At 47.6% G+C, this 56,660-nt stretch carries 57 protein-coding genes, 1 riboswitch and 1 other annotated feature (2 of these 59 running past the window's edge); of the genes, 31 read left to right on the plus strand and 26 right to left on the minus strand.

Features of this window, described 5'->3' with window-relative positions:
• From LCM20_RS17815 to LCM20_RS17825, 3 genes are all read right to left on the minus strand, one after another.
• Window positions 1-2,630: the 5' portion of an EAL domain-containing protein gene (locus LCM20_RS17815; protein ID WP_225196843.1), read on the minus strand. 172 nt of this gene lie to the left of the window's left edge; 2,630 of the gene's 2,802 nt are visible here — the first part of the coding sequence; the start codon lies at window positions 2,628-2,630; its stop codon lies off the left edge, out of view.
• Between the two features lie 136 nt (window positions 2,631-2,766).
• Window positions 2,767-3,945, minus strand: a complete 1,179-nt coding sequence (gene chrA, locus LCM20_RS17820) for a chromate efflux transporter (protein WP_225196844.1) — start codon at window positions 3,943-3,945, stop codon at window positions 2,767-2,769.
• Window positions 3,942-4,259 (minus strand): PadR family transcriptional regulator, encoded by a 318-nt coding sequence (locus LCM20_RS17825; protein WP_225196845.1) that lies wholly within the window; start codon window positions 4,257-4,259, stop codon window positions 3,942-3,944. The genes chrA and LCM20_RS17825 overlap by 4 nt, the downstream gene beginning before the upstream one ends.
• A gap of 142 nt (window positions 4,260-4,401) precedes the next feature.
• Between LCM20_RS17825 and LCM20_RS17830 the strand changes: the two genes are divergently transcribed.
• Entirely contained in the window at window positions 4,402-5,379 is a 978-nt protein-coding gene (locus LCM20_RS17830; RefSeq protein WP_225196846.1) for an NAD(P)/FAD-dependent oxidoreductase, read from the plus strand.
• Window positions 5,380-5,646: 267 nt separating this feature from the next.
• Here LCM20_RS17830 and LCM20_RS17835 read toward each other — a convergent pair whose 3' ends face one another.
• From LCM20_RS17835 to glsA, 8 genes are all read right to left on the minus strand, one after another.
• The gene (locus LCM20_RS17835; protein ID WP_225196847.1) at window positions 5,647-6,051 is read right to left on the minus strand and encodes a flavoprotein; all 405 of its coding nucleotides are present in this window, start codon (window positions 6,049-6,051) and stop codon (window positions 5,647-5,649) included.
• Between the two features lie 48 nt (window positions 6,052-6,099).
• Window positions 6,100-9,549, minus strand: coding sequence for a methionine synthase (metH, locus tag LCM20_RS17840; protein WP_225196848.1), 3,450 nt, complete (start codon window positions 9,547-9,549; stop codon window positions 6,100-6,102).
• Complete coding sequence (locus LCM20_RS17845) at window positions 9,530-11,386, minus strand: bifunctional homocysteine S-methyltransferase/methylenetetrahydrofolate reductase (RefSeq protein ID WP_225196849.1); 1,857 nt, start codon at window positions 11,384-11,386, stop codon at window positions 9,530-9,532. The genes metH and LCM20_RS17845 overlap by 20 nt, the downstream gene beginning before the upstream one ends.
• Window positions 11,373-12,566 (minus strand): cystathionine beta-lyase, encoded by a 1,194-nt coding sequence (gene metC, locus LCM20_RS17850; RefSeq protein ID WP_225196850.1) that lies wholly within the window; start codon window positions 12,564-12,566, stop codon window positions 11,373-11,375. The genes LCM20_RS17845 and metC overlap by 14 nt, the downstream gene beginning before the upstream one ends.
• Complete coding sequence (locus LCM20_RS17855; protein ID WP_225196851.1) at window positions 12,563-13,681, minus strand: methionine biosynthesis PLP-dependent protein; 1,119 nt, start codon at window positions 13,679-13,681, stop codon at window positions 12,563-12,565. The genes metC and LCM20_RS17855 overlap by 4 nt, the downstream gene beginning before the upstream one ends.
• A gap of 90 nt (window positions 13,682-13,771) precedes the next feature.
• A riboswitch (SAM riboswitch) is annotated at window positions 13,772-13,879 on the minus strand.
• Window positions 13,880-14,166: 287 nt separating this feature from the next.
• Entirely contained in the window at window positions 14,167-14,499 is a 333-nt protein-coding gene (locus LCM20_RS17860; protein ID WP_225196852.1) for a hypothetical protein, read from the minus strand.
• 84 nt (window positions 14,500-14,583) lie between these two features.
• The gene (locus tag LCM20_RS17865; RefSeq protein WP_225196853.1) at window positions 14,584-15,030 is read right to left on the minus strand and encodes a DUF4385 domain-containing protein; all 447 of its coding nucleotides are present in this window, start codon (window positions 15,028-15,030) and stop codon (window positions 14,584-14,586) included.
• On the minus strand, window positions 15,027-15,977 hold the full coding sequence (gene glsA, locus LCM20_RS17870; protein ID WP_225196854.1) for a glutaminase A: 951 nt from the start codon (window positions 15,975-15,977) through the stop codon (window positions 15,027-15,029). Before glsA ends, LCM20_RS17865 begins: the two co-directional genes overlap by 4 nt.
• 125 nt (window positions 15,978-16,102) lie before the next feature.
• On the opposite strand from glsA, the gene LCM20_RS17875 reads away from it, so the two are divergent.
• Both LCM20_RS17875 and LCM20_RS17880 read left to right on the plus strand, forming a co-directional pair.
• The gene (locus LCM20_RS17875) at window positions 16,103-16,708 is read left to right on the plus strand and encodes an ArsR family transcriptional regulator (RefSeq protein ID WP_225196855.1); all 606 of its coding nucleotides are present in this window, start codon (window positions 16,103-16,105) and stop codon (window positions 16,706-16,708) included.
• A 77-nt stretch (window positions 16,709-16,785) separates the two neighbouring features.
• On the plus strand, window positions 16,786-18,087 hold the full coding sequence (locus LCM20_RS17880; protein ID WP_225196856.1) for an MFS transporter: 1,302 nt from the start codon (window positions 16,786-16,788) through the stop codon (window positions 18,085-18,087).
• Here the strand turns inward: LCM20_RS17880 and LCM20_RS17885 are convergent.
• From LCM20_RS17885 to LCM20_RS17895, 3 genes are all read right to left on the minus strand, one after another.
• Window positions 18,069-19,091 (minus strand): cytochrome d ubiquinol oxidase subunit II, encoded by a 1,023-nt coding sequence (locus tag LCM20_RS17885; RefSeq protein ID WP_225196857.1) that lies wholly within the window; start codon window positions 19,089-19,091, stop codon window positions 18,069-18,071. The genes LCM20_RS17880 and LCM20_RS17885 overlap by 19 nt on opposite strands.
• A gap of 2 nt (window positions 19,092-19,093) precedes the next feature.
• Window positions 19,094-20,425, minus strand: coding sequence for a cytochrome ubiquinol oxidase subunit I (locus LCM20_RS17890; RefSeq protein ID WP_225196858.1), 1,332 nt, complete (start codon window positions 20,423-20,425; stop codon window positions 19,094-19,096).
• Window positions 20,426-20,515: 90 nt separating this feature from the next.
• Window positions 20,516-21,277 (minus strand): class I SAM-dependent methyltransferase, encoded by a 762-nt coding sequence (locus tag LCM20_RS17895; RefSeq protein ID WP_225196859.1) that lies wholly within the window; start codon window positions 21,275-21,277, stop codon window positions 20,516-20,518.
• Window positions 21,278-21,604: 327 nt separating this feature from the next.
• Window positions 21,605-21,828 (plus strand) — a binding site (T-box leader).
• A gap of 66 nt (window positions 21,829-21,894) precedes the next feature.
• On the opposite strand from LCM20_RS17895, the gene ileS reads away from it, so the two are divergent.
• Together ileS and LCM20_RS17905 are read left to right on the plus strand one after the other, a co-directional pair.
• Window positions 21,895-24,984: an isoleucine--tRNA ligase gene (gene ileS, locus LCM20_RS17900; protein WP_225196860.1), complete on the plus strand. Its 3,090-nt coding sequence runs from the start codon at window positions 21,895-21,897 to the stop codon at window positions 24,982-24,984.
• A 278-nt stretch (window positions 24,985-25,262) separates the two neighbouring features.
• The gene (locus tag LCM20_RS17905; RefSeq protein WP_225196861.1) at window positions 25,263-26,582 is read left to right on the plus strand and encodes a DNA sulfur modification protein DndB; all 1,320 of its coding nucleotides are present in this window, start codon (window positions 25,263-25,265) and stop codon (window positions 26,580-26,582) included.
• A 108-nt stretch (window positions 26,583-26,690) separates the two neighbouring features.
• Here LCM20_RS17905 and LCM20_RS17910 read toward each other — a convergent pair whose 3' ends face one another.
• Entirely contained in the window at window positions 26,691-27,695 is a 1,005-nt protein-coding gene (locus LCM20_RS17910; protein WP_225196862.1) for an aldo/keto reductase, read from the minus strand.
• A 269-nt stretch (window positions 27,696-27,964) separates the two neighbouring features.
• Here LCM20_RS17910 and LCM20_RS17915 point away from each other — a divergent pair, with 269 nt between their 5' ends.
• The 13 genes from LCM20_RS17915 to LCM20_RS17975 all read left to right on the plus strand — a co-directional run bounded on the left by LCM20_RS17915 (window position 27,965) and on the right by LCM20_RS17975 (window position 38,554).
• Entirely contained in the window at window positions 27,965-28,177 is a 213-nt protein-coding gene (locus tag LCM20_RS17915; RefSeq protein WP_225196863.1) for a hypothetical protein, read from the plus strand.
• Window positions 28,178-28,253: 76 nt separating this feature from the next.
• Complete coding sequence (locus LCM20_RS17920; protein ID WP_225196864.1) at window positions 28,254-28,892, plus strand: CPBP family intramembrane glutamic endopeptidase; 639 nt, start codon at window positions 28,254-28,256, stop codon at window positions 28,890-28,892.
• Between the two features lie 225 nt (window positions 28,893-29,117).
• Window positions 29,118-29,459: a DMT family transporter gene (locus tag LCM20_RS17925; RefSeq protein WP_225196865.1), complete on the plus strand. Its 342-nt coding sequence runs from the start codon at window positions 29,118-29,120 to the stop codon at window positions 29,457-29,459.
• Complete coding sequence (locus LCM20_RS17930) at window positions 29,459-29,773, plus strand: DMT family transporter (protein ID WP_225196866.1); 315 nt, start codon at window positions 29,459-29,461, stop codon at window positions 29,771-29,773. The genes LCM20_RS17925 and LCM20_RS17930 overlap by 1 nt, the downstream gene beginning before the upstream one ends.
• A 40-nt stretch (window positions 29,774-29,813) precedes the next feature.
• Window positions 29,814-30,407 (plus strand): TetR/AcrR family transcriptional regulator, encoded by a 594-nt coding sequence (locus tag LCM20_RS17935; protein ID WP_225196867.1) that lies wholly within the window; start codon window positions 29,814-29,816, stop codon window positions 30,405-30,407.
• Window positions 30,408-30,628: 221 nt separating this feature from the next.
• Window positions 30,629-32,014, plus strand: coding sequence for a bifunctional metallophosphatase/5'-nucleotidase (locus LCM20_RS17940; protein WP_225196868.1), 1,386 nt, complete (start codon window positions 30,629-30,631; stop codon window positions 32,012-32,014).
• Window positions 32,015-32,037: 23 nt separating this feature from the next.
• Window positions 32,038-32,508, plus strand: coding sequence for a PH domain-containing protein (locus tag LCM20_RS17945; RefSeq protein WP_225196869.1), 471 nt, complete (start codon window positions 32,038-32,040; stop codon window positions 32,506-32,508).
• A gap of 116 nt (window positions 32,509-32,624) precedes the next feature.
• Window positions 32,625-35,999 carry an SCO7613 C-terminal domain-containing membrane protein gene (locus LCM20_RS17950; RefSeq protein ID WP_225196870.1) on the plus strand — a complete coding sequence of 1,125 codons (3,375 nt, stop codon included), beginning with the start codon at window positions 32,625-32,627 and terminating at the stop codon, window positions 35,997-35,999.
• Window positions 36,000-36,099: 100 nt separating this feature from the next.
• Window positions 36,100-36,588, plus strand: a complete 489-nt coding sequence (locus tag LCM20_RS17955; RefSeq protein ID WP_225196871.1) for a hypothetical protein — start codon at window positions 36,100-36,102, stop codon at window positions 36,586-36,588.
• A gap of 116 nt (window positions 36,589-36,704) precedes the next feature.
• Complete coding sequence (locus LCM20_RS17960; protein ID WP_225196872.1) at window positions 36,705-37,514, plus strand: N-acyl homoserine lactonase family protein; 810 nt, start codon at window positions 36,705-36,707, stop codon at window positions 37,512-37,514.
• Window positions 37,511-37,969 carry a MarR family winged helix-turn-helix transcriptional regulator gene (locus tag LCM20_RS17965; RefSeq protein WP_225196873.1) on the plus strand — a complete coding sequence of 153 codons (459 nt, stop codon included), beginning with the start codon at window positions 37,511-37,513 and terminating at the stop codon, window positions 37,967-37,969. The genes LCM20_RS17960 and LCM20_RS17965 overlap by 4 nt, the downstream gene beginning before the upstream one ends.
• Window positions 37,970-38,051: 82 nt before the next feature.
• Window positions 38,052-38,297 carry a hypothetical protein gene (locus LCM20_RS17970; RefSeq protein ID WP_225196874.1) on the plus strand — a complete coding sequence of 82 codons (246 nt, stop codon included), beginning with the start codon at window positions 38,052-38,054 and terminating at the stop codon, window positions 38,295-38,297.
• 14 nt (window positions 38,298-38,311) lie between these two features.
• Window positions 38,312-38,554, plus strand: a complete 243-nt coding sequence (locus LCM20_RS17975) for a hypothetical protein (RefSeq protein ID WP_225196875.1) — start codon at window positions 38,312-38,314, stop codon at window positions 38,552-38,554.
• On the opposite strand, the gene LCM20_RS17980 is transcribed toward LCM20_RS17975, so the two are convergent.
• From LCM20_RS17980 to LCM20_RS18000, 5 genes are read right to left on the minus strand one after another with little or no spacing between them, the layout of a single operon-like run.
• Window positions 38,539-38,829: a hypothetical protein gene (locus LCM20_RS17980; RefSeq protein ID WP_225196876.1), complete on the minus strand. Its 291-nt coding sequence runs from the start codon at window positions 38,827-38,829 to the stop codon at window positions 38,539-38,541. The two genes, LCM20_RS17975 and LCM20_RS17980, sit on opposite strands and share 16 nt — an antisense overlap.
• A gap of 9 nt (window positions 38,830-38,838) precedes the next feature.
• The gene (locus LCM20_RS17985) at window positions 38,839-39,150 is read right to left on the minus strand and encodes a hypothetical protein (protein WP_225196877.1); all 312 of its coding nucleotides are present in this window, start codon (window positions 39,148-39,150) and stop codon (window positions 38,839-38,841) included.
• 5 nt (window positions 39,151-39,155) lie between these two features.
• The gene (locus LCM20_RS17990; RefSeq protein ID WP_225196878.1) at window positions 39,156-39,356 is read right to left on the minus strand and encodes a hypothetical protein; all 201 of its coding nucleotides are present in this window, start codon (window positions 39,354-39,356) and stop codon (window positions 39,156-39,158) included.
• Between the two features lie 33 nt (window positions 39,357-39,389).
• Window positions 39,390-39,812, minus strand: coding sequence for an Hsp20/alpha crystallin family protein (locus tag LCM20_RS17995; protein ID WP_225196879.1), 423 nt, complete (start codon window positions 39,810-39,812; stop codon window positions 39,390-39,392).
• A gap of 60 nt (window positions 39,813-39,872) precedes the next feature.
• Window positions 39,873-41,252 (minus strand): tetratricopeptide repeat protein, encoded by a 1,380-nt coding sequence (locus LCM20_RS18000; RefSeq protein ID WP_225196880.1) that lies wholly within the window; start codon window positions 41,250-41,252, stop codon window positions 39,873-39,875.
• A gap of 213 nt (window positions 41,253-41,465) precedes the next feature.
• On the opposite strand from LCM20_RS18000, the gene LCM20_RS18005 reads away from it, so the two are divergent.
• The 7 genes from LCM20_RS18005 (at window position 41,466) to LCM20_RS18035 (ending at window position 48,260) form a co-directional block, all read left to right on the plus strand.
• Complete coding sequence (locus LCM20_RS18005; RefSeq protein ID WP_225196881.1) at window positions 41,466-41,879, plus strand: hypothetical protein; 414 nt, start codon at window positions 41,466-41,468, stop codon at window positions 41,877-41,879.
• A gap of 130 nt (window positions 41,880-42,009) precedes the next feature.
• Entirely contained in the window at window positions 42,010-42,765 is a 756-nt protein-coding gene (locus LCM20_RS18010) for a sulfite exporter TauE/SafE family protein (RefSeq protein ID WP_225196882.1), read from the plus strand.
• 259 nt (window positions 42,766-43,024) lie between these two features.
• On the plus strand, window positions 43,025-43,828 hold the full coding sequence (locus tag LCM20_RS18015) for a SurA N-terminal domain-containing protein (RefSeq protein WP_225196883.1): 804 nt from the start codon (window positions 43,025-43,027) through the stop codon (window positions 43,826-43,828).
• A gap of 131 nt (window positions 43,829-43,959) precedes the next feature.
• Window positions 43,960-45,009, plus strand: coding sequence for an SDR family oxidoreductase (locus LCM20_RS18020; protein WP_225196884.1), 1,050 nt, complete (start codon window positions 43,960-43,962; stop codon window positions 45,007-45,009).
• 289 nt (window positions 45,010-45,298) lie between these two features.
• Entirely contained in the window at window positions 45,299-46,561 is a 1,263-nt protein-coding gene (locus tag LCM20_RS18025) for an ammonium transporter (protein WP_225196885.1), read from the plus strand.
• Between the two features lie 14 nt (window positions 46,562-46,575).
• Window positions 46,576-47,538, plus strand: a complete 963-nt coding sequence (locus LCM20_RS20225; protein WP_225196886.1) for a DUF294 nucleotidyltransferase-like domain-containing protein — start codon at window positions 46,576-46,578, stop codon at window positions 47,536-47,538.
• Window positions 47,535-48,260 carry an exonuclease domain-containing protein gene (locus LCM20_RS18035; RefSeq protein ID WP_225196887.1) on the plus strand — a complete coding sequence of 242 codons (726 nt, stop codon included), beginning with the start codon at window positions 47,535-47,537 and terminating at the stop codon, window positions 48,258-48,260. The genes LCM20_RS20225 and LCM20_RS18035 overlap by 4 nt, the downstream gene beginning before the upstream one ends.
• A gap of 29 nt (window positions 48,261-48,289) precedes the next feature.
• Here LCM20_RS18035 and LCM20_RS18040 read toward each other — a convergent pair whose 3' ends face one another.
• The 3 genes from LCM20_RS18040 to LCM20_RS18050 form a co-directional block, all read right to left on the minus strand.
• Window positions 48,290-48,445 carry a hypothetical protein gene (locus tag LCM20_RS18040; protein ID WP_225196888.1) on the minus strand — a complete coding sequence of 52 codons (156 nt, stop codon included), beginning with the start codon at window positions 48,443-48,445 and terminating at the stop codon, window positions 48,290-48,292.
• 110 nt (window positions 48,446-48,555) lie between these two features.
• Window positions 48,556-49,014: a membrane lipoprotein lipid attachment site-containing protein gene (locus LCM20_RS18045; RefSeq protein ID WP_225196889.1), complete on the minus strand. Its 459-nt coding sequence runs from the start codon at window positions 49,012-49,014 to the stop codon at window positions 48,556-48,558.
• A gap of 98 nt (window positions 49,015-49,112) precedes the next feature.
• Window positions 49,113-49,706: a YczE/YyaS/YitT family protein gene (locus LCM20_RS18050; protein WP_225196890.1), complete on the minus strand. Its 594-nt coding sequence runs from the start codon at window positions 49,704-49,706 to the stop codon at window positions 49,113-49,115.
• Window positions 49,707-49,771: 65 nt separating this feature from the next.
• On the opposite strand from LCM20_RS18050, the gene LCM20_RS18055 reads away from it, so the two are divergent.
• Both LCM20_RS18055 and LCM20_RS18060 read left to right on the plus strand, forming a co-directional pair.
• Window positions 49,772-50,602 carry a LysR family transcriptional regulator gene (locus LCM20_RS18055; protein ID WP_225196891.1) on the plus strand — a complete coding sequence of 277 codons (831 nt, stop codon included), beginning with the start codon at window positions 49,772-49,774 and terminating at the stop codon, window positions 50,600-50,602.
• 135 nt (window positions 50,603-50,737) lie between these two features.
• Entirely contained in the window at window positions 50,738-51,817 is a 1,080-nt protein-coding gene (locus LCM20_RS18060) for a DUF4424 domain-containing protein (RefSeq protein ID WP_225196892.1), read from the plus strand.
• 129 nt (window positions 51,818-51,946) lie between these two features.
• On the opposite strand, the gene LCM20_RS18065 is transcribed toward LCM20_RS18060, so the two are convergent.
• Both LCM20_RS18065 and guaC read right to left on the minus strand, forming a co-directional pair.
• The gene (locus LCM20_RS18065; protein WP_225196893.1) at window positions 51,947-52,132 is read right to left on the minus strand and encodes an H-type small acid-soluble spore protein; all 186 of its coding nucleotides are present in this window, start codon (window positions 52,130-52,132) and stop codon (window positions 51,947-51,949) included.
• Between the two features lie 55 nt (window positions 52,133-52,187).
• On the minus strand, window positions 52,188-53,168 hold the full coding sequence (guaC, locus tag LCM20_RS18070; protein WP_225196894.1) for a GMP reductase: 981 nt from the start codon (window positions 53,166-53,168) through the stop codon (window positions 52,188-52,190).
• Between the two features lie 303 nt (window positions 53,169-53,471).
• Between guaC and LCM20_RS18075 the strand changes: the two genes are divergently transcribed.
• The 4 genes from LCM20_RS18075 to LCM20_RS18090 are packed head-to-tail and all read left to right on the plus strand — an operon-like array spanning window position 53,472 to window position 56,207.
• Complete coding sequence (locus tag LCM20_RS18075; protein ID WP_225196895.1) at window positions 53,472-53,945, plus strand: sigma-70 family RNA polymerase sigma factor; 474 nt, start codon at window positions 53,472-53,474, stop codon at window positions 53,943-53,945.
• Window positions 53,945-54,343, plus strand: a complete 399-nt coding sequence (locus LCM20_RS18080; protein ID WP_225196896.1) for an anti-sigma factor family protein — start codon at window positions 53,945-53,947, stop codon at window positions 54,341-54,343. Before LCM20_RS18075 ends, LCM20_RS18080 begins: the two co-directional genes overlap by 1 nt.
• Before the next feature lie 11 nt (window positions 54,344-54,354).
• Window positions 54,355-55,416 carry a hypothetical protein gene (locus LCM20_RS18085; RefSeq protein WP_225196897.1) on the plus strand — a complete coding sequence of 354 codons (1,062 nt, stop codon included), beginning with the start codon at window positions 54,355-54,357 and terminating at the stop codon, window positions 55,414-55,416.
• On the plus strand, window positions 55,413-56,207 hold the full coding sequence (locus LCM20_RS18090) for a LiaF transmembrane domain-containing protein (protein ID WP_225196898.1): 795 nt from the start codon (window positions 55,413-55,415) through the stop codon (window positions 56,205-56,207). The genes LCM20_RS18085 and LCM20_RS18090 overlap by 4 nt, the downstream gene beginning before the upstream one ends.
• A 52-nt stretch (window positions 56,208-56,259) precedes the next feature.
• On the opposite strand, the gene nadA is transcribed toward LCM20_RS18090, so the two are convergent.
• Window positions 56,260-56,660, minus strand: the 3' end of a protein-coding gene (gene nadA / locus LCM20_RS18095; protein ID WP_225196899.1) for a quinolinate synthase NadA. It continues 706 nt past the right edge of the window; 401 of the gene's 1,107 nt are visible here — the last part of the coding sequence; the start codon falls outside the window, past its right edge — the gene reads right to left on this strand; the stop codon is at window positions 56,260-56,262.

The raw sequence follows: 56,660 nt of genomic DNA on the forward strand, positions 1-56,660 counted from the left end.
GAAATGATGCTGTCTGTAATTGCAGATTGGCTGGAGTCGGTTGTCAGCTCATCAATAAACGATTTATCAATTTTCAAGACGTCGACCGGAAAGTCCTTCAAATAGCCCAGCGAGGAGTAACCGGTTCCAAAATCATCAATGGAAATAAGCACCCCGAGCTGCTTCAACTGTTTGATCGTCTCGAGCGTTTGCTCGGTGTTGTGAATGATTAGGTTCTCCGTCAGCTCGAGTTCAAGTAGTTCAGCCGGAAGGCCGGTATCACGCAAGATTTGAGCTACGATATCCACTAGGTTCTTCTGGTTCAGCTGTTGAGGGGACAGGTTGGCGGACATCACCATTTCCCGGAATCCCTGATCATACCACTTCTTACGCTGGCGGCAGGCTTCCTTGATGACCCATGTTCCGAGCTTCGCAATAATTCCCGTTTCTTCGGCTAGTGGGATGAAGGTTTTGGGTGGCAGTAAACCGAAGGACGGATGTTCCCATCGGATCAAGGCTTCCATTCCGACAACTTCCATTGTTCTCATATCAACCTTTGGCTGGTAGTGGAGGACAAACTCCTCTTCTTGCTCTAGCGCTTTGAACAGATCATTTTCAAGCTGGATTCTCTCAAGAGAATTGCTTTCCAGTTCATCTGAATAGACTTGGAACTGATTTCCTGTCCGTTCTTTCGCTCGGTACATCGCGGCATCAGCGCGCTTTAATAGCTGTTCAGCGTTTAAGCCGTGGTCCGGATACAGGCTGATTCCGATACTCGTTTTGACGGAAATCTCCTGCTCATGGATATGACACGGGGCGACAAAGGCTTCTAAGATATTCTCAGTAATTCCTTTCACTTCTTCCATGTTGGATACGTTCGGAAGAAGGATGACGAACTCATCGCCACTTTGTCTAGAGACTGTGGCTTCCTTAGGCAGTACGCCCTCAAGTCTTTCGGCAACCTGTCTTAGAACGGAATCTCCGAAGCTGTGACCGAATGTTTCATTGATCTGCTTGAAGCGATCCAAATCCAAAAAGAGGACAGCTAGTAGGCGTTCTTGTGACTCTGCATAAGCAAGGGCCTGATTAAGACGGTCCTGAAACAGGGTTCTGTTTGGAATGTTCGTGACGCTGTCATAGTACGCATGATACTTGATCTGTTCTTCCATTTGTTTTCTTGCCGTAATGTCTTTCAGTGTGACCACATACCCAACGACGTTTTGGTCGATCTGTTGGGGGGTGATCATATATTCAGCCGGGAATGTCTTCCCGTTCTTCTTAATGAAAGTGCGTTCGAGCCTCTTATGGTTGTTGTAATGAATCTCATCATAGAAAGAGGCGCTATCCTCTTGGTCGACACCTAAAATGTGACTGAGAGAGGCTCCTTTCATTTCATCTGTGCTGCTGTAACCGAGGATGCTTTTAGCGGAAAGGTTGGAGAAAGTAATGGTTCCCTCTAAATCCATTCCGAATATGCCTTCACCTGCTGAATCCAAAATCAGTTCTTTTTCCTGACTGATCTGCTTCAGCTCTGAGAAAGCCTGTTCTAATTCTTCTTTCTTTTTCCTTACTTCGGACGTTCGGTCCTGTATGATCAATTCCTGCTTTTCCATGTACGTTAAATTGAATAACACTGGAGCCGTTGCATCGACAATGGATTCTACTAACTGCATGCTCGATCTCGAATAATGCGTCGTCGTCTCTCCTAATTGAACGACGGATACGGTTCCGAGAACATCTCCCATGGTGATGAGGGGGAGGATATAGATGCTTTTGATGTTGAAGTTGCGGCATACTTCCATGTTTGGCCTGGGGTCCTGATTGACGTCCGGTACGTACAAGGATTCTTTTTTACTAATCACCTCTATAAACAGAGGATCTTCTTCAAACTTAACATTCAACCGTTTATGTTGCTCTTTCCACTCCGCTTCATTCCAGTCGCTGTTCGAGCTCAAACTCGTAGGCGTAATCTGCCGTTCGGCGACAGGGTCGAGGAAGTGGGCGGCGATGTTATGGTTGTCGAGTACTTCACCGACGTAGCGGAAGCAGATATCAAGCGCCTCCTGGATCGAGGAGCTGAGTGAGAGTTCTCTTGTCACGTTTAGAAGCAGTTGTTTCTCAGAAATGAGCTTCTCTTTTCGCTTCAGATCATTCGAATTCCGAATGGCGACAGCGGCCATATTGATGTAGGCCTGGATGGATTCAATTTCAGATTCATTCAAGTTCATGGGGATACCGTAATCAAATAGGAAGGCAAGTCCGTACAAGTGGTTCTCGTGAATGACTGGGGCGACGAGTAAAGATGTGATTTTGAACGCTTTGATCGCTCGTTTGTCAGGGCGGTCATCCTTTGAAGTGTCTGGGATGTAAATCGTCTGCCCGGTCTCAATCACTTCTTTTGCAAGACGGTCATAGGCAGGGTCTACGACATGCATATCAAGCGTCATGCCATTAATGGTTTCGGGTTTTCCGACAAATCCCCGATACGTTCCATCATCTTGTGGTAAATAAATACCGACCGAATCACATTGGACAATTTCTTCCGAGATGGCTGTAACGACATGCATAAGAACTTCGCGTAAATCGAGCTTCGTATTAATGAGTTTGGTGATTTGCGCAAGGCGGGAGTATCTGGATTGTTCATCAGCCACGACAAAAACCTCCAATGCTAGTTGTATTGGTGAACACTTCGACATAAAATGGAAGAATCCTTCAAATTACGTGATGTTTTTTAGATATAATAAAAAAATAGCACTTAAGCATGGCTTAAGTGCTATTTTATGTCATTTATAACCAGGATAGTACGGCTCCTCCAGCCAGCCCGATCAATACAATCGCCCATGCCGGAACCTTGAAGAAGTGGAGAAGGGCGAATAGAAACGCCGCAAGGGCAAAGTCTCCGCCGTCTTCAATTGAGCTCGTAATCACAGGGTCATAGAAGGCCGCAAGTAAAATCCCGACAACACTTGCGTTCACACCTGTCAGTACGCCTTGAAAGGCAGGGCGCTTTCTCAGTTCATTCAAGAAAGGCAGTGCCGCCAGCAGGAACAAGAAGGAAGGCAGGAACATTCCCACTGTCGCAACGACTGCGCCAAGTACGCCTTCCATCATCGTCCCGAGGTAACTGGAGAACGTAAACAGGGGACCTGGAACAGCCTGAGCCATTCCGTAACCGGCTAGAAATTCATCTGCGTTCAGCCATCCAGTTGGCACCACTTCTCTCTCAAGCATCGGTAACACAACGTGCCCGCCACCGAATACGAGGGCTCCTACACGGAAGAACGTATCAAAGATCTGCATCAGAGCATGATCAATGTTGCGTGCCAGAATCGGAAGGAGAATAAGCAGGCCTGACAGGACGCTTAGAGAGGCCACGCCGATTTTTTTCGAAAACGTGACAGGGAAAGGCTGCACTTTGGATTCCTGCAAATTTGAAAACATCGTAAGACCGAACAATCCTGCAGCTAAGATGATAAGAAGCTGCATCCAGGCAGACGGATAGAGGAGAAGAATAGTGGCCGCATTCATAGCGATCAAGATCCTCGGCCTGTCCGGCGTCAGTTTTTTACCTAGACCGATAACGGCGTGCAGAACGACTGCGGCTGCCACGACCTTCAAGCTGTGAATAAAGGAGGCGTCGGCCAGGTCGAATGATTGATACATGAATGCGAACAGAACAAGGACGATCACAGATGGCATCGTGAAGCCGAACCATGAAATCAGACCACCGAGGAAGCCGCCGCGCAGCATTCCAATTGCAATACCGACCTGACTGCTGGCAGGGCCGGGAAGGAATTGACAGAGGGCGATGATATCCGCATATGTTTTGTCATCGATCCATTTCCTGCGGTCGATGTATTCGTCTTTGAAGTAAGCCAGGTGGGCGACTGGACCTCCAAAAGATGTCAGTCCAAGCTTCGTTGATGCTTTGAATATTTCAGTTAATGAACCTTTAGGTTTGCTCATGTTGAATTCCTCCAATCTTTCTCTAACACTTCTTCTGCCAACTCACGGACTTGATGCTTCGCTTCTTCTAAAAGCTCGCGTCCTTCGTCTGTGATGACATAATATTTACGAACCTTTCCTTTCACATTTTCCTCATATTTATCAAGAAACCCATTGGTATGAAGCTGTTTCAACGTAGGATACAGCGTGCCCGGGCTGATGTCGTAACCGTGGGAAGCGAGTTCTTCCATTAAGAAGGCGCCGTAGATCGGTTCGATGTCAGCATGGTACAAAATATGAATTTTGATAGACCCTAGAAAAAAGTCTCGAAGCATGTAATCCCTCCTCGTTATCGAAATCCGATATCATTATACGATAATGATGAAAGACAATCTACCTCTTCAGCACATGCTTTACAAACTCTTAATATACAGCTTATACTATTGATAATGATTCTCAATATAAGGAGCGGAAACGATGAGTGACTTGTTTGATGTAACCATTATCGGTGGAGGAACTACCGGCTTATATACAGCTTTCTACAGCGGCATGAGAGATTTGAAGACAAAAGTCATAGAGTACCAGCCACACATGGGCGGGAAGGTGTCCTTTTTTTATCCGGAAAAGAAGATTTACGATGTCGGCGGATTTCTAGGAGTGAAGGGGGAAGAGCTTGTCCAGAACGTTGAAGAACAAGCGGCCTTCGAAGAACCGGCCATTGTGTCAGGGGAGAAGATCATCTCGATAGAAAAGAAAGAAGACGGCAGCTTCGAGCTGACGAACGAACAGGGCGGGAAGCACCGCTCGCGGACGGTGATCATCGCATCCGGATTAGGAACGTTCGAAATGCAGCCGTTCGAGGTGACGAACAGCGAATCCTTCCAAGAGTTCATCCATTACACGGTTCAATGGAAGAATCAATACGAAGGAAAAAAGGTCGCCGTCGTATCCGACAGTCGTGTAGGCATTGACTGGTCGCTTGCTCTTGAAGGAATTGCGTCCTCTGTCGACTTGATCAATAGAGGAGAGAAGTTCAAAGCCGCTTCCGAAAAAGACGTCGGAACGCTTGAATCATCCAATGTCCGTGTCCATTGGCAAAGGACGGTGGAAACACTGGATGGCGAAGAAAAACTGGAGCAGCTGACCCTTGATAACGGGGAAGTGCTGGAAGTCGATGACATCCTCGTCTATGAAGGCTTGCACATCGATAAGAGCCTTTATGAAGAGTGGGGCTTGAAGACGGAGAAAGGCCGGATTCCGGTAGAGCCGGACATGCGCTCCAACATCGACGGCGTGTTCGTCGCAGGAGATGCCGCCATCTACAATGGAAAAACGATGCTGATCGCTTCCGGATTCAATGAAGCCATGGCCGCCGTCAACAGCGCCGCCCAATATTTGAACCCCAAAGCCAGCCCTCAAGTGTACAGCACAGTCATTTATAAGCATCATTCGTGAATTTTCTGTTTTTCAGCGTGCAGTAGAGTTAGGTAATGGCGTTAATCGACGTTTTGCAGAGTTGAAAGGCTAGAAACGTAGATAAAAGCGATATAAACGACGTTTTGTTGAATTGAAAGGCTGAAAACGTAGATAAAAATGCTATAATCGCCATTTCGTTGAATGAGAAGATAAAAAACGACGATAAAACCCAAAGCACCAACTTCTCAAAAGAAGCCAGAAACGAACCCCCACCCAATCCAGCAAACAAACCAAAAAAGCTTCCCCTCAGCGGGAAGCTTTTTCTAATACAGGACTTTTCACACCAGCTTCAATATAGGAACGGACAAGCTTCCACGTTTCATCTTCATAGCGGAACGTATCAAAGAATAGATTCGAAGCGGGCAGAGGCTCGCCTGCAATGACTACAGATACCCAGAACACCGCCATCCATTCATCGGCCTTCGTCTGAGTCACTGAATGGTTCGTGTAAATCCAGTTCATATCCTGACCTTCAAAATGCTCAAAAGCCTGACGCCAGCCTTCAACCGACTCCTCACGGCCATAGTCCATGTGCTCACCGTCTCGAATCTCACGCGCAATAAACTCCTCTGCGATCACTTCCTTCAAGAAACCCAGATCGTGCTTGCGGGCCCGCTCCTTAAAGGTTTCAAAAAACGTATAAAAACTCATCCTGAACACCTCCACCTCACACCTTCGACAAAATGGAAGAAATACCCTTTAATGAACGTTGAAATATCGAGCTTCCGGGTGGGCGAACACCATAGCTGTCACCGACGCCTCCGGTTCCATCATGCATTCCTCCGTCAGCTCCACACCAATGTCCTCAGGCTGAATCAACGTAAACAGCTTGCGCTGATCCTCAAGCTCGGGGCAGGCCGGGTAGCCAAACGAAAAGCGCTGCCCCTGGTATTTTGCAGAGAAACGTTCCTGCATCGTGAAGTCGGTGGGATCCGGGAAGCCCCACTTATCACGCATCAATTGGTGCACCTGCTCAGCCAACCCTTCCGCCGTTTCCAGCGCAAGTGCCTGCAGGGCATGACTCGCGAGGTAATCCCCGTTCTCCTTCAACTCGACAGCACGCTGACGAATCCCCTTACCAGCCGTCACCGCAAAGAACCCGACATAATCCATCTCCCCACTCGAGACCGGGCGCAGGTAGTCAGCCAGACAAAGAAACTGCTCCTTCTGCTGACGCGGGAACGTAAACCGCTCAATCACCGTCGACCCATCAGCCGGGTCATAAATCAACACATCATCCCCGTCAGACTGCGCCGGGAAGAAACGATACATCGCAGAAGGCCGAATCCACCCCTCCGACCTCGCCTTCTCCAGCAACCCATCCACAACCTCGTTCAAATGAACCGCCTTCTCATTTCCTTCCTCCAGCATCTTCGCCACACGCCCCTTCAACCCGAGGTGATGACCAATCAACATCTGACGATTAATATAAGGCTCAATATGCGCCACCGGATGATTCCGAATCAAGTGACGATCCAGATCTTTCGGTGTAAAAACTTCAGCCGCTCCCACTGTCGGTTTCGGCTTAACGGCGACAGCCGTCTGAGCTGATTCCGTCTCTGCACGTTTTTTTACACGTTCCTGCGCTTTCTGCTGTTTGGTGGCATAATCGGTCAAGAATTCTTCCCGCTCCTCACCACTAAGCTGGTTGGAAATCGCAAGACCATCCATCGCGTCCTTCGCATACAGGACGGGCCCTTCGTATTCAGGTGAAATCTTCGTATTCGTGAATTTACGTGACAACGCCGCTCCACCGACGAGAATCGGAATCGAAATGTTCTGCTGCTTCAAATCCTGCGCCGTCAGCACCATCTGCTGGGCAGACTTCACGAGAAGACCCGACAAACCGATCATGTCCGGCTGCTCTTTTTCAATCCTTTGAATCAGCTCGTTCGGCGTCACTTTGATGCCGAGATCGACGACTTCGAAGCCGTTGTTGCTCAGGATGATCTCGACTAAGTTCTTGCCGATATCGTGGACATCCCCCTTAACGGTTGCGAGCAGCACTTTCCCTTTTTTGTTCGATGAATCGTCCGCTTCCATATGAGGCTCCAGATAGGCGACAGAGGCTTTCATCACTTCGGCGCTCTGCAATACCTCTGCGACGATGAGCTGGTTGTCGTTGAACAACCGCCCGACTTCCGCCATGCCGTCCATCAACGGACCATTGATGATCGAGAGGGGAGCGTCATATGTGCTCAAAGCCTTCTCGAGATCTGGAATCAGGCCTTCTTTCGTCCCTTCCACAACATAGTGGGCGAGGCGCTCCTCAAGCGTCATCGTAGAAGTCGGAGCGTGCACTTCTTTTTTCTTCCCGCGGTAAAAGTCGGTGAACGTTGCGAGCGACTCATCGGTCGTTTCGAAGAGAAGCTTTTCCGCTAAGGCGACCTCATCTGCTGAGATGGAGGCGAAGCGCTCGAGCTTCTCGGTGTTGACGATTGCATAGTCGAGTCCCGCTTTCGTGCAGTGGTACAAGTACACCGCATTCAGCACTTCGCGTCCGACGGGAGGGAGACCGAAGGAGACGTTGCTGACGCCGAGTACCGTCTGGCAGGCGGGCAATTCTGCTTTGATCTGACGGATGCCTTCTACGGTCGCTTCGGCGGATCCGATGTACTGTTCATCTCCGGTGCCGACAGGGAAGACGAGCGGGTCGAAGATAATATCTGAAGGGTTCAAGCCGTACTCTTCGACAAGGATGTCATGAGAGCGCTTGGCAATCTCGAGCTTCCGTTCCACGGTCACGCCCATGCCGACTTCATCAATGGTTCCGACGACGACCGCCGCCCCGTAACGTTTTACGAGAGGGAGGATTTCCTTGAATCGCTCTTCGCCGTCCTCTAAATTGATCGAGTTGATGATGACTTTCCCTTGAGATATTTTCAGGGCCGTCTCGATAACCTCTACGTCGGTCGAGTCGATCATAAGCGGGACCTTCACTTTGTTGACGACCTGCTTCATGAAGGCTTCTATATCCGCGCGTTCATCGCTGTCCGGGTCGGCCAGGCAGATGTCGATGACCTGCGCACTCTTTTTGACTTGGGCACGAGCGACCTCGGAAGCTTCTTCGAATTTATTTTCTGCGATCAATCGTTTGAATTTGCGCGAGCCGATGACGTTCGTCCGCTCTCCGACAAGGATCGGCCGGCGGTCTGGATCGTCATAAAGGAGCGGCTCGATGCCGGACACAGCGTGGGCGTGGGAAGCGGGGGCTTTTCTAGGAGCATAACCCTTCACCGCTTCCTTGATGGCACGGATGTGATCCGGTGTCGTCCCGCAGCAGCCGCCGACGACGTTCAGCCACCCTTTCTCCGCGAATCCGCTGATTTTTGTCGCTAACGATTCCGGTGTTTCGTGGTAGTTGCCTTCTTCATCGGGCAGTCCTGCGTTCGGGTAACAGCTCACGTGAGTGGTCGCGAGGTCTGATAAGGAACGAAGGTGGTCGCGCATGAACTCTGGTCCTGTCGCGCAGTTCAACCCGACGACCAGTGGATTCATATGCTCAAGGGATAAGTAAAAGGCTTCGATCGACTGACCGGCAAGGGTGGTGCCCATCGGTTCGATCGTCCCGGATACGATGAGTGGAAGGGAGAACCCGAGCGTTTCCTCGGCACGTTTGATTCCGACAAAAGCGGCTTTCACGTTCAGCATATCCTGGGACGTTTCAAGCAGTAACAGGTCGACGCCACCCTTCATCAGACCGCGTGCCTGTTCCTCGTAGGCATCGGCTAAGGCGTCGAATGTCGTTCCGCCTGTGACGGAAAGGGTTTTGGTCGTCGGTCCCATTGCTCCGGCAACGAAGCGAGGAGTGCTGTCTGTTGAAAAACGAGCCGCCTGCCGCTTGGCGATTTTGGCTGCTTCGATGTTGATTTCTTCAGCTAAGTGTCCGAGTTCATAATCATCCAATACGAGGCTGGTGGCGCCGAATGTGTTCGTTTCAATAATGTCTGAACCTGCTTCCAAGTATGCGGCATGAATGGTATCGAGCACGTGTGGAGCGGTCACGTTCAAGTACTCGTTGCACCCGTCGTACGCTTCACCACCGAAGTCCTCCGCCGTTAAGTCTGCCTGCTGCAGCATCGTTCCCATCGCTCCATCTAAGATGAGGATGCGTTGTTGTAAGTGTGCTTCAAGTGACGTGGATCCCATTGGTGACCTTCCTTTCCTGTCCGGTTTTCTCGTGAATATAGTTCGTGAGCTCAAGTGTCATTTCGTATCTCAGGAACGGGGTGATCAAATAGATGCCATTGAACAAATCCATGGCTGCATCGATCAGTGACTTGGCTATGGCCAGTCCTTCTGTCTGAGATTGTTCACGGTCGCCATCAACGGCGGCCATCCGTTCCAGTATTGAATGTTCAAGCTTCATGCCTGGCACTTCGTTATGAAGGAACTCAGCATTTTTGAGCCCGGTAAGCGGCATGATGCCGATGTAGATGGGAGTCTCGATATGTTTGGTTGCTTCATAGACTTCAAGCATCTGAGATTCGTTGAATACAGGCTGGCTGATAAAATAATCTGCGCCGTAGGAGATTTTCTTTTCCATCCGTCCGACAGCCCGGTTCAAGTTCCGTACATTCGGGTTGAAGGCGGCGGCCACCGAGAAGTTCGTGCTTGCGCCGAGAGGCTTCCCGGAGAACGAAAGTCCTTTGTTGAGCTGCTTAATGTAATGAATCAGGTCGAATGAAGATAAGTCGTACACTGACGTCGCACCCGGGAAGTCTCCGATTTTCGTCGGATCGCCTGTGACAGCGAGGACTTCCTGGATGCCGAGCGTATGCAGTCCCATCAAATGAGATTGTAAGCCGACGAGATTCCGGTCGCGGCAGGCGATGTGCACGAGTGGGTTGATCTCATGCTTCTGCTTTAATAGAGAAGCCATCGCGGCATTGCTGATTCTAGGGGAGGCAAGGGAATTATCGGCAAGCGTAATGGAATCGACACCTGCTTCATGAAGCGCTTGGGCTCCTTCGAAAAAGCGATCCGTATTCAACTTCTTCGGTGGATCGAGCTCGACGATGACAGAACGCTGTTTCTTCGCGACCTCGTGCAGGCGTGGCGGCTCGTTCACGTCCCGTTCAGAGACGATGGTCGGCTCGGGTTGTCTCAGAACCTGCTTCTCTGTAATCGGTGGCAGACCTTTCACCTGCTGGGCCATCGCTTTGATATGTTCAGGCGTCGTGCCGCAGCATCCACCAATCAAGCGTGCCCCTTGTTCATAAAGGGACTGAGCACTCTTTTGAAAGTATTCAGGAGCCGTCGAGTAGACGAGGCGTCCTTCCTGAAACCCTGGAAGACTCGCATTCGGATAGGCGGAGAGCACAGCTCTTTCAGGGAGGGGAACTTCCTCCAATGATTGAATCATATGATAGGGTCCGAGACGGCAGTTGACCCCGACCACATCAGCTCCTGCCGCTTCCACCTGCTCGAGCGCATCTGCAAGTGCCGTCCCATCCTGCAGTACGCCCGGTTCATGCGTAGAGATGTGAGCGATAATCGGCAGGTCCGTCTCGTTTCTCGCAATCTCAACGACGGCTGAAAGCTCTTCTAAGTCGTAATAGGTCTCGAGCAACAGACCGTCCACTTTTTCGAATAAAAAACAGTAGAGCTGTTCACGGAAGCAGCGTTTGATTTCTTCTAATGAAATGGTCTGTTTCTGAATGCCGCGCAGTCCTCCGATCGTGCCGACGACGTACTGTTCATCGGTTGCAGACTGTTTGGCGAGCTTGACGGCCGCGGTGTTGATCGCTTTTACTTGATCCTCGAGCCCATAGCGGGAGAGCTTGCTGTAATTCGCTCCGTATGTGTTTGTCTGGATCACGTCGGCCCCTGCTTCGACGTACGCCTGGTGGACACGGATTACTTCTTCTGAGTGTGAGAGGTTCAACTCTTCGAAACAACGATCAATGCCGTATGAATAGAGGAGGGTACCCATCGCGCCGTCACCGATTAAAATTCTGTCCTGCAATGCTTCACGTAGATTCACTTCGAATCCTCCCGTCTAAAAATAAATGGTGGGTTTGAATGCCTTGAAGGGCTTGTTTGAAGTCTTCAATCAGATCATCCGGATGTTCGAGCCCGACAGAGAGTCTCAATAACCCATCTGTAATGCCCCGCTTCTCACGTTCTTCCTGTGGCATAGAAGCATGAGACATCCTTTTCGGGTAAGACAAAATCGATTCGACCGCCCCTAAACTGACCGCAAATACCGGGATCTCCGCTCTTTGAGTAAAGGTGCGTACAGCGTCTTCGTCCTTCAGTTGAAAGGAAAGGACAGCGCCCGGTCCGTCTGCCTGATAACGGTGTGTCGGGTGGCCGGGATGTGTAGAGAAGCCGGGGAAATAGACTTTTTCAACTGCAGGATGCTTGGATAGGAACAAGGCTACTTTGCCTGCCGTCCTTTGTGATTGTTCAAGACGGCAGAATAATGTCTTCAACCCTCGCAACACGAGCCAGCAATCGTGCGGTCCTAAAATCGACCCGAAGGAATTTTGTAAGAAGCCGAGTTGCTCTCCTAATGCCACATTGTTCGTTACCGCAAGGCCTGCCACGACATCACTGTGACCGGCAATGAACTTCGTTGCGCTGTGAAGGACAAGATCAGCGCCGAGGTCGAGCGGCCGTTGAAGGGCGGGGGTCATGAACGTATTATCCACGAACGTCAGACAGCCGTTCGCTTTGGCGAGCTTCACAACCGCTTGGATGTCCGTAATGTTCAGGACCGGGTTCGACGGCGTTTCGATGTACAACAGTCTCGTATTCGGTTGAATCGCTGTCGCGACCGCATGGAGGTCGGTCATATCAACAAAGGTATGATCGATTCCGAATCGTTGCAGCACATTGTGGATCATCCGGTAAGTGCCTCCGTACACGTCTTCTGTAATGACGACGTGGTCGCCTTGAGACAGCAGCATGAAGGAGGTGGAGATCGCCGCCATGCCTGAGGCGAAAGCGAAGCCCCTTGTGCCGTTCTCAAGCTCGGCGATCGTTGTTTCCAGTGCTTCGCGCGTCGGATTGCCGGAGCGGCTGTAATCGTATTTGGCCGGTTGGTCGAATGACTGATGATACGTCGAGGCGTGCTGTACAGGGACGCTGACACCGCCGGTTGCGGGATCGAACTTGTAATCGTTATGCAGGAGTCGGGTTTGGAACGTGTGATCGGTCATTTTATCGATTCCTCCTTCAAAAATTGGTCAAGCGTTTGATTAAGATCTTGGATCAAGTCGTCGATGTGTTCAATTCCGACAGAAAAGCGCAGCAGGCGATTGCATACGCCATAGCTTGTGCGGACGTCTTCTGGAATGTCCGCATGGGTCTGGGTGGCCGGATACGTAATAAAGCTTTCGACGCCCCCGAGGCTCTCGGCGAAGCTGATCACATCCAAGTTTCGAAGAACGTCATCGACCCATTCTTCTTTCTGTAGCCGAAACGAAAGCATCCCGCCTCTACCAGGATAGAGGACGTCTGTGACAGCCGGGTGGGATTCTAAGTAATCGACAATGCGCTTTGCATTCTCCTCATGCTGCTTCATCCGTAACGGGAGAGTTTTCATGCCCCTCATCAATAACCACGAGTCAAAAGGAGAGAGGACAGCGCCGGATGTATTTTGATGGAAGGCAACCTGATCACTCACAGCTTCTCCCTTTGTGACGATTAAGCCGGCCAGCACGTCATTATGTCCGCCGAGGTACTTGGTCGCACTGTGAATGACGATGTCCGCTCCTTCGGCAATCGGCTGCTGGAGAAAAGGCGTGTAGAGCGTGTTGTCGACGACAACGAGTAAGTCATGTGCCTTTGCGGTGGGAACGATCCCATCAAGGCTGACCACCTTCATCAACGGATTGGTCGGGGATTCGATGTAAACAGCTTTCGTATGTTCATTGATAAGAGGCTTAAGGGTCTTTTCGTCCTCACCATTCCAGTAGTGAAAGACGAGACCATACTTCCTGGAGAATTCTTCGAACAGGCGGTACGTCCCACCATATAAATCCTCCGACACGATCAGTTCGTCGCCCCGTTCAAACAAAGAGAGGACGGTGTGGATCGCGGCCATTCCGGAACTGAAGGCAAATCCCCGGTCTCCCTTCTCGATTGAAGCGATCGATTCTTCTAAAATTGCGCGGGTAGGGTTGCCCGTTCGGGTATAATCAAACCCTGTCGATGTGCCAAGTCCTTCATGACGGTAGGGGGTGGAGAAGTAAACCGGAGGGTTCACCGCTCCGTTCGGGTCATGATTGTGATTGCCGGTCTGTACAAACTGCGTATCCGTATGAGGTGCCATCAAACGAACTCCTTTCTTTCAGTTGATAATTTTGGAAAATAAAAAACGCCTTCTATAAGAAGAAGGCGTTTGAGTCCGATTCAGCGCTCCTTCTTATCTTTCAAGTTTCTAGAACTTGCTGGAGTTAGCACCTTTCTGGTTCGACCAGTGGTTGCTGAAGCTTCGACGGGCCAGTCCCTCAGCTTCTCTTGATAAGAATGTGATGCATTCAATTTTTGGTAAATCTTTTTCCTAACTCTACACTATGTGGTGAGCTTTGACAATATTAAAAACGAAATTTTCTAAAAAATCTCACGCCAAAGAAGAAGGTGGCGTTCACCTTCTTCTTTGGCGTTTAAAAGGTCTTAAAACGTAGAGAGAAGCGGTCTCTCTTCCGTTTTCTCAAGTAAGAGGGGAAGAAGCAGACGAGAGAGCGATGCTCACAACGTTTTTATATTCGGGTGTACGGTGTAAATGTTCTGATGGGCTTCTTCAGAGCAGTTTTCTTAATGGCAGATTCCTAGGTTGAAGGCGATGATTTTCAGCTGGGCCGCGATCGTGGCGATCCAAAACAGCTGACTCGCAGAGAATACGGTATACCACGTCTTTTTTCTCAAAAGGCGCTGCCTGTTCTTGAAGATGTAGAAGGCGACGGGAGCTGTGAGAACGGTAAAGAGCAGCGGAAGACCGAGGAATCCCTTATATTCACTCATCCATAGGAAGCCGTCAAACAAAGGGATGATGATCGTAGGTGTTGTGATGATGGAGATGAAATAGAATCCGATCGCCCAGGACAAAAGCATCGTTCCGAGAAGGATGATGAGAGGATAAGTTTTCACACGACATGACTCCCTCATACGTTAATTCCGATAAAATTCATCGGTTTAATAGTATCTTACGTGCGAGGGAGTGAAATGTCAACGTTATCCGTACTGTTTCTGGTGCTCTTTTTTCTTTTTCAAATACTCCTCGTCTTCCCGGGCTTTGATCCATTTCTCTTCAAAGATCTCGGCGGACTTCGCTTTTTCCTCGTCGATGTCGCGGTCGTTGATGTTCCCGTCGTCATCGTATTTCTTGCCGCCTTTGTAGTTGGCATAGCGACGCGATCTTGTGTATCCCATCTGAAGGAATTTGCGCGCCATATCCATGCCGACGAAGTCGTTCTTTTCTTTGTAATCGAGAAAAAGCTGATAAATTTTTTCGGACGATCCCTTGGCGATGTCGGGTGTTTTGAATCGCCAGTGGGGGAGGATTTCACTCTTGTACGGCTCCACCATCAAGACGCCCTGTTCGCCTCGTCCGACACGGTAGAGTTCGGGATTCTCCCGGAAATCCGTATTCTTAAAGTCCATATCATAATCGAAACTCATGATAACCCTCCGTTTTCGCCGAACATGTTCAAGTCCAAGTCCTGCGACAGTTTCTTGATCAGTGCGCCTCCTGCTGTGCTGTTCCCTTTGGCATCGATTGCCGGACCGATGACGCCGATTCCCATGCGACCTGGGATGGCCCCGATGATGCTGCCGGACACGCCGCTCTTACACGGAAAGCCTGCTTCGACGGCATAATGTCCGGAAGAGTTGTACATTCCAGATGTCATCATAATGGCTTTGACCGTCCTTAAATGATGCGGAGGAATCAACCTGTCATCTGAACGGGGGGACCGTCCACCTCTCGCCAAAAACAGCCCGACGCGGGCGAAGTCGTCGCAGCACATCATTACAGAATTCATTCGGTAATAAAGGTCGAGCGCCTCCTCCACATCCGTAACAAGCGTCCCCGTGCTCTGCATAAAGTAAGCGAGAGCTCGGTTGCGTGCCCCGTTCGCTTTTTCCGCTTCATAGACATCTTCACTCATGGCGAGGTCATCGTTATCGGTAATCTCCTTGAGAAACGTAAGGTATCGTTCGAAGCGGTTCGCCGGGTTCTGTCCTTTGATCATCGCGCTGACCGCAATAGCCCCTGCGTTGATCATCGGGTTGAACGGCTTGCTCGTATCATAGGACTCGAGCTGGCTGATCGAATTGAAAAAGTCGCCCATCGGTTCCATGCCGACCGCATTGAAGACACGCTCTTTCCCGAAATCCTGCAATGCAAGCATCAAGCCGATGACCTTCGACGTGCTTTGCATCGGGATGAACTGGCGGTGATCACCAGCCGAATAGCACTTCAAATCCGTCGTGATGATGGAAACCCCGAGCAGGTCCTTCATCGTTTCGTCGAAGTTCGGTAAGGTCATATTGACGTTGCCGGAAGCCGCGAAAGGACGGCTGTCTTCAATCGCCTCTTCTAAATACTGTATCGATAACTCCTTCATAGGTTCGCCTCCTTGATGCTTTAGTTGTACCCTTTGGGCGAGAAGGAATAACTTTTATTGACATCTTATCGCCTTTATCAGATAATACAGTTAAATTAATTTTACCGAGTAAATGGAGTGAACAGATGTTTGATATCAAGCTTTTGACAACATATGAACAACTGAAGGCTTTGAGTGATCCGTTCCGTTCGCAGCTTCTGCTTCGGCTGATGGAGAAGCCACAAACAGGTCAGCAGCTATCGGAAGTCTTCGATCTATCCCGTGCCAGAATTCATTATCACCTGAAGGAATTAGAAAAAAATGAACTGGTCGAGATCGTGAAAAAAGAAGAGAAAAACGGCATCGTCCAGAAGTTTTATCAGGCCGTTGCCCGTGGATTTGTACCGGATCAGTCTTTGCTGCCTTATTCGGAAATGTCCGAAACCGTTCGTCAAACGATGATGAGCATGCTCGAACGTTCAAAGAGACGCGTGTTGTCTGCGCCGGAAGAGGCTTTAAAGGAAGACACAGGCTCAAAGGATCCATCGAATTGGAAGTACGTGTCCAGCTCGTTTGAAATCAAAGCTCGGGAAGAGGATTTCAAAGCTTGGCAGGCCAAGTTTTATGATTTGATGCGGGAGTTATCAGAGATTCAAAAGAAAGAGCCGACAGATGATGCAAAACTGTATTACATTCACCTTCTTGGCTTTCATGTGGACGATGGATTGTATGAAAAAAAGGAAGAGTCGTAAGCATCGGACTCTTTTTTTGGACACCTTGTAAAAATAATTTTACCGAGTAATTTTTTTATGAAAAGGGGATAAGGTCTATGGAAAATGCTAAACAGTTGGAATCCGTCGAAACGCCTTTGTTCAAGTCGAAATCCTTCGTTCTTCTCTGGGTGGCAACGGTCGTCTCGAGCTTGAGTATGTCGATGTTTATGTTCATCCAGTCCTGGTATGTGGTGGAGGGGCTCGGGCTTGAGGCGGCTCTCGGGATTGTCTTGATTTGTTTAACCACTTCCCGCATGATCTCCATGGTTGCAGGAGGCGTGCTCGCCGATCGGAACAGACAGACGAAGATGATGTTCCTGTCTGATTTCTCAAGAGGTGTGCTGGCCATCGTTCTTGCGCTGCTCTTCTTCATGACGGAAGTTCCGGTCTGGGTGCTTGCCATCAATGCCGCTTTCTTCGGGATTTTCGGTGGGTTGTTCGAACCGGCACGTGACTCTCTCTTGCCGAAGGTTGTGCACAAGGATCAGTTGACGCGAGCGAACTCCACCATCCAAGGTGCGATCCAAGTCGCTTTGTTTTCTGGTCCGCTTCTCGCAGGTGTCCTCCTCAGCTTTGTCGGGTACAGCATCCTTTTCCTGATCATCAGTTTTTGCTTATTTGTAGCAGGAGTCGGTGTCCTTTTTGTGAAAAAAAGAGAAGAAGAGGAGCGGGAAGCTGCACAGACCGCTTTCAAAGATCAATTGAAGGAGGGATTCCAATACACGTGGAATTCACCGCTGATCAAAGCCTTGTTCATCATCACAATCATCGTCAACTTCTTCATTTCCGGTCCGTTAATGATGGGGCTGCCGATTTTTGTGGAAGGGATCCTGAATGGCTCATCGATTGATTTCAGCTTTGTTCAAGGCGGACTCACCCTCGGCATGATTGTTGGTTCCATCATCATCGGAATCATCAATTTGAAGAAAAAAAGAGGAGCCTATGCGCTGTACCTCATCGGTCTTCAAGGCATCGGCATGATTGTTTTCAGTCAGTCACAGTCCGTTTGGATGGCTGTTCTAATCATCTTATTCGTTGGAATGATCAACCCTGCTGTGAACATTCCGCTTATTTCGATGATTCAGTCCTACTCAGATGAAGATAAGGTGGGGAGGGTCATGAGCTTGATCCGAACGGGATCGCTCGGATTGATTCCGCTCTCGTACGCGGTTACGTCGTTTATTCTGAGCTTTGGGGTGTCGATCGATGTCATTATGATTGTAGCGGCTGTTCCTTTGATGGTAAGTGTTGCTGTGTTGTATGTAGCTTTCCCGGTTTTAAGAACAGCGGATTTAAAAAAAGAACCGCCAGAGTTTAATCCTCTGACGGTTCTATCTCACTATTCCTGCTTCAAATAACGTCTGTCTTTCAAGAACAGCTTCCAGAATAAAATGAATCCTGGAATCAAGATCCCGAATCCGACTGCGTAGACGATGAGCATCATGTAGAAGTTGGCGTTCGTGAATCCTTCTTCCACCGTCAAGTCAGGATACACGAGGTATGGAAGGTGTGCGGATCCATAGGCATAGATGGCGAGTCCGTATTGAATGATAATCGCGACGACAGCTAAGCGTGCGAATCCGCGCTGGCCGTTGCTCCGTTTGATAAACAAAGCTCCGTATCCAATCAGGAAGAAGACGACCGACAGCCCGAACCAGAGCCAGTTCGCTTCAATGTTTTCTACGATCCATTGAGCTTCCTCGGGGAAAGTCCCGATCGTCAAAACGGCGATCAGGATGGAAACGGGACCGAGCCAGGTGGCGTGTTTCCGGAAGGTGTGGTAAGCCTTCCAGTTTTCCGCTTCTTTGGCATAGTCCATCAGAAACACGGCTGAAATGAACAGCTCTGTCGATAATCCGAATGCGACGTGCATATAAAGTGTCGGGTGGGTTAAGAGTTCCTGGTATTCGAGTCTTGGGTACTCATTTTCAAAGTTCACGAACCCTCCGAGCGTAATCGGCAGAATACTGACGAGTAAGGCCGGGAGGAGCAGCCCGGTGATACCGGAAGTCACGAGCAGCACGTTCCGGAACCGGTTCGCATGGTGTTCGAAAACCATAAACGTTGTGCGGACGGTCAATAGGAAAATACCGAGCGCTACAGGTACCAAGAGAATACTTGCGAGCAGGGTGGTGGCAAACGGGAAAAAGGTGATGACCGAAACGACGAGAATGACCATGAACACGTTCGTGATCTCCCAGGCAGGGGAGAGGAAGCGGTTCGCAATGATCGAAGCATTCGTCTGATTGTTTTTTCCATAAACCATGCCCCAGAATCCGGCGCCGAAGTCGAGAGAACCGAGCATGGCATAGACAAACAGCAGGCTCCAAAGAATGGTGATGGCTAAAGAGGATGCTTCCATCGTCAGCTCTCTCCTTTCGCTAGATCATTACTGACAGGATTTCGTTTAAAGTAATACTTCAAAATAAATGCCGTCGCAAAGATCAACGTGACATACAGCGTAATAAACAGGATGAATAGGATGCCGACGCTGTTGGACCTCGTCGCAGCCTCACCCGTGCGGAGTACGTCTGTAATCGTCCACGGCTGCCTTCCGATACAGCTGAAGCACCAACCCGCTTCGATGCCGATCATCGCAAGCGGTCCTCCAACGACAAGCAGCGAAAGCAGCCATTGCGGGTACTCTTTTTTCAAAACGAGCTTCCAAAAGAGTGCGAACATCGCAACGACGATCAGAACGGATCCGATGCCGACCATAATATTGAAGAGGATATGGACATACAATGGTGGCCACAGTTCTTCCGGCCATTCATTCAATCCTTTCACTTCCGTGTCGAATCGATCGGCTGCAAGGAAGCTGAGTGCATATGGGATCTCAATGGCGTATTTCACACGTTGGTCCTCGATTGATGCATATCCTCCGATGGACAATGGCGCATAGCGCGTCGTTTCAAACAGCCCTTCGGCGGCAGCCAGCTTCCTCGGGTTGTATTCGTGAAGCTTTTGAGCCGTCTCGTGTCCATTGATGGCTGTAGCCATTGACGTAATGAATCCGAAGTACAGAGCGATTGTCAAAGCTTTCTTATGATAATTGCGCTCTTTCTCCGAAATGTTTTTTCTCATCAATCGAAGCGCCGCAATCGAAGCGATAATAAAGGCGACAGTCATAAAAGCAGAGAACACGACGTGGAAAGCAGAAGTCACAAAGCTCGGGTTGAAAAAGGCTGCCCACGTATCCACGTCCGTAATGCCGCCATCCGGCGTCACCCTGAATCCTGCCGGTGTATTCATCCAGGCATGGACGTCTGTGATTAATACAGCGGATGCAATCGCACCCAACGCAACGGCTACGATACTGACAATTCGAAGCTTAGGTGGGAGCCGATCGGCCGCATACAGATAAATCGACATAAACACAGCTTCAATTAGAAAAGCGAAGATCTCCATTTGGAACGGAAGGGCGATGACCTGTCCGACGATTTCCATGAAATTCGGAAACAGGAGCGAGATCATGACTCCGACAATCGTTCCTGATGCAATCGAGACGGCGAGGATAATCGCAAACCCTTTCGTCCAGCGACGAGCCATCAACGCGTAGTCGGAATCCTTTTTGATCAAATAAAGAACTTCAGCGATGATGATCATGACCGGAAGCCCGACGCCGATTGTGGCATAAATGATGTGGAACCCGAGCGAGGAACCGAATAGTGCCCGGGCCATAACGACAACGTCCATATATGTACACCTCCAATTAACGATATTTTTTCCATTGGTGGCGTACTTATACAGACGATGTGTTATTTGGTTAACACATGCTGCGAGTGTTTAGTTTTTTTGACTCAACACGACCCATTCATCGATGGAGAAGGAGGTGAGCGAATCGTCATATTGAAAATAAGTATGTTGTTCGGGTGATGCTTGCTTGAAGTATTCATCAATCGCTTTTTGCTGATCCGTATCATCCTGCGTCCGCTCAAGCCAGTCTCGATAGGGGAGTTTCTTCTTGCGTGTTTCGCTCCTTACAATAGGAAGTTGGTCGTCCCGCAGCAGCTTCTCCCACTCAGATATCTTAAGAGCACGGACATGGCTCGAGTCGCGCATTTTTTCGAATGTATTATAGAAGGTATCCAATTCATCCTTCTCAGGGGCAACGTTGTCGATGAGTAGAAATTTCCCCTTCGGCCTCAATACGCGGCTCACTTCTTGGATGAAGGCCGACGGGTTCGGAAAGTGATGAGCGGCAATCCGGCATGTCACGACGTCAAACGTCTCGTCGATGAAGGGAAGCTCTTCCGCATCCGCTACGACATAGTGAATGTTCGACTGATCTTGAAGGTGGCGGGCCGTGTTCTGCAGCATGTCTTTCGTTAAATCCGTCGCAAACACCATGCCGGCAGAACGGCTGAGTTCCTTCGCCACGTGGCCTCCACCCGTCGCAATATCAAGCGCCTTCCATGAAGGTTGGGGCTGGAGCCACGCTGTCACTTGTTCGAGATCCGACTTGCTGCGATGCGTCGAACTCGTCACGTACGCTTCTTTATTTTTCGAAAACGTCTGTCGCACCTTGTTCTTCTGTTCATCTGTCATCGAACGTCCTCCTTTTTCTTCCATTATAACGTGAGCCGGTTGTCGAATGCCCGCAGAAAGAAGGAACGCGCCCGACTGCTAGAGAATCACGCTCAAATCGAGAAAGTCGCGCCCAGCCGTGTGGAAATCGCGCTCAAACTGAGAAAGTCGCGCCCGCCGTGTGGAAATCGCGCTCAATCCGGAAAAGCCGCGCCCAGCCCCGTGAATCCCGAACCCCAAATGAGAGAAATCTTCAATCAAAGGTATAAACCGACAGATTTCCGGATAGGATGGTAACAAGTTTTTGACAACTGGAACATTTCATTATAAGATATGAAGAAACTACGTATCGATTCGTTGACGAGAAGAGTAGGCGATCCGTTCTGTCCTCAGAGAGTCACCATTTTGCTGGAAGGTGACGGCAGTTGTTTGGCTGAAGATCATCTCCGAGAAGTTCCCCTGAAAGAGTGACGAGTAGGGAGAGCCGGCAGCGGCCGTTATCCGTTTTTGCAAAGAGCCGTGCATCTGCACGGAATCTGGGTGGTACCGCGGAAGTAGAATCCGTCCCTGACATATGTTCAGGGGCGGATTTTTTGTTTTTGGTATAGAAAAAAATAAAAGGGTAAGAGGTGGAAGTAATGCGCAGTGTGAACACGAAAGAAGCGGCTTTAGACCGCGAGAATCGCGTGAAGGATTACTGGAACGCAGAGAATGTCTTCCGTCGCTCGATGAACGAGCGCGAGGGCGCCGAAACATTTGTATTTTATGAAGGACCTCCGACAGCGAATGGTCTACCGCACGCGGGTCACGTTCTGGGCCGCGTCATCAAGGACTTTGTCGGTCGTTATAAAACGATGCAGGGCTATCAAGTGCTTCGTAAGGGTGGCTGGGATACACACGGCCTTCCGGTTGAGCTTGAAGTCGAGAAGCAGCTTGGCATTTCCGGTAAGCAGGAAATCGAAGAGTATGGTGTCGAGAAGTTTATCGAGAAGTGTAAAGAAAGTGTCTTCAATTATGAAAAAGAGTGGCGTGAATTCACGGAATCGATCGGGTACTGGCTCGACATGGATGATCCGTATGTGACGCTTCAAAACCGTTATATCGAGAGTGTCTGGTACATCTTAAGTGACCTGCACAAGCGTGATCTTCTTTCGAAAGGTCACCGCGTTACGCCTTACTGCCCGAGCTGTCAGACGACACTGAGCTCACACGAAGTGGCTCAAGGCTATGAGGACGTCAAAGACCTTTCCGCAACAGCGAAGTTCAAAGTGAAAGGCACAGAAAATGAATTCTTCCTAGGCTGGACGACAACACCGTGGACACTTCCGGCAAACGTAACACTAGCTGTCCACTCTGATCTTGATTACATCAAGGCGAAGAAAGACGGAGAAGTGTACATCGTAGCGGAGGCTCTTGCTGAGAAGAACCTTGGCGAAGAGTACGAAGTCGTTTCCCGTCATAAAGGAAGCGAGTTCAAGAATGTCGAGTACGAAGCACCATTCCCATACGTGAAGCCTGAGCGCGGTCACTTCGTTGTTGAAGCGGACTTCGTTAACGCTGAGAGCGGTACAGGTGTCGTACACATCGCACCTGCTTACGGTGAAGATGACTACAACCTTGTGAAAGAACACAACCTTTCCTTCTTCAACGTTGTAGATGGCAAAGGTCAATATACAGAGGATATCCCTCCATTCGCAGGTCGCTTCGTCAAAGACTGTGACGTCGATATCGTGAAGTACCTGGCCAATGAAGGTCTCCTTTTCCATAAAGAGAAATACGAGCACAGCTACCCGCACTGCTGGCGTTGTGACTCTCCACTCTTGTATTACGCAATCGAGAGCTGGTTCATCAAGACTACATCCCTTAAGGATCAATTCCTTGAAAATAACCAACAGGTGGAGTGGCACCCAGGCCACATCAAGGACGGCCGTTTCGGTAACTTCCTTGAGAACATGGTCGACTGGAACATCGGACGTAACCGCTTCTGGGGTACGCCGCTGCCAATCTGGATCTGTGATTCCTGTGATCACCAATACGCACCGCACAGCCAGGCTGATCTTCAAGAAAAAGCGATCGGTGATATCGGCGATGTGGAACTGCACAAGCCGTATGTCGACCGCGTACAGCTGAAGTGTGAGAAGTGTGAAGGAACGATGGAGCGCGTGCCTGAGGTCATCGACGTATGGTTCGATAGTGGATCCATGCCGTTCGCTCAGCAGCACTATCCATTCGAAAATAAAGATCAGTTTGAAAAACAATTCCCTGCAGATGTCATCTGTGAAGGAATCGACCAGACGCGCGGATGGTTCTACAGCCTGCTTGCTGTTTCGACACTATTTACAGGTAAAGTGCCATACAAACGCGTGCTGTCTACAGGGCACATCCTGGACGAAGAAGGACGTAAGATGTCCAAGAGTAAAGGAAATGCGCTGAATCCGACGGACCTTGTCAGCAAATTCGGTGCCGATGCCTTCCGTTGGGCTCTTCTTGCCGACAGTGCGCCTTGGAACAACAAGCGTTTCTCTGAGCGCGTCGTGATCGAAGCGAAGTCGAAAGTCATCGACACGCTTGTGAACACGCACGGTTTCTATACGCTTTACGCGAACATCGACGGATACGAATTCGATCCGAACGATGCAGGGGAGAAGACGCTGCTTGACCGCTGGGTTCTTTCCCGCCTGAACAGTGTTACAGCTGTTGTAGAAGAAGCACTGAACGACTACGACTTCACGAAAGCAGCGAAGGCTCTTGAGAAGTATGTCGATGAGTTGAGTAACTGGTACATCCGTCGTTCTCGTGATCGTTTCTGGGAAGAGGGCATGACGGAGTCTAAGAAAGCCGCTTACCACACGCTTCACGAAGTGCTGACAGGCTTAAGCCAGCTGATGGCGCCTTATACACCGTTCCTTGCAGACGACATCTATCACAACTTGACGGGTCAAAGCGTGCACTTGGCGTTCTTCCCGAAAGTCGATGATCAACTGGTCGATAAGCAGTTGGAACAAGATATGGACGCTGTCCTGCAAGTCGTTGAGCTTGCGCGTGGCGTACGTAACACAGAAGAAATCAAGACGAAGCAGCCACTTGCTGAGCTGACTGTCATCCCAGTGAACCCAGAGCAAGGCAAAGCGATGGAAAAATACAGCTCGATCATCCGTGACGAGATCAACGTCAAAGAAGTTGTCGTAAAACAGTCTTCTGATGACCTTGTCCGCTACGAAGTGAAGCTGAACTTCCGCGCAGCCGGTCCGGTTCTTGGTAAGAACGTCGGTGTAGCGAAAGGCTATCTTGAAAAGCTTTCTGACGAAGAAGCGGCTCAAGTCGTCCAAAACGAAAAAGCTGTCGTACCAACAGCAGACGGGGACGTCGAAGTCCCACTCGATCTCCTGAACATCGAGCGCGTAGCTGATGCCGGACTATCCATGGGATCCAACCAGGACTTCCACGTCGTATTGGATACGAACATCACAGAAGAACTTCGCCTTGAAGGTCTTGCCCGTGAAGTGATCCGCGCCATCCAGGACGATCGTAAACAACAAGACCTGCCAATCGACCTCCGCGTCGACATCACGCTGACGGGTGATGACGATGTGAAACAGGCGATCGAGCAGAATGAATCTCTAATCCGTGAAAATGTTCTCGTGAACAACCTGACTGTAGGGGAAGCGGAAGAAATGAAAGAGTTTACGGTTGGAGATAGTGTTGTGAAGGTAGCATTGCAGAAATAAATAAAAGTAATAAATAGGCCTGAGCAGATTAATCTGCTCAGGCCTATTTTTTTTAATAGCTACTTGATTGTTCAATAATATCTGCATTGAAAGCAGTCCTGTCCAATGTGCCCACCAACTTACCATACTTCTCTAGTTAAAAAATTTCATTCTCCGGTCTATTATATGTTTGATGATTTGCTATTAATTATAGACCATTAAATTTTTATTGGTTTTCAGAACTTGATTGTTTACAAAAAAATGTTGTAAATGTAATATGATTATAAAGGAGGGGTTTTATGTCAAAAAATAGGCAACTTGATATATTTATTCCGGAAGATTTGCATCAAGAAAGTCCTACAACCACTCAAGTAACTGCTGAGGGTTACGTCTTAAATGCTCAAGTGTTTGTTCAAGGTGGAAGGATAGTTTATCGTACAACTTTAAGCTTTTCCGATGTGAAAAAATTTCTGACACATACCAAAGAAAAACCGAGTTCTCATGAAGAGTTGATAGATGATGTTAATGATCTTCGTAATAGATACCTTAAGCCGAAGAAATCTAATGAACTAAAGAATTATATTATGAGCCAACCAAATGATTTTATTTTACCAGGACTAACTGTCATGGTAGATAATGCCTTGCCTTTTGAGTCTTTTATTCCTTCCCCAGATACAATAAAAGAGATATTCCATGAAAATGATTATCCTGACCTAAAGAAGAATCCCGGAATGATAAAAGAAGCTGTAGAAAGGTCCAATACCCCTCTGTTTGGACAAATTACAATTCCTTTTAATGAAGTTGGAGAAGTATTAGTAGAGTTAGATACAGGAGACGGGAACCACCGCACAAAAGCCATACACGATATTGTAGAGTTAACAGGTGGGGATAGTTCTTCATATTATATTGGGTGTGATTTTTACGTCGAGCCTAATGTAGACAAGCGTAAAGAAATGTTTGTAGATCTCAATAATGGTACTCCTATCGAGCGTTCGATTTATAACATCTTGAAGGGAAAGGATCCTTTATCAATAGCTACGAAGGCGATCGCTGGTATAGATAGTGATCTTCATTATGTACAGCATTTGAGAAATGGGTACCAAGGTTATATAGGTTTTTCACCTGTTGATAACGTAGGTGCACGATCTAAAGTGACTTTATCGTTTAACATATTGAAAAACGTTATTTCCTACATCGCATTAGATCAAGGGAATGCTGAGAAGAACTTTAAAGAAGAGTTTGACCCAAGAGGCCCTAATTTTGAACGTTTACTTCGTTTTACTTCTAGGTATCTAAGATCTATATTTAACAATTTACAACCGTTTTCAGATATAAAGGGAAATCTCGAAAAGGTCCCTGCTTTAAGGGGGGAATATGTTTCTATGAGTGGGGCAGGCTTATATGTTATTGCAAGAGTAGGGCACATAGGATTCACAAAAAACCTTGACCCCGAAAAACTAGCAGAGAAATTATCAACAATAGATTGGTTGAGAGATGATAGTGGTAGTGTGTTTGAGGGAGGCATTTTAAGTTCTTCAGGGAAAATCTCAAACACAAGGACAGCACTAGATACCTCGACTATTAGTGTGTTGAGAGAGTTAGGTATATACAAGTATTAATTTGTTTCTCATTTGCGAAAAGCCTGAACGGTATGTTCAGGCTTTTTGATATATTTATAACTTTTTAGTAAATGATTTAAACATATGATGTAAGAGGGGCTGTTAACACTATTTCAAATCTGACCTCATCGGCGGACCATATTCCTCCAGCGTCCCATTCTCCAAATCATCTACATACTTGAACAAAATCTTATCAATCCGCTGCCTTTCATCAGTCGTCAGCAGAAACTCATCCGCTCCATGAACCCCTTCCAGCTGAGAAGGTTTGCGGGCGCCCCATAGGACGACATCTGCGCCGACGGGGTGGTCCATGATCCATCGTACGGCCAGTTGGATGATGTTGCGGTCTCTCTTATCTGCGAACTCTTTCAATTCTTCCACCGCATCGATTAAGTTCGGGTATTTATCTCCCTGGAACAGCTCGATGTTGCTGCGTAAGTCATCGTCCGGGAAGGTAGCGTCTTTATCGTATTTGCCTGTCAGCATGCCGTGTGCGAGCGAACCCCATGACAACGTGGAGATGTTGTGCGTCTGGCAGTACTCGAACCAGCTCAGCAAGTAACGTTGCAGCATGTTCAAGTGCATTTGTGACGTATGGATCGGCGCGTGCTGCTGCCATTCGTGCATTTGATCCGGGCTGAAGTTGCTGACTCCGATGGCACGGATTTTTCCTTCATCATAGAACTCTTTCATTTTCTTAGCGGTCTCTTCTATCGATACATCGGTATCCGGCCAATGAATCTGATAGACGTCGATATAGTCTGTCTGCAGTCGCTCAAGGCTTGCCTGCAGTTCCTTTTCTAAATGCTCAGGACGGCTGTCACGATAGCCTCCGTTATCATCCCAGCCGATACCGGCCTTCGTAGCCAGTACAAGGTCTTCACGTTTTACATCCATATCGGCAATCGCCTGTCCGACCAACTTCTCAGACAGTCCTTGTCCATAGGCAGGAGCCGTATCAATGGTTGTGATTCCTTTTCTTATCGCTTCTTGAACGGTTTCGATCGACTGTTGCTCATCCGTTCCACCCCAGCCGCTTCCACCAATAGCCCAAGTACCAAGTGCAATTCTTGTCGCTTCTACATCGCTGTTTCCTAGTTTGATTTTTTCCATCGTGTTGATTCCTCCTTACCTTTGGTAGAATTCCTGATTTTACGTGGTTGAAAACATGCGAATATGTCGGAAAAGAGAAAGAAGTGAAGTTGAATGGGGGAAATGCTTGGTCTTTAGTAGTTAGGTGTAAATTTCGTGGACTCCAGTTTGCAACCCTTGATATGGTTTTCATTTCCATATAACTGCAGTTTTGATATGATATATCTGCTTATCTTTTATTGCATGTTTGTTAAAAAAATGAAATAGCGCTTGCTGAGAGGGGAATGTAGATGTTTTCAAAGAGGAAAACCACAGCGGGGAAATGGTTATTCAATTTAGGTTTATGGATTTTTGCAGCTGGATTTGCATTTAGTGACATTGTGGATATTGATGGTTTGCCAAAGTTATTAGAGGCTGCATCTATCCCTCTCATCGTTATAGGACTATTGATGATCATCATCTCGAATTTCTTTAATAAAAAAGATTCAAAGGATATAAGGTGAGGAGATTTCGAATGTCTTGAAGATAGTAGAAACCTAGTTTGATCTTTGCCATACTCTGAACCTGGAGGTGATGTTCATGAAGTTGGGTAAGGCGAAATTCGGAGTCGTCACGTTGCTGGTCGCTCTCTCAATCTACACGGTGTTGAAACTTCTATTTGACGATGTCTTCAGCATTGAAACAAAATTTTACCCTTATCGGGAATACCAGAACATCGCGATCTTCTTCCTGTTTATGTTGAGCATGCTGTTGTTCAGGAGTTTTCGTGAGCATATCCGTACATACACGAACCTTCACGTCTTAAAAGCCCCCGGCATGTATGCTTGGGTCGCGCTGGGGTTCGTTCTTTTATATGTCGCACAATACGTCTCGTTCACCTTTGGGATATTCGTCGATCCTGTTGAAGTGTTTCACTATCAGAACAACCTGTATGCGCTGAGCACATCTTCCTTCGTAATCATTGCCGCAACGGGCATTTTCGTACCTGTGACGGAGGAGGTCGTGTTCAGGTCGCTCTTGTACCACTGGCTTCACAGCAAGCTCGGCTTCTATGCCGCCTTGATTCTGCAGAGCCTGATTTTTAGTTTGCTGCACCCCAACTATCCGCTTCTCGGGATGTTGATGGGCGTGTTGATGGCGCTTCTCTACACACGTTATCAATCTTTTCTCCCTCCGCTCATACTCCATGCCGCCTGGAACACGTGGATCATGATATAAGCGTATGTTGTTGTGGAACATTCTTGAAACTATAGAAGGAGGCGGCTTCTATGGTTTCAGGGCGATTGAGCCCCTTGGAACGAAGGGGAGACGGCTCGCTGCTTCCTCGTTTGATTTTATCTATCGTGTTGATTTCATTATGATTGACGCCCTCAGATAGAATTGTTACGATTTCCTTACGACCGTTCGTCAGTAAAAAAGAAAGTCATAAAAGGAGTCATGCATATGAATCGTTCCTGGTTGTTAGTCGTAATCGGGTCTTTATTTGAGGTAGGCTGGGTGATAGGTTTGAAGCATGCTGATAATATCGTGACATGGGCAGGAACAGGCATAGCGATTTTCATTTCGTTTGCCATGCTTTTCAAGGCCACTAAGAAGCTAGCCGTCGGAACGGTGTATGCTGTCTTTACAGGGCTAGGAACAACGGGTACTGTATTGATGGAAATGATCGTTTTCGGGAAGCCTGTTAAATTATTAAATCTCTTGCTTATTTTTATCCTGCTCGTTGGGGTAATGGGTCTTAAATTAGTTACGGGAGAACATGAAGCAGAAAGGAGTGGATCCTGATGGCGTGGGTCTTTCTTCTATTAGCTGGAGGTTCTGAAGTCATAGGCGTAACCGGGCTGAATTTGATAAACAGGCATAAGAATTTGGTATCCGTATCCGTGTTCCTGCTTGGGATGATCAGCAGCTTTACGTTCCTGAGTTTTGCTATGCAGTCTCTTCCTATGGGAACCGCTTATGCCATATGGACGGGAATCGGAACGGTAGGGTCCGGCCTTATGGGGATCTTATTTTTTGGTGAAACGAAGCATTGGCTTCGATTGGTATTTATGGCCATGGTCATCAGTGCGGCAATCGGGCTGAAACTGATCAATTAGAATAGTTGAAAAGTATTTTGAAGCTAGGAAGGTGACGTACATGAGCATCACTTCGGTTCAAATTAAACAGATTTCGTTGAAAAATTTCGCTCAAAATGGATATGAGGGCGCTTCGATGGCGGAAATAGCTGACGAAGTGGGGATTAAAAAGCAGTCCATCTATACTCACTTCAAAGGAAAAGACGAACTTTTCCTTACCCTGTGCCAGGATGCATATGAGCACGAAATAGCATTTTTGATGAATTACGTTAAACAGGAGAAGGAACTTCATTTAGAAGACTTTCTGTACAATCTATTAGTGAAAAGTAAGGATCGCTACGAAACAGACGACTCCACGAAGTTCTGGATCCGTACAGCGTTCTACCCGCCGGTTCATCTGACAGACCAGATCATGCAGCTAACCTATGAGTACTTGGACCGGTCAGAGGAGTTATTGCTTCCGGTTATCGCATCCGCCCAAGACAAGCAAGAAGTTACCGATGAGGTCGAAAAAAAAGAGGCGGCTTCAGCTTATCTGGCTCTACTGGATAGTCTATACGTGGACATGTTATACGGAGGTCCCCGTCGTGTAGAGAGAAGGCTCGAAGCGTCGTGGAACATTTATTGGCGCGGAATTTCCCACCAATCTAAGTAAAAGTCATGGAGAAAGTCATGAATAATGATCGCCCATAAAATACCCTTACCTATCCAACGCTGACGGATAGGTAAGGGTATTTTTATGCGCTTCTCTATCCACTTATCAATCAGTTCTTCCTCTATGCCTCTTGGAACGCATTTATGGTATAAGAGTATTGTTTTTGTGGAACATTTTTGAAATAATATAGTTAGAAAAATCAAACATTTTTGGAGGAACCTATGAAGCTTGTGATCTTACATACCAATGACATCCACAGCCGTTATGAGAACTTTGCCAAGGCGGCGACCATTTTGAAGCAGCGAAAAGACGACCAGACCCTCATCCTCGAAGGTGGAGACTTCGCCGATTTCCGGGCGATCGAGCTCCAAGGAACGAAGGGAGAGGCCGCACTCCAACTGCTTGAACACACGGGCTACGATGCGCTCACCATCGGAAACAACGAGACGTTCAACGGCATGGATACACTGGAGCACATGACCAGGACCACCCGCGTCCCTTTTATCAGCAACAATCTATCCAAGCTCGACCGAACCGCGATAGAAGGCGTGTGTCCTAGTATCATAGTTGAAAAAAGCAGAGTCCGCATCTTGATTACAGGGTCTTCCCCTGATCTGGGAGGCTTCAATGAAGGACTCGGTCTCCACGTCGAAGATTACAAGAAGGCGCTTCGCAGCACGCTCGACGAAAGAGAAGGCCAGTACGACCTCTGCCTCGTCCTCAGTCACGTCGGAACCGAAGCCGATGCCGAGATCGCAGAAGCCTTCGATGAAGTCGGCGTCATCATCTCAGCGCACGATCATCAGCTTTATGCAGAAGCGAAAGTTATCCACGGCAGCATCAACCACAGCGCCGGCAGCTTCGCCGAACACGTCGGAGTCGTCGAAGTAGAGAAGACGAGCGACGGCTGGCAGCTGGTTCACTCCGAAGTCCTCCCGACTGAACATGCGCAGCCAGATCCGGACACCCTCCACCTTTTGAAACAAAGTAAAGAGGTGGCCATCAGTAATCTGCGCCAACCTCTCTTCTCACTTGAGCATCCACTATGGCATGACGTGGTCGAAGAGAATCCACTGACGAATTTGATAGCGGATGGGTTGTTCGATTGGCTGGATTGCGACTTTGCCATCATCAACAGCGGAATCGCAAACGCCGGACTGTTCGATTTCGTATCAAGGAAGAAACTGATCGAAGTTTGTCCGTCGCCCTTGAACCCGACAACCTTTGAAGTGAAAGGGGAAGACATCAAGCAGGCCCTCGAAGAATCACTGGATGCCCAAGTCTGCTTGGCAGACGGGAAGGGACCGGGGTTCCGAGGGAAGTTTGTGGGAAGCCTTCACGTAGCCGGCGCTGAAGTCGTGCACGACGGGAAAGCGATCCAACATGTGGCGATTCAAGGGGCACCGCTTGAAGACGATCGTTGGTACACCGTCGGTAGCTCGGATTACCTGCACCGCGGGTCAGGCTATCCTTCGCTTGCGAACAACCGCAACGAATCTTACCGTCCGGAAGAGATCAAGGACGTCATCGAGAAGTATGCGCAGAAGAAAGAGTTTGTGGAACGGGCACACGATAAGCGTGTCATGCTTGAAGGAGTCAAACCATAAAATAAGAGGGGAATGAAGGTTCTATGATGACCTTTAAAGGAGAGAAAGACCGGTTTTTTGCTGTTTATGTAGCGAAGTCCTTCTTTTTGATTACGTGTTTTTGGCTTCTGCCATTTTTCGTTCATGAATATACGCACAATCTAATCTTTGCAGGCATTTGGTCGTTCATCTATTTTTATTTACTGTTCACCAGTATTTTAATTATCTTCAATGTGAAATACGAATTCGAAAAGGATCATCTGTATGCCCAAGGCGGCACGTTCAAGCGGAGAATTCCTTACGAGTCGATTTACAGAATCCGCACAACCGCCGATGTGTACTTCGGGGATGACATCCTGCTGACATCAGGGAACGCCATTGAGATTTTCTTTTACAAGAACGGCAGAGAGAAAAGCTTGAAAGTATCTCCGGATGACAGAGAGACGTTCATCAGCATTTTGGGTGGATCCTGCCCGCAGGCTGACATGGATGTGTACGACATTTCCTATAATTAAGAAAGACGCCCATTTCGGTGGGCGTTTATTTTTTATCGCTTGGTGGTAAATAAAGGTTGAAAATTAATCACTATATGTGTAATATTACACTTAATAAGAGGTGAGGAGGGAATAAGGTGTCTTTGTCAGATGAGAAGAAAGTGGAAGTGTTTGATGAGCAGCTGCTGACGCTTTGGAGAAAAGGATATGTGACGTCGGAAGAATATAGTCATTTGAGCGAAGTGAATAAGCGGTACGTGAAGGAGCACTTGATGGTTCAGGAAGCAGTCGAGCCAAAACCGAAGCCGGAACCGGTTGAAGAGAAGGTTGTGAAACCATCCAAACCGAAGAAGGAGAAAAAGGTGAAGACGGCGGCGCAGGTTCGCGAACGGAACATTACGTGGACGTTGATCTTAGGGGTTGCGCTGCTGTTGATTACCGGGCTGGTCGTAGCGACGAGTCAATGGGAGCAGATGGGGGCAGGTCTGAAGGTTGTGTCGATCTCGTTCGTTTCTCTGTTCTTCCTGGCGTTGAGCTATGGAACGGGGCGTTTCCTTCGCATTCATCAAACCGCTTTTGCTTTTCTGACACTTGGAAGTCTCCTTATTCCGGTCGTCATCATTGCAATCGGATATTTTGAATTGCTCGGCTCTTACTTATCTTTATTTGGAGAAGGCAGGCATCTGCTTGGATTGATGGGGACACTTCTTCCGCTGCCGTTATACATCCGTCACGCGGTGAAGCACCAATCCCGTTTTTACGTATGGGTGTCGCTTGTTTTCGTATCGCTGTCCGTCGGCTTTGCTCTAGGGGCGCTGCCGCTTTCGGTGGATGCCTTCTACCTTGGCTTGATGCTGTACAATGCGGCTCTGCTGCTGTTCTATGTCAAATATCAGAGCAAATGGACGTTGTATATGAAAGAGATCCCTTTGTATGCGCAGTTGAACTTGGTTCTGTCGACGCTTCTCATGCTTTTATTTTTCGAAAGTGAAGTGTTCTACAGCTTCAACCTGCTGCTGACGGCAAGCGTTTATATGGCGATGGTCTTTGTTTATAAAACGAAAGAATATCAATTCGTCTTCTCTGTCATGCTCGTTTACGCCATCTATCAGCTGGTGGAGAACTCGCCGGTTGAATCGCTGGACGCCACCGTCTATGCTTTAGCCGGACTGCTGTATCTCGGGTTAGCCTATGGGTTCCGCCATCACGCTTTTGTGGAGAAAGTGTTCCGTTATACAAGTGCTGTGGTCTCGTTCTGTGCCTTTCTCTATATCAGCGTGGAGAGCATTTTGCTTCGTGGTGATATCGATTCTTGGACGTTGTTCTTCGGCTACGTTCTGATCATGGTGAACTATATCGTCCTGTCGAATATCATCCGTCACAAAGTCTTTCCGTATATGGCCACGCTGTTCTTCTATGTAGCGTTGTGGCAACTGTGGTCATTAGTTGAAATCGGTTCGCTCGTGATGTTCATCTTCTCAGGCTCTGTCGCAGCACTCTGTTATGCCGGCATGTGGACGCGGGTGAAGTGGCTTCAGCCTGTGAAGGTAAGCACATTTTATCTCTCCCTGCTCGTGCAGCTTGGGGCCTTGACGTATGCACTGAATGATTATCAGTACACAACAAGTGCTGTGATGTTAGCTGTCATCAGTGCACTTGCATATTTTGTTCGAAAATCCTCCAAGCAAATGGAAGTGGTGAGGTCATCTGAATGGGGACACCCAGTCGCCTTATCGCTTTCTGCATTGTTGTTTTATAACCCGCTTGTCGATTGGATCGGGTGGATGGAGTTTCCGCTTCATGCTTCGCTCTCAGGACTGCTTCTCCTCGCGATTCATTTCGGTTGGAAAAAAGCGGGAGAGGCTGCCTTTTCCAAAACGAGTTTCTATATCGGGCAGCTGACCTACGTGTTCGCCATGAGCACGCTTCTGATCAATGACACGGATCCGTCCTTTGTGCGCCCGAGCCTTTTTCTGATCGGAATTCTACTTGGTTACTGGCTGGTGCGTGAATCGAAGCAGCGGACGCTGTGGCTGCTTGTTTCAATCGTCACGCTCGCTTTCTATTTCTCGCTTCTTGATCTTGCAGGACCCGTCTCGTTCACGTGGCTTACGACCTATGCGGCGTTTGCTCCAGTCCTGCTATTGTTGATAGGAGAAGGGGGCAGGCGGTATGCAGGGGAAGAGCTGAAGCCATATTTCTATTGGGTGGCACACAGTATTCAGCCACTTATCGTCGGGCTTATGTTGTTGAATCAAACTGCCGCCGAACGAGCTCACCCTGTCCTGTGGATTGTACCGCTTGCCGTTTACGCGTTCAGTGCCTGGCAGGCTGTCCGTGAGTGGGAGAAAAAGCTCATGTTGTATGCTGGATTCTCGACAGGGCTTCTCTCTGTCGTGACGGCTTCCGACTACTACGGCTGGTTCGGGTACAATCTTTTCGAGTACAGCTTCTTGGCGACAAGTATCGGAATCACTGCCTTGTGGCTGCTCGTGTCGAAAGTATGGAGGAAGCGTGTTGAATGGTACATCATTCCTTTTTCCATTCTCGGATTATTGATCATGATCAGTGGATATGAGCGGATGAGTCTCTATGAACTTGGGGTAATGATCGCTTATGTCTCGCTGACATTGTTCTTTATTCACCAGCGTAAATGGTCGATGGTTGCATTCCTGCCGTTGCTGATGACGCTTCCGATCTGGGGGCGCATGGATTGGAGTCGGTTGGCATTCATCGCCATGCTGTCTTTCGTGTTTTTTGTTCTTCTTGGGCTAGGGCGTCTTTTCCATCAAAGGATGGTCACTCGCAATTACGAGGTGGACGCTTATTCCTGGACGGCGCTTGTGTACATTGGATATCTCTATACGTTCACCGTTCCTGATAGCAGCGTATGGATTCGTGTTCTACCTGTCGTGTTTGTGGCGGTGTGGCTCGCGGTGTGTGCGAAGAAATGGCAGCAACCCTACATCGACCGGGCATTCTATACAGGAAGTGCCATATCCGTCTACGCGGCCTACTTGATGATCATCAGGGCGCACGAGGCATACATTGCTGACGTCATACAGGCGGAAGTCCAATCGCTGCCTGTTCTAGGTTTACTTTTCCTTCTTGGCAAACGAACGTGGAGCGAGTTCAAGGGTGTGCAGAATCAAGTACGATGGGCTGTGCTTTTATTACTTGCCGCGTACTTAGTCATTGATGCGATCGAAAGCCATACCATATGGGATGCCTGGATCATCGGCGCCTTGTCATTGATCTCTATGGTCGCAGGACTGCAGATGCGGATCAAATCTTACTTCTTCGTCGGAATGGGCGTTCTTATTTTCAACGTCCTCTACCAAACGAGACCGTACTGGGGCAACATGCCTTGGTGGGTGTACCTGCTGATTGCCGGCTTAGTGCTGATTGGGGTCGCGAGCTACAATGAATGGCAGAAACAAAGGTCTGATACCGATAAACCGGTAGAGCGAAAGTTGAAAAGGTTGTGGGTTTCTCTGAAAAGGTGGAATTGATTAAGGTAGGCTGAGGCTGGGGAGGTGACTTCCCGGTCTTACTTCTATATATATACACGAACTTCAAAGAAAATTGTCATAATACGGAGGAGGGATAGGAGTGAAAAAGGCATTATGGGCGAGTGTGCTGGTCATCGCGTTAGTTGTCGCGGGAGGAGTGACCTACTTGAAGTTCAACCCTCCATTAGAAACAGGGACCGTCGGAACTTCAAAGGACGGTCAAGGTGTATTGATTGTCATAGGAAATCGAGGGTTTATGGACTTTCTGGTCCGGGATGTCCGTATCAACGATAATGAACAACCAGACGATGAAAAAATTCAACTCAGCAATCCGTTGAAAGGATATTTGATTGCGAACGAGTTCGATAGAGAAGCGGGAAGGTACAATTTCAATGATATTGATGAAGTCACTCTGCAGCCCGGCACATCTCCACAGGCTAATTTAGATAAAATGAATGAAGAAACAGTTACGGAAGAGGATGTAGGTTATGGACTGAGTGTGATAAATGGAGAAAAGATTGAAAGAGTGACGATTCATTACCGTTATTTGGGCATTCCATTTGAAGAAGAGGTCTTGATCGATATGTAATGATGCCCGGCGTCAATCTTGAACTTATTAAAAGATTTTCATTAATCTTCCATTTAGATGACGTGTCATGTATATTGGTATATATGACACGTCATCTTTTATGAGGAGTGATTCTGTTGAAGGTAAAAGTTCACGTTTGGCATACAGGTTCTGTTTTAATTGATCGTTCGTTGGCGTATAAAGAAAACACTCTACATCCGATGCCTTACTCTGGTTGGCTTCGTGGAAAGTCTAAGCAAATAGAAGTTCCCGTCAGTACATATCTAATTGAACATCCACGAGCCAATATTTTAATCGATACAGGGTGGCATGAACAAATAAGGGATGCGCAGCGGAGGCACCTTGGTACCCTTTCTTATTCAATGTTCCGCGGAGCTCTTCCGTCAGGGGCTTCTGTTCGTGAAAGACTTGTAGATAGGGGATTGAAAGCAGAAGACTTAGATTATGTAATATTAACTCATATGCATGCTGATCATGTAAGTGGAGTAGAGCATGTGAAAGAAGCAAAGAACATTCTCACGAGTGAAATGGAGTGGGAAGTAGCGCAAAAGAGTATAGGGTATCAAAAGAAAATGTGGGATTCTGTCTTGATTAACCGTTTTGCTTTGGAGTCGATTCCGTACGGTCCCTATCAAAAAGGGTTAGACTTGCTAGGAGATGGCTCGATTTATCTCGTGCATACACCCGGCCACAGCGAAGGGCTGCTCTCTATCCTTGTATCTACAATGGCAGGGTGGGTGCTTCTAGCTAGTGATGTAGGATATGGTCAAAAATCTCTCTCTGATGGTGTTCTGCCTGGTTTAACTACAGACAAGCTTGCTGCAGGGCGCTCATTGGAATGGGTCCGCTCTTTCTCGAATAGAGGAGACTGTCATTCGGTTTGTTTTAATCACGATATAGAAATGAGAGAAGGGATTATACAGTGAAATATGAAGAAGCAGAGAAGTTTCGTTACTTGATCCTTGCTGCACAGCGTCAAGGGAATCGATTGTTGAATGAAAAGTTGAGAGGGGTTGCATTGACTTCGTCGCAAGCGGAAGTCATTCAAGTGCTGAAGACATATCAGCCAATCACTCTAAAAGAGCTTGGATCGCTTTTGGTTTGTGAAACGGGAAGTCCATCAAGGTTGATGAATCGACTTATTGAAGAAGGAGTTATCGAACGTGTTCCCAATCAAGAAGACAAACGATCATCTTTTCTTCAATTAACAAATGAAGGGGAGAAACTCAGTGAATCCATTCAGTCTTTGGAAGATGAATTATATGAAGGCTTTATGAGTGTGTTGTCTGAGGAAGAAATGAAACAAGTCAATCATGCAGTTGGGAAATTGATGGTGTCTATATCGGATCCGATTGCTCTTGAAAAGCGGAACCTATTGTAAGATGACGCGCGGTCTTGAGACACACATATCCTGGACAACGAATAGGATGACAGCAACAACGTCTTCAACGGAGGGGATGCATATGCCTGTATCTTTAGTATTTAATCAAATTGCCGTCAACGCCTTGAACGATAACGCAACCATTTCGACAGGGCAGAATAATCAGCCTGACTGGACTTGGCAAGGGAAAAACAACAATGGGTCTGGCGTAACCACGGGTTTTTTTGCTGCAACGGGTAATGTAAATACGGTCTTTGATAACGACGTATCGGATCTTCCAATCAGTAACCCTACTGTCAATAACCCTCAGCCGAACATTCAATATTAAGAGGGGATGCCGGCATGAATGTACAGTTCGATTCCATCAATGTGAACTCAATCCATATGAATTCCGGCGTGTTTGTCGGTTCGAACTCGCAGGACGGCTGGTCTGCTTCCATGAAGGAGAACTCGGCTCTCGGTACGGTTGTCGGGACAGGAAACGTCATTCATCACAATGTGAATGTCATTCATGATGAGGATATGATTGATACACCGATCATGACAGAACAGAAAACAGGCGGAAAAGGTCAAGCCAGCACTTGAGGGTCCTTTTCCACCTGTTTTTTTATTAAATCGACGACCCACTCAGGGATGTCGCCTTCTTTCGGATTGACGAGCATATCGAGGATTGCGGAGTCGCTCAGCACTGAACGGAGGTCCTCCAATGAATTGCCATCACCGTGCACATTTCCGAACCCCTGGTTCAACTTCTGGAAGCTCTCGAATCCGTTCGGAGCATTGTTTCCGATGTTCACGCAGGAGGCATTTTCTACCGTTCCGATCCGGATGTCTTTTATAAAGAAATTTGGAGACAGCATGAAAGGTCATCACTCCTCTTTGAAGGTAAAGGTCATGCCGTTTTTTGTATTTTTGACTTGAGGCTTCTTAGCAGGCTGTACGCTGACGCCGAAGTTATTCCCTAGGTTCAGAGCGCCGCTCAATTCTTCTATATCCAGTTCATCCAATTTGAAGTTCAACTCATCAAGCTTCGGATGATTGACTTCTACGTGATCGAAGTGCAGGTGGTATTCCACAGGCTTCTTCTGTGCCTCGAGGATCTGCTTCTGAAGGTTGATGATTTCCTGATACAGCTGTTCTACTTGCTGAGTCTGCTTCTTTTTCTTATTGAAGAAAAGCATTTCGCCTATACTCCCTGATCGTCGGGCTTCTTGATAATGAGGTGTCGGTTGTGATGAATGTCATTCCGGTCACCTACGACTCTGCCAAGGCCTTCGAATTTCCGGCTCTCGGATTTGTAGCGTAAAGGAACGTTCTGGCCGGAGTAGATGCCAGAGGCGTTGGTGATTTGGTCTACCGTGATGTTGTGGAATTTAATGTTCGCCATCTTGATCACCTCCTCTAGTCAGGTGAGAAAATCTTAAGGGGCTGGATCGACTTGGACCTCCTTAGCTGAATCGGGTTTCTGGATGGAAACCCAAAGGATGCCATTCCGGAAGCTCGCGTTCATATCTTCCTCGTTAAAAAGGAACGGAATCGAGATAGAGCGTTTGAAAGCGCCGTTCAGCCGCTCGTTGTAGACAAGCTTTTCTTTCCATTCAGGCGGAAGAGTGTTGATTTCCCCTTCGATGATCAGTTGCTGGCCGTCTCTTGTCACCTTCAGCGGGTCTTTCTTCGTAAAGCCTGGCAGATCGATCAGGAGGACGACTTCGTGCTCTAAATTGACCAAATCGTAGCTCGCATTACGTTTCGGGAGAACCTGCTGAATCTCATTCCAAAAGCTTTCTCCGAGCACGCCGTCGACGTTTTTGTGAAAAGTGTCCCAGTTGATTTGATTGCTCATGACAACACCTCTGTACAGGAGTTTATGAGGTGAAATGGACATTCATGCGTAGAATGGGGTTCATTGTTGGTGCTTCATCATCGTCATGAACAATTGTTTGTAGGCGGTGTGCTCTTCTTCATTTCCTACTTCATCATATAGTTTTGCCAACCATTGGACGGGCTCAGGGTCTGTTTCGTACAGTTCCATATCAAAGCTCATACACTCAATAGCGCGGTCGGGTTGATGGAAGTGGTAATATAGCTTCCCTAAGCGCCGCTGCTCATCCGGATTCTCAAGCAGGCTTTGCATCTCCTGTACTTTTTGGATGACGGGATGGGTTTGTGGGAATTGACCGAATGCTTGGACCCATTCGGTTACATCGTTCATCTCCCGTTCGCTTAGAAGAGAACCGATGGCTCGTTCGAGGATCTCAACCGCTTCAAGAGGTTGTCCCGATTCGAATAAAAAGATAATCAGTTCCTGCCACGTTTTTGGCGAGAGGGAGGGGAGCGTTTCCTGTTTGACGAGTTGGATCAGTGCCTGCGATTGTTCAGGTGTCGGTGATAGTTGCTGTTCAGAAATGAAAGCCGTAGTGGTTGGAAGGTCCTTCTCTTCGATTAACACATTTAGATAATCAGATAAGAATACAGGGGTACGAAGTCCTCTATCGTATAAGTCTTCGTAAAAGGCACGAGTGCGGAACGTGTCGTCCATCTCTTTGGCGGTATGGTAGAGTTCGGGAGATTGAGTCTCCGCTGTATGCTGGATGATGAGAGCGGCTTGCTCTACATGCCGGGTGGGCTGCTCATAAAACGTGCGTAAGGTATGGAAAGATTCAGGTTGGAGTCGGTTCTTGAAAAGTCTGCTTTCGAAATAGAGAGGATCCTGAGCGATCAAGTCATCATCCAGTCGATGGTAGCGTTTCTCGAATTCGACAAACGTCAGGTCACCGGAAAATGCCTCAACTAAAGGGTGGTTGGGAGCGAAGTGTTCCAATTTGCGATAAATGCGGTAGCAGGAAAGCATTTTACCGCTGCGTCGTTGTTCATAGAAGAGCGTTTGGATAAACTGGGCGAGCTTTGCCTTTTTGATGAAGGGTGCAAAATACGTTGCAATCAAGGCGGTTTCCTCGCGTCCTTTTCTTTCTTTCAACCGTGTGAAAAGGGCGTTGAAGTCTTTTTTCTTGTACGTTGAATGGGTTAGAACAGACTGGGTGAGTGGATGGGTGCTTGAGAAGGTGATCCCGTTTTTAAAGGCGTCATGAATGAAAGAACGGGTGGGAAGCTGGCTGGCGGACACATAATTCAAGTACTCGCATTTGTGAAAAAACAAGTAGAAGTATCGGTTCTTCGCATCAGTGGATTCGACGATCTGGCACTGTTCGAACGTCGTCATGCGTCGGACGTTCACATCGTGCGCGTTCTGTTTACTTCTTAACGTAAGGGTGGGAAGGGTCATCATAAAACCTCCTGAATCGCGTTTCTTCCATTTTATCATGGTTTGGAGGTTCAGTGGTCCGTTGTTTTGTGTGAACGTGAGATGACAGTGTTACATAAGCATTTCAGATGTTACAAAAGGGTAGGTTTTTGGTCCTGAAACGTGAAATAAAGTGATCGAAATAGATCGTCCCTCCGAAAGCTTAGTGAAAACATTTTAAGGAGGAGATCTAACATGAAGAAAACAATTGTAGCTACAGGAATGGCCGTGTCACTCGCATTTGCTGGTTTAGGAAGTGTTTCTGCAGAAGAAGATACAAGCGTCGACCTCGGAGTCGATACGTCCATTGAAGCAGCCATTGAAGACGAAGGCATTATGACGAGTACAGAATTCCAATCCCTTGCAGAAGCGAATGGGTGGGAAGTGGAAGACTTACAGTTGTTTGCTGAAGCTCACAACATGACAGAAGTCGAATTGCAGGACTGGGCTGAAGAGAATGGTTGGGATGAAGAAGCACGTGCTTCGTTAGATCTTGACCTGCAGGCTGGTTTGAATCTGGACAACTTATTAGAAGAAGATGATGATGAAGACGAAGATGAGGACGACAATGATGGGCTGCTTGGCGGATTGTTAGGCGGCATCCTATAAATACACAGGTGAGACCGGGCGATAAGCCCGGTCTTTTCTATTGGTCAAACGTTTGTTTAATTATTTGTGACACCCGTTCAACCCTTCTGGCGTGGTATAGTGGAACGTAGATGATGGGAAGGATGGTTGTATGTCAGTTCTTTTCTTTTTAGCTATATTTGCCGCCGGCGTCGGGGCCGGATTTGTAAACGTAATGGCAGGCGGGGGCTCTTTGTTGACACTGCCTTTATTAATTTTGTTCGGACTTCCCTCTGCTGTTGCGAATGGAACGAATCGAATTGCGCTGTTGGCACAAAATATTGTGGCAATCGCTTCGTTCAGAAAGGGTGGATATTTCGATTGGAAGTTCAGTACGATGCTCGCCGTGCCAGCGTTGATCGGATCTGTGGCAGGCGCTCAAATCGCTGTGACGATGTCAGACCAGCTGTTCAATCGAATCTTGTCGATCGTGATGGTCGTCGTACTGGTCATTATCGTGTGGAAGCCGCACAAAAGACTGGCGACATCGACTTCTCACGATACGTGGCCGAAGCGGATCGGCTTGATGGTCATTTTCTTCTTTGTCGGTGTGTACGGTGGATTCATTCAAGCGGGTGTAGGATTCATCATTATTGCCGCCTTGACGCTCGTTTCGGGTCTTTCACTGGTCAAAATCAATAGCATCAAAGTGTTCGTTGTCGCGATCTACACGCTTTCTGCCCTCATTGTTTTTATTGTTAACGACCAAGTGCACTGGGGATACGGCATTGCGCTTGCTGCTGGTATGAGTCTTGGAGCCTTTCTTGGCAGCCGGTTTGCGGTGAAGCACGGGGATAAGTGGGTGCAGCGTATTTTAATCGTCGCCGTAGTGGCGATGGCAATCCGCTTATTTTTCCAAACGGTGTAACGAAATCAGGTACGGCTCGTCTCATTATATAGAGGAGAATGGTTGATGGTTGAAATTTCACGAGTAATATATGATACTTTGTAAAGGAATGCTTGGATTGTACGCGCCATCATGCGTTCCACACAATTTACACATTTGCCAATGGATCGAATGGAACACGCCTTAAGCCCTGGCATCACAGGGGTGTTTACGTTAAATGATTGTAACAGTGTGCGCTTGCTTGCTGGAAGGTGTAGACAGCAGAACATCACATGTTACAATGACAACCACGATGAATCATAAAGGAGACATGACATTGAATAAAAAAATCTTAAGTTTACTACTTGTCGCTTTCGTCGCGTTGCTTGCAGCTTGTAGCGATGGTGGCGAAGAAGCTGGAAATAATAACGAATCAACAGATAATCAAGAAGAAAGCCAAGAGCAAGAGCAGCAACAGCCGGAAATGCCGGAACCAGACGTTGAAAATGTTCCAGACGTTGTCGCTGAAGTGAATGGCACAGAAATCACAAAAGAAGAATTCACAACAACTTATGAGTCTCAATTCCAAAGAGCAGCGATGCAGTCTCAAATGATGGGACAAGAGCTGGATCAGGAACAGCTGAAAACGCAGGTTGCTGAATCACTAGTTGACCAAGAGCTGATCTTGGAAGAAGCGAAAAACCGCGACTTCACTGTATCAGAAGAAGATGTGAACAAGGAAATCGAATCTCTAGTTGAACAGCAGCAGCAAATGGAGTCAAAAGAAGATTTCTTTGCAACGTTTGAACAGCAAGGGATGAGCAAAGAAGACGTAACGGGTCTTATCGAGAACCAAATCCTTCTTAATAAGATCATCGAGGATGAAGCGGGAGGAAGTCTTCAGCCGACTGAAGAAGAAATCCAAGAGTCTTATGATCAATTCGTAGCTCAACAGGAACAGGCAAATGCTGAAGCGGAGGTTCCTTCTCTAGAAGAAGTGAAGCCGAGCATCGAGCAGCAGCTTGTCCGTCAAAAAGAAAACGAAGTGTACCAAACACTGGCACAAAGCCTTCGTGAAGGTGCAGACGTAACCATCAACCTATAAGAAACGAATGAATGGCCAGGTCTTATCGCTAAGACCTGGCTTTTTTAAAGAGAGAGGCTCGTGTTTATGATACACTCGCTGAAGAGGAATATCGTAAGCAACTAGAATCATCACAAATAGGAGAAGAGAACATGAATATACTTTTAACCGGTTCAACAGGTTTCGTGGGGAAGCAGTTAACGTTGAAGCTTCTTCAGAAGGGGCACCATGTCTATGCTTTGGTCAGAAATCAAAGGAAGGCAGACGGTTTGAAAGAAGTCGTGCCTTTTGGATTCAGGGAACAACTGCATATCATTGATGGCAATATCGCAAATGAAAAGGCAGGTCTTAGCCAAGGAGAGTTGGAGGCTTTGAAGGGGCAGATCGATGCTGTTTATCACATTGCCGCTTACCTTTCCTTCGATGATGAAGAGAAAGATCGTCTTTATGATGTGAATGTGGAAGGCACGCGTCATATATTGGATTTGGCAAAAGAACTTGAAGTGGCGAAGTTTTTCCACGTGAGTACAGCTTATACGCTCGGGGATCAACAGGAGGCTTCCGAAGAGCTTCATTCCTTAGACCGGCCGTTTCTGAATTATTATGAAAAAACGAAGTGCGAAGCCGAGCACCTGGTCTTTCGATATAAAGAAGACTTTGATGTGAGCATCTTCCGCCCGTCGATCATAATCGGAGATTCCGAAACAGGGGAAGCAGAATCGACGTTTGCGCTTTATGGAATCATCCGCAGCTTCAACTTAATGAAGAGAAGGATGGAGCGTCAGCAGTCTGCCGTGAAGCAGAAGGTCAAGTTTGTCTGCCTTGAAGATACGGCCCAGAACATTATTCCGGTCGACCACGTGGTAAAAGGCCTGGTCGCAGGTCTTGAGCACGCAGAAACAGAAACGATTTATCACCTGACAAACGATCATCCACCAACGAACGCTGAAGTCTTCCGTTTGCTGAAAGAGGAGCTGGATTTCCACGATGTAGACTTAGTCTCCCCTGCTGATGTCCATGAACTGAGCGAACAGGAAATGAAGTTCAATGAACCTCTGAGCGTGTTTCAGGAATACTTGAAGAAGACGATTCATTTTGATGATACGAATGCGAAAGAATTATTTGAACGTAGCGGAGTAGCTCCGGTTCATGTAACCGAAGATGTACTTCGGACGGTCATTTCAAATAAGAGTCAAGGATAAGAAAAGCACCGATTGCTAACCAAGCAATCGGTGCTTTTTAGTTTATTTACTGAAAGGATCTTTTTGGTCTACGACGAGGCTTCCATCTTGTTGGACTTCAGCATAGAAGACGTGATCAATAGGCGGATCAGCAACTCTTGGACGGGCATCATTTTTTTCTCCTCTTCATACTATAAAAAAACAAATGTAAGAATTTCTGACATAGGTGTTGTGTTAATTTTCAGAATTTGATACTATTTAAATTAACATTCTATGTTAAGAAAAATAACATAAAGGGGACAGGACTTAGATGGATGCTACGTTTTTAATGAATAACTTGTGGATCGTTGTCTGTACGATTCTAGTGTTACTTATGCAGGGTGGATTTATTCTGCTTGAAGCGGGTTCAACACGAATGAAGAATGCGGGTCACATTGCAGGCAAGACTGTATTCACGGTTGGAATTGTTTCTCTCGTCTTTTGGGCTGTAGGGTATGGATTGATTTATGGAGAAGGAAATGCCATCATCGGTTTTTCTAATTTCTTTTTTGGAGATGCAACGACCATGGGGGAAGGGCTGGCAGGCTCTGTTGACTTCATGTTCCAGCTTGCTTTCGCTGCAATCGCTATGACCATCGCATTCGGTGGGTTCGCCGAGCGTGCGAAGTTGGTCGCATATGTCATATTCGCTATTTTATTTTCTGTACTTATTTACCCGGTCATTGCACACTGGATCTGGGGAGGCGGCTGGTTAGCTGGACATGGTAAGCAGGACTTTGCCGGATCGACGGTTGTTCACTTGACGGGTGCAGCAGCAGCGCTTGCGGCGACAATGATTTTGAAGCCGCGTATCGGGAAATACAACAAAGACGGTTCATCTAATGAAATTGCCGGTCACAACCAAGTATTCACAGCTCTTGGTGTATTGATTCTGTGGGTTGGCTGGTTCGGATTTAATGCCGGAAGTACATTCGGTGTAGCGGATGCGTTCTTCGGTTATGTTGCGCTGAATACACAGCTTGCGGCAGGTGCCGGTGCGATTGGTGCCATGTTGATGGTATGGGCTGTAACAGGAAAAGCAGACGTTCCGACAACGTTGAATGGTGCTTTGGCTGGTCTTGTCGCCATTACCGCTTCATGTGCCTTCGTTGAACCTTGGGCAGCCGTCATCATCGGATTAATTGGTGGAGCCTTCGTATTCTTCAGTATGCGATTCTTTGATAAGCGTAGAATTGATGATCCGATCTTCGCTTTATCTGTACACGGTACGGTAGGGATTTGGGGAACGCTCTCGAATGGACTGTTTGCTACACCTGAACTGGCAACGGTCGGACGGCCTGGATTGTTCTATGGTGGTGGATTCGAACAGCTTGGTGTTCAAATTCTAGGTGTCGTGAGCTGTGGTCTGTACGCCTTCATCGTCTCCTACATCATCTTGAAAGTGATGGACAAAACGATGGGTGGCTTGCGTGTTACGGAAGAAGAAGAAATCATGGGTCTTGATATCAGTGAACACGGTGGCTACGGTTACCCTGAGAACTTAACGCCTCCTAAATCAAAGTCAGGAGCATAAGGGATTGATAATGCGTGTTTAACACTTATGAAGACATTCGAGCGTGGCGTGAGGAGACGATCTCTTCTGTAGAAGACGATCCTCAGCAGCTCAATGCATTTCACGATCAGGTCATGTATCAAACAGTGAAAATAGCTAAGGGGAAGGTTGAAAGTGAGCAGGGCGAGGTACCTGCTCCTTTTGCGTTTTTTCTGATGGGAAGTGCAGGGCGGTATGAACAGTCGCTGTGGAGTGATCAAGACCACGGTCTTCTGTTTGAGGGGGATCATCAACCTTATTTTCTAAAGCTCGGGGAAGAAATCAGTGACGGGCTGGCTGTCGTCGGTTATCCCTATTGTGAAGGGAAAGTTATGGCTTCGAACCCTTTGTGGTGTCAGTCGCTGGACTCTTTTAATGAACAGATGGAAGGCTGGCTCTCCGAAGCGGACTGGTCATCGCTTCGGAATTTCTCGATTTTCTTCGATTCACGAGTTCTCATGGGGGAGAAACAGTACTTGCTGGGCGTGAAAAAGAAGATCTTTTCCTATCTTTCTGAGCACCCTGATCTGTATCCGAGGTTTGTAGATAACGTCCAGCTCATCAAAAAGGGCGTTGGCGTGTTCGGTCAGCTTCTGCCTGAACAGCAAGGGGAGCGGGAAGGGAGTATGAACATTAAACAAACCGCGTATTTCCCTTACGTTAATGCACTCAGGATGCTCGCGTTGTTAAGAGGAGAGAGCGGTTCATCCACATTGACGCGGTTTGAAGCCATGAAGGATCGTTATCCGTCTGTTGCTGAATTTGAAAAGGATTTTCATCAACTGCTGGCTTTTCGGCTCAGGCATCAACGGGCATCCAATTCGTATGAAGGGGTTCATTTGCTTCCTGTCAAAGAGCTGTCGAAGGAAGATAAGCACCAGTTGAAAAAGATGATCAAACACGGCAACAAGCTGTTTTCCACCATGAAGACGATTCTGAAGAAAGAGGGAGTCCTATGAATCCGTTCATCCAGTTTGTAAAAGATTTATCCGACCGACTGGGGAGTGGCTTTTCTTCATTGAATCAAAATGATCCAGGGAAAGTAGCTTATGTACGTAATCTGGAGAGGGAAATGAAGAGCCGGGATGTCATGGATATCCCGCTCGATGAACTTCCTGTCGTCGTCTTCGATCTGGAAACGACCGGTTTCTATCCATACAACGGAGACACGATCCTGTCGGTGGGAGCTGTGAAAGTGCAAGGGGGAGAGGTGTTGACGGATGAAACCTTCTATTCACTCGTCCACCATGAAGAAGGATTGTCAGATGAAATTGCGGAATTAACGGGTCTTACCGATGAGCAGTTAGAGGAAGCGCCGCCTCTAAGGGACGTACTGAAGCAGTTTTATGCCTTTGTAAAAGAAGATGTCCTCGTTGCGCACCATGCTCATCATGAAAAACAGTTCATGAGTCATTCCACCTGGACGGCTCTTAGAAAAAGCTTTCAGCATCGTATCGTAGATTCTGCGCTGCTTCCGAAGCTCGCTCAACACGATATTGAACTCAACTCTCTTGATCAATGTTGTGATTATTACGGGATTGCGGTTGAGCAGCGTCACCATGCTTTGTATGATGCAATGGCTACTGCTGAGTTGTGGGTGGAAGGCATTCGTGAGCTGAGGGAAAAGGGCTTGGTGGATTTGAAGGATATGTACACGCAGCTTGCTTTGATGGAAGGGTAATATGGAATTATTAAAGAAACGCTCGGACTTTAGTGGTCTCGAGCGTTTCTGTTTCTTAATTGCACGGCGATGTATAGAAGGAGTCCGAATGTGGCTCCGGCAAGTAGAATGAGTCCAACTTCGCCAAGCATTAGAAAAGCAATTGAAATGATGATGCCGAGTAGTATGTATAAGAATATCTTCACCGGTTATCCTCCTGCAGTTGTTTTTTCTAAGACCTCCTTCATGATAGATGAAAATTAGATCGCTGTGAATACGAAAGACCAAACCTCATTTGGTTTGGTCTTTGATGTGTTTATTGTTTTCCGATGTACCCGATCAGCGTAGAGTACGTTTCTCCGCTTTTCGATTCACAGTTGCTGACATAAATGATCTGTCCGCGTTCTTCGATGTATTCACAAGTGAAGGATCCTGCCGGCGTGTTCGGATAACCGCTGTATTCGTTCTCGAATTGAACCGTTTCTCCGTTTGTTTCGAAGCGGTTCTGAAAGTGGCTTCCGTCCGGGTTGAAGATCGAAACGTTTGTTGTGTAGCTTTCTCCGTTCTTGGCTTTCTCCACTAAAGTCGAGATTTGATCACTGTTCTCCACTTCAAGAGCTCCCTGCCTGATCTGTTCAAACTCCTCTACTTGGTGTTCAACGATGACATCGCCGTTTTCTTGGGCGTCTTCCACAGTGTAAGTGGGTTCGGATTCGGCGTTGGAGCAAGCGCTGAGTGCTAGTGTCAAAAAGATCAGTGACGCGATTTTCTTCAATAGACCACTCCTTTACATCCAATTATAACCAATTAATGGTTGTTTTTCTATAACCTGCCTAATACATGCAGAGGGAGCTCTCTCTGCATGTATTGAAATTAAATTGCGATTTTTTTAAATCTGTCATTCCAAAATTCAACGAAAGGTCCCATAAGCAGCATAGCTAGCAACGTACCTAATCCGACAGGACCACCCGCCCAACAGGCGAGCAGTGTGACAATCACGGCGACAGATATTTGTGACGTGCTGATCCGCCATTGAAACCGTGCGCTGACCGCTAAGAAGAGTTCATCGACAGGGGACCTCGTTAATTTGGTTTGGATATACAAGGCAACACCAAGCGTCGCAATGATCAGTCCAACAATGAAGGCGGTCCCTTTTACCGCGATCGGTGCGCTTTCCAAGTGAACATGTCTCAGAGCATAATCGAGCCACAGGGTGAAAAACGCGCTTTCGATCAGGATCGGAATGATCGCTGTATATTCGATCGAACTCTTATTAAGGAAGGCATTGATGAATACGATGATGCACTGTGCCAACCCGAACCACAAGCCGGATGGCAACCCTGTCTGGTTGTGGAGGCCGACGAATAACGCGGACCAAAATCCGGCTCCAAGGGCTGACTTGACGACGATCGATGTGCCTAAATATGTGATGGCGATGCCTGAAATATAAATGAATATACGTTTCAAAATCTTTCACCCCTTTTATTGTGAATAACTTATAGTTATAGTGGATGGAAAGGAGGGACCACTACATGTTGTTCCATAAACTTCGGTATTTCATAGAGATTGCTAAGTTGAAAAGCTATACGAAAGCGGCGGAGAGCTTCTTCATTTCCCAGCCTGCTCTCAGTAAACAAATGAAGCTGTTAGAAGAAGAACTCGGCTTCCGCTTGTTTTCTAGATCATCAAAAGGATTTAAGCTCACTGAAAAAGGGCAGTCTTTGTATTACGAGCTTGAACCTTTGTTCAATCAGATCGAAACGACCGTCCACCAATATAAAAAGCACGATCAAGTCTTATTTGGTTCAACCCCTCTGCTGAGCTCGTATTTCATCCATGAGCATTATGAAAAGCTGCAGCGGATTCATTTTCAAGTGACTGTAATTCAAGATGATAGTCAGGACCTCATTCCTTTTCTGAAGGATCACCGGATTGATGCAGCCATTGTTCAGGATATTGCAGAAGTCGAAGGCCTTTACTCCAAGTACCTCTTCAAAGATGAATTCCTGGCTGCGATTCCATCTTCCTTTCCGCTCGCATCCAAGCAGCATGTCACGCTGGATGAGTGCCTTCAGCATACACAGATTATCCCGACGCAGCGCTCCACTCTTGCGGAGCAGCTTCGAATCATTATGAATGACCGGTCCTTTGATGGCGAAGTGATCGAGACGCACTACCAGGCGATGACGGGTCTTGTGTCGCTTGGCATGGGGATCGCCTACCTGCCGTCCATAATGGCGGAACAGATCGAGTACCGAGGTGTAACATTTGTGCCGATCTCAGATCAGCAACTCTATCGTGACATGTACCTTTATGCGACGACGAAATCGATGCTTGATTTTCTATATGATCAGTTCTCCTAATTTCAGCATAAGACCTAAGAACGGAATTGAGAAATACAAAAAAATCATCTTTCTATAACTAGAAGTTATGACCTTCTGAAGGGTGGAAAAATGATACAGTGGAAGGGGAGGTGAGCATTTATCCGAATTGTATGGTTGTTTGTCATCTGCTGGCTCGTCCCGACTGGAGTGTGGGCAAACGGAACGGTTTTTTCTGAAAATGATGAGTATCCATCAGGGCAGGTCGTCTCCTTGGAAGAGGAGATCATCCGTATTCAAAAGGAAGATCTGCATATCGATGTGAAGGTTGAAGATAAAAGTGGCGTGTTCCCAGAGGAAAATCCAGCAATGCTTGCGGAAGTGCGGGCTGCTTACACCATGTTGAATGAAACGGATGAAGTACAGACGGTGCCCGTCGCTTTCCCTCAGCCGGGAGAGGTTGAGGGGTGGACGATATCCTTAGATGGTGAACCGGTTCCTGTCTCAGGTCAGGTCGATTTGCCCAGAGAAGATCTGTATAGACAAGCCCGTGAAGAGAAATGGGTGAATCCGAAAACAGGAGAAGCGTATAACTTCGGTGGCTTCGGTTATACAGAGGAAGATTTGATTCCATCGGCTACCTTTGAAATTTCACTGACTCCTGGAGAAAGTCATCAGCTGATTGTTGAATACATCGCATCTTTTGGCGTGGATGAAAGACACAGTCTCCATCCTGTTTACAGGCTGGATTACTTGCTACAGCCAGCATCCAACTGGAGTGATTTTAAGAACCTGACGCTTGAGATCAACGTTCCTTCACAGTCCGATACATACTTGAATCTACCGCTTGAAAGGGAAGGGGATGCCTACAAAGGGACGTATGAGAAGCTGCCTGATGAGAATATTTCGCTGTTTGTTACGCCTCATTCGGGCTTTTGGATCGATCTTTTTCAGAAAAGGTCTCATGCTGTCATCTTCTCGTTGGTCGTTCTTCTGTCGGTGTGGATTTTGAGCCTTGTGCTGCGCAGGCGGCAATCGTTGTTGGTGAAAATGGTCGTGTTCAGTGTTCTATTCCCGCTTGCGGTTTGGATGGGATATGACATTTGGACTCATAATCTATTGGGCTATCCTTTCGATATTTTTCAGGGCATTCTTTTCGGTTTTTATGTTCTTGGTTTGAGTGCAGCCGTGCTGTTCGGTCTATATAACAAGCGTCGGTTGAATAAAGGTCACGGAGTTAAACAAACGTTTGATTAATCTTAATAGACGTGATGCTTTTGAAAAGAATGACCTGTGTTGGAAGACCTTTTATCGTGAACAGTCTCAAAACGATCATGAAAGCAGAAGAAGGGTGGGCAACCCATTAAGAGTTGCCCACCCTTCTATTTACTGTTCGCGTTCCTTCAATTCTGTTAACGGGACTTCCTGATACACATTCGGCTGATCGACAGGGTGAATGCGTGCCATTTCATTCTTCTCAATCACTTCTTCGATATAAATCTCACGGTCCTCATGTCTAACATGAATCATCTCCGGTGAGTTGAAAATTTCCTTCGCGCGCTCTTTGTTCATGCCTACGCCCTCCTTTTCATCCTATTTTCTGTAAAAGGGTGGAGGTTATGCATGATTACAGGTTGTCGCCATTCATGATGGAGTTCTTCACGACGACGTAGTCGACGTGACGGATGGCATCTAAGTTCGTGCCTCCAGCGTACGAAATGGCAGACTGCAGATCCTGTTCCATTTCAACTAGCGTATCTTTCAAAGAACCCTTGTATGGTACAGTGATTTTCTTTCCTTCAACGTTCTTCTTTTCCCCTTTTTGGAATTCAGAGGCGGAGCCGAAGTACTCTTTGTACGGCTTGCCATCTTTCTCGATCAATTGACCCGGAGATTCTTCGTGTCCGGCAAAAAGAGATCCGATCATAACCATAGTGGCGCCGAATCGGACAGACTTGGCGATGTCTCCGTGTGTGCGGATGCCGCCGTCAGCGATGACAGGTTTGCTTGCGGCCTTTGCGCACCAGCGTACGGCAGCGAGCTGCCATCCACCTGTACCGAAGCCGGTTTTTAACTTGGTGATACATACTTTACCGGGGCCGATGCCGACTTTTGTAGCGTCTGCGCCAGCGTTTTCCAGTTCACGCACGGCTTCTGGCGTTCCGACATTGCCGGCGATGACAAACGTGTCTGGCAGGTGCTGTTTAATGTGTTGGATCATATCGATAACGGCCTGGGAATGTCCATGGGCGATGTCGATGGTGATGTAATCCGGCAATAGATTCTCCTTAGCAAGCTCTTGAATGAATCCGTACTCTTCGTCTTTTACGCCTACACTGATCGAGGAGATGAGATTGTCGTCCTTCATCTCTTTGATGAATGCTTTCCTCGTTTCAGGCTCGAAGCGGTGCATGATGTAGAAGTATCCTTCCTCCGCCAGGAAGCGGGCTACTTTTTCATCAATAATGGTCTGCATGTTCGCAGGTACGACAGGCAGCTTGAATGTATGTTGGCCGAGCGTGACGTCTGTATCACACTCAGAACGGCTGTTTACGATGCACTTGGCAGGAATCAGTTGAATATCTTCATAGTCAAATACGTTTTCCATATTAACACCTCAAAAAAGCGAACATTTCATTCGCTTGAAAGTTTTATTGTTCGTCTATAAGTAATCATAACGGAATCATTTGGGAATGTCAAAGGTCATACCTATTCAAAAAGCAGACGTTTTTCGACAGGGTGCCGTCGAATGTACGACATGGGCAGAAAAAAATTTTAAAAATAGTGTAGGGGAAGTGGAGGTCGTGTTCGTCTATATAAGTAGAGCTGTCTGAGGAGAGGGGGGAGTGTCATTCAAGAGGATGTTTTAATTGAAAAGATCAAGCGGGGTCATACGCAAGCTCTGCGTCTAGTGATTGAAAAGCATAAACACACCGTCTATCAAGTCATCTTTCACGTCATCCGAGATGAAAAAGAGGCGGAGGACCTGACGCAGGAAACGTTCATCAAAATGGTTGATGCTCTCCCTTCTTACCAAGGAAAAGGCTTCAAAACGTGGCTCAGTCGGATTGGTTTTCGAACGGCGCTCGATGCGAAGCGGAAGAAAGAGCGAAGCCCCGAAGAGGTCGTGGAGCATCTCCACGATAAGGAAACCATACAAAGTGCCGAGGACGAATGGCTTCAGAAGGAGAAATCGAAAGCTGTGGCGGCTTCGATTGAACGTATGCCGGAGAATTACAGAGGGGTCGTCTATGCGTATTACATAGAAGGGAAATCTTACTCGACGATCGCCGGAGAACAGAAGCTGCAGGAGAAGACGATAGAGATGAGGCTGTACCGGGCTCGTAAGTGGATGAAGGAGCATTGGAAGGAGGATGATTTTTAATGAAGCATATGGAAGAACAGCAGATGATGCGTTATATCGATGGAGAATTGACGGAGAAGGAACAGTCGGTGATCGAGTCCCACTTCGCAGACTGTGATGATTGTTTCGATGAATACCTGCAGATGCTTGACCAATCCTCGCCTCTTTCCGATTCCTTTACGGAAGAAGCAGTGGCGCGAATCGTGCAGGAGCACCCGACATTCAAACAGAATAAAAAGTCGAATGTATTGGCGCACTATCTGGTCGCAGCAGGCTTCACGCTTCTGTTAATGGTGTCCGGTGTGTTCAGCTTTATGTCTGACTCAATAGATGAAGAAGAGTTCAAGCAGCAAACGTCCTTCTCCGAGCAGATGATGGAGAAGACGGGCAGCTTGATTGATGAAATTACGAAACGATAAGGAGGATTATCATGAATAAATCACCGATCTTAGCATTTTTTCTGGCGTTGATTCCAGGGTTTGGCCATATGTATATCGGAAAAAAGGTGCGGGGTTTCTTTTATATGTTAGCGTTCGGGTTCCCGTTGTTTCTGGCATTCGTTTTGCTGGTCACGGGAGGGTTGCCGAACGAGCTGTTGTTACTTGCTATTCTGGGGTCGTCCCTTGTGTGGATCGTGAACATGCTTGATATGATCATGACGCTGCTGCTTGCGAACCAACGAAAGGAAGAGGATTCTGTGAAAGCGAAGCAGAATGAGCGGTTCTTTACCATTTTCCTTTCCTTGATTCCGGGGCTCGGACACTTTCACTTAGGCTTGAACCAGCGGGGTCTTACGTTCTTGACTGCTTTTATCGGAATGGGCGTCATGATTCTGTTTGTAACCGTCATGACGTCAGCAGAAGGCTTCTTGGTGTTCCTATTAGCGCTGCCTGTCATTTGGATCTACGGGTTGTTTGATGTCATTCAGCTGCAAAAGCAGAAGGATGCCGGGGAAGAATTGGAGGACCGGACGTTGATGGAAGATTTGGACCGTCATCGTTCAGGTGATCAGAAGAGCAAGGTGCTGGCTACGATCCTCGGAATCTTCCCGGGAGCGGGGCACATGTACATGGGGCTTCAAAGGCGGGGCCTTCAGTTGATGGCCGGGTTCCTGCTTTCCATTTATATATTGGACGTACTTCGCCTGTCGTTCTTCCTGTTTCTCATTCCGGTCATTTGGTTTTACAGCTTTTTCGATACCCTTCAGCAGAGTAATAAAATGGAGCATGAGGAACTGAGTGATGTGCCGATTGTAAAACAGTTCGTCAACCATCAGCGCTGGTTCGGAATCATCCTTATTTTACTTGGGGTATTCTACTTGGTTGACCGGATAGCGGTTCCTCTAGTGGATGATCAGCTGCGGCAGGTACTGGACATTAATTTGAGGTATTACTATGACCGCTACTTCCAACTGATCGTCGTTTCGGTGCTGTTTATCGGCGGCGGAATCAAGCTCTTGACTGGATCGAAGAAAAAGGGGGAGCAGGCATGAGAAAATGGCGGGTAGGAACGATATCGATGGGGTTGACCCTTGTCTTATTAGGGGTGGTGCTTCTCTTGAGTTCTTTTGTGGAAGCGGAATTGATTTCGCTCACTATGACGTGGTGGCCGGTGATATTGATTGTCTTAGGTGCAGAGGTCATTCTCTACCTTCTGACGTCGAAGCAGGAGAAGCCGGTTGTCCACTATGACTTCATCTCGATTTTGTTTATCGGCATCCTCGGTACGGCCGGTGTTGCGTTGTACTCGGTCACTTCGCTTGGCCTTGTAGAAGAAGTGAAGGCGAGTGTGAACTACGAGACGGTTGAACGAGCACTCCCGGTTGTGGAGGAAGACGTGGCGGATCTACAAAAAATCGTGATTGAGATGGATCATCTTCACGCAACGCAGATCGAAACGAATCAATCCGAGCAGCTTCAGTTGTTCGGGCGCTACACCACAAACGCTTATGAGGATGATGCCTTACAAGGAGAAGATGTCGTCAGTATGAACCGAGTTGATGACACACTTTATGTACAGCTTCTCAATGCCGGTGAACGGATCCGTCCAGTGTTGTCTGTTCCGAATGACGTAGAGGTAGATGTTCGGAGCGAGGGCTCAAGGCTCAAACTGGTACTCGACGAGGTCGAGGCGGACTGGTCGATTGAAGGAGCAGGTCTCGTTGAAGTACGTGTCGGTGACGCTGTTGATGCTTCGTTTGAAGGGGTAGAAGCATCTGAGGTTTTCGGTGAAGGGACACATACGATCTCCCTATCACGCGTGACAGAATTGGACTTATACTAAAAAGAGAGACGGAACCTCGATCACCAGGTCCCGTCTCTCTTTTTATTTATAGTTAAGCACGTTCTAACATTCTCTCAAGCGCCTTCCGTGCATCAATAGCTGTCGACTCATCGACTTTAATGACGTTCTGCGGCTGACCGTCAGCGATCGATTCGAGCGACCAGGCTAAGTGCGGAAGGTCGATCCGGTTCATGGTCAGGCACGGGCACATACGCGGGTTCAACGAAATGATATGCTGCTCCGGATGCTCCTTTATTATTCGGTTCACGAGGTTCATTTCGGTGCCAATCGCCCACGAACTGCCGGGCGGGGCATTTTCAATCTGGTCGATAATATAGTTGGTCGACCCTGCGTAATCCGATAAAGCAACGACTTCGCGGCTGCATTCCGGGTGGACGATAATGTTCGTGTCCGGGTAGTCGCGTCGGACCTGTTCGACATTCGCAACGCGGA

The sequence above is a fragment of the Halobacillus litoralis genome (assembly GCF_020171725.1).
Classification (GTDB): Bacteria; Bacillota; Bacilli; order Bacillales; family Halobacillaceae; genus Halobacillus; species Halobacillus litoralis_F.

What these genes read in the sequence shown, in the direction of transcription:
- chrA (WP_225196844.1), bottom strand. Translation starts at nt 3,945, where the DNA reads ATGAGCAAACCTAAAGGTTCATTAACTGAAATATTCAAAGCATCAACG.
- LCM20_RS17825 (WP_225196845.1), bottom strand. Translation starts at nt 4,259, where the DNA reads ATGCTTCGAGACTTTTTTCTAGGGTCTATCAAAATTCATATTTTGTAC.
- LCM20_RS17830 (WP_225196846.1), top strand. Translation starts at nt 4,402, where the DNA reads ATGAGTGACTTGTTTGATGTAACCATTATCGGTGGAGGAACTACCGGC.
- LCM20_RS17835 (WP_225196847.1), bottom strand. Translation starts at nt 6,051, where the DNA reads ATGAGTTTTTATACGTTTTTTGAAACCTTTAAGGAGCGGGCCCGCAAG.
- metH (WP_225196848.1), bottom strand. Translation starts at nt 9,549, where the DNA reads ATGGGATCCACGTCACTTGAAGCACACTTACAACAACGCATCCTCATC.
- metC (WP_225196850.1), bottom strand. Translation starts at nt 12,566, where the DNA reads ATGACCGATCACACGTTCCAAACCCGACTCCTGCATAACGATTACAAG.
- LCM20_RS17855 (WP_225196851.1), bottom strand. Translation starts at nt 13,681, where the DNA reads ATGGCACCTCATACGGATACGCAGTTTGTACAGACCGGCAATCACAAT.
- LCM20_RS17865 (WP_225196853.1), bottom strand. Translation starts at nt 15,030, where the DNA reads ATGAGTTTCGATTATGATATGGACTTTAAGAATACGGATTTCCGGGAG.
- glsA (WP_225196854.1), bottom strand. Translation starts at nt 15,977, where the DNA reads ATGAAGGAGTTATCGATACAGTATTTAGAAGAGGCGATTGAAGACAGC.
- LCM20_RS17875 (WP_225196855.1), top strand. Translation starts at nt 16,103, where the DNA reads ATGTTTGATATCAAGCTTTTGACAACATATGAACAACTGAAGGCTTTG.
- LCM20_RS17880 (WP_225196856.1), top strand. Translation starts at nt 16,786, where the DNA reads ATGGAAAATGCTAAACAGTTGGAATCCGTCGAAACGCCTTTGTTCAAG.
- LCM20_RS17885 (WP_225196857.1), bottom strand. Translation starts at nt 19,091, where the DNA reads ATGGAAGCATCCTCTTTAGCCATCACCATTCTTTGGAGCCTGCTGTTT.
- LCM20_RS17890 (WP_225196858.1), bottom strand. Translation starts at nt 20,425, where the DNA reads ATGGACGTTGTCGTTATGGCCCGGGCACTATTCGGTTCCTCGCTCGGG.
- LCM20_RS17895 (WP_225196859.1), bottom strand. Translation starts at nt 21,277, where the DNA reads ATGACAGATGAACAGAAGAACAAGGTGCGACAGACGTTTTCGAAAAAT.
- ileS (WP_225196860.1), top strand. Translation starts at nt 21,895, where the DNA reads ATGCGCAGTGTGAACACGAAAGAAGCGGCTTTAGACCGCGAGAATCGC.
- LCM20_RS17905 (WP_225196861.1), top strand. Translation starts at nt 25,263, where the DNA reads ATGTCAAAAAATAGGCAACTTGATATATTTATTCCGGAAGATTTGCAT.
- LCM20_RS17910 (WP_225196862.1), bottom strand. Translation starts at nt 27,695, where the DNA reads ATGGAAAAAATCAAACTAGGAAACAGCGATGTAGAAGCGACAAGAATT.
- LCM20_RS17915 (WP_225196863.1), top strand. Translation starts at nt 27,965, where the DNA reads ATGTTTTCAAAGAGGAAAACCACAGCGGGGAAATGGTTATTCAATTTA.
- LCM20_RS17920 (WP_225196864.1), top strand. Translation starts at nt 28,254, where the DNA reads ATGAAGTTGGGTAAGGCGAAATTCGGAGTCGTCACGTTGCTGGTCGCT.
- LCM20_RS17925 (WP_225196865.1), top strand. Translation starts at nt 29,118, where the DNA reads ATGAATCGTTCCTGGTTGTTAGTCGTAATCGGGTCTTTATTTGAGGTA.
- LCM20_RS17930 (WP_225196866.1), top strand. Translation starts at nt 29,459, where the DNA reads ATGGCGTGGGTCTTTCTTCTATTAGCTGGAGGTTCTGAAGTCATAGGC.
- LCM20_RS17935 (WP_225196867.1), top strand. Translation starts at nt 29,814, where the DNA reads ATGAGCATCACTTCGGTTCAAATTAAACAGATTTCGTTGAAAAATTTC.
- LCM20_RS17940 (WP_225196868.1), top strand. Translation starts at nt 30,629, where the DNA reads ATGAAGCTTGTGATCTTACATACCAATGACATCCACAGCCGTTATGAG.
- LCM20_RS17945 (WP_225196869.1), top strand. Translation starts at nt 32,038, where the DNA reads ATGATGACCTTTAAAGGAGAGAAAGACCGGTTTTTTGCTGTTTATGTA.
- LCM20_RS17970 (WP_225196874.1), top strand. Translation starts at nt 38,052, where the DNA reads ATGCCTGTATCTTTAGTATTTAATCAAATTGCCGTCAACGCCTTGAAC.
- LCM20_RS17975 (WP_225196875.1), top strand. Translation starts at nt 38,312, where the DNA reads ATGAATGTACAGTTCGATTCCATCAATGTGAACTCAATCCATATGAAT.
- LCM20_RS17980 (WP_225196876.1), bottom strand. Translation starts at nt 38,829, where the DNA reads ATGCTGTCTCCAAATTTCTTTATAAAAGACATCCGGATCGGAACGGTA.
- LCM20_RS17985 (WP_225196877.1), bottom strand. Translation starts at nt 39,150, where the DNA reads ATGCTTTTCTTCAATAAGAAAAAGAAGCAGACTCAGCAAGTAGAACAG.
- LCM20_RS17990 (WP_225196878.1), bottom strand. Translation starts at nt 39,356, where the DNA reads ATGGCGAACATTAAATTCCACAACATCACGGTAGACCAAATCACCAAC.
- LCM20_RS17995 (WP_225196879.1), bottom strand. Translation starts at nt 39,812, where the DNA reads ATGAGCAATCAAATCAACTGGGACACTTTTCACAAAAACGTCGACGGC.
- LCM20_RS18000 (WP_225196880.1), bottom strand. Translation starts at nt 41,252, where the DNA reads ATGACCCTTCCCACCCTTACGTTAAGAAGTAAACAGAACGCGCACGAT.
- LCM20_RS18005 (WP_225196881.1), top strand. Translation starts at nt 41,466, where the DNA reads ATGAAGAAAACAATTGTAGCTACAGGAATGGCCGTGTCACTCGCATTT.
- LCM20_RS18010 (WP_225196882.1), top strand. Translation starts at nt 42,010, where the DNA reads ATGTCAGTTCTTTTCTTTTTAGCTATATTTGCCGCCGGCGTCGGGGCC.
- LCM20_RS18015 (WP_225196883.1), top strand. Translation starts at nt 43,025, where the DNA reads ATGACAACCACGATGAATCATAAAGGAGACATGACATTGAATAAAAAA.
- LCM20_RS18020 (WP_225196884.1), top strand. Translation starts at nt 43,960, where the DNA reads ATGAATATACTTTTAACCGGTTCAACAGGTTTCGTGGGGAAGCAGTTA.
- LCM20_RS18025 (WP_225196885.1), top strand. Translation starts at nt 45,299, where the DNA reads ATGGATGCTACGTTTTTAATGAATAACTTGTGGATCGTTGTCTGTACG.
- LCM20_RS18035 (WP_225196887.1), top strand. Translation starts at nt 47,535, where the DNA reads ATGAATCCGTTCATCCAGTTTGTAAAAGATTTATCCGACCGACTGGGG.
- LCM20_RS18055 (WP_225196891.1), top strand. Translation starts at nt 49,772, where the DNA reads ATGTTGTTCCATAAACTTCGGTATTTCATAGAGATTGCTAAGTTGAAA.
- LCM20_RS18065 (WP_225196893.1), bottom strand. Translation starts at nt 52,132, where the DNA reads ATGAACAAAGAGCGCGCGAAGGAAATTTTCAACTCACCGGAGATGATT.
- guaC (WP_225196894.1), bottom strand. Translation starts at nt 53,168, where the DNA reads ATGGAAAACGTATTTGACTATGAAGATATTCAACTGATTCCTGCCAAG.
- LCM20_RS18080 (WP_225196896.1), top strand. Translation starts at nt 53,945, where the DNA reads ATGAAGCATATGGAAGAACAGCAGATGATGCGTTATATCGATGGAGAA.
- LCM20_RS18085 (WP_225196897.1), top strand. Translation starts at nt 54,355, where the DNA reads ATGAATAAATCACCGATCTTAGCATTTTTTCTGGCGTTGATTCCAGGG.
- LCM20_RS18090 (WP_225196898.1), top strand. Translation starts at nt 55,413, where the DNA reads ATGAGAAAATGGCGGGTAGGAACGATATCGATGGGGTTGACCCTTGTC.